Genomic DNA, 47670 nt, shown 5'->3' with positions numbered 1-47670 from the left:
GCCGTGCGGGACTTGTCCGTGCAGGGCCAGTCCGTGCGGGACTTGTCCGTGCAGGGCCAGTCCGTGCGGGACTTGTCCGTGCAGGGCCAGTCCGTGCGGGACTTGTCCGTGCAGGGCCAGTCCGTGCAGGGCTAGAGCATCATGGTCAGCTCGCGCGGGTCCTTGCCGACCAGCGCGGCGCCGTAGGCCTGCTGGGGAACGCCCATGCCGAATCCCGCGTGCCGGCTGCCTACGCCGATGTCGCGCCAGATCCGTTGCAGGGGGTTGGACTCGTCGAAGGCGGAGGAACCGTACACCGAGACGATCTCCTCGACGGCGGCACGACATCGCTCGACGACATGGGTGGCGTCCATCCGGGCCCGGGCCCGGACGTCCAGGGACGGGTTCTCGCCCGCCCTCGCGTGCTCGTCCACCGAGTCGGCCAGCCGCCGGGCGTGCAGCACCGCGGTGTCGAGCCGGGTGGCCGCGGCGGCCAGACCCAGCTGGGCGGCGGGCGAGTCCGCCTGGCTGGCGTAGGTGGAGCCGGCCACCCGGCGGGTCGGCGCGTGCTCCAGCGCGAACTGGAGGGCCGCGCTCGCGCCGCCGATCATCGAGCCGATCAGACCGACCATGAACACGCCGGTGAGGCTGGAGCGGTAGGGGCGGTCCGCCGGGACCAGCCCGTCCGTCCGGCCCGTGAGCAGCGGCCCGTACGGCAGGAGGCGGTGGGCGGGTACGAAGAGGTCCTCGGCGACGACGGTGTGGCTCCCGGTGGCGCGCATGCCGACGAAGTGCCAGGTGTCCCGGACGCACACCTCGGCGGCCGGCATCAGCGCCATGTGCGGCTGAGGACCCGTGCCGGTGTCCGCGAGGACGAGGCCGCCGATCCAGTCGGCGTGCGTCGAGCCCGACGCGTAGGGCCACTCGCCGCTGACGCGGACACCGCCGTCCGCCTTCCGCACGGTCCGGACCGGGGCGCCCAGGATGAGTGCGGTGCGGGCGTCGGGGTGAGCGGCCCACACCTCCTCGCGGGTGCGGTCGGGGTAGAGCGAGACGACGAAGTTCCCGACGTTCAGCACGCCGGCGACCCACGAGGCCGAACAGCAGCCGCGGCCCAGCTCGACGCAGACGTCCAGCAGGGTGCGGACCGGGGTCTCGTGGCCGCCCAGCTTCCGGGGGGTCAGGAGCCTGGTCAGACCGGCCGCGGTGACACGGGCGACGAGATCGTCGGACAGCCGGCGTGCGCGGTCGGATTCAGCCGCGTTCTTCCAGAGTTCTTCCCGGAGTTCGGCAGCCCTGCCCACGAGCTCGGCATTCGAAATATCGGAGTAGTTCCCTGAGTCACGCAATGGCATTTCCTTTCCAGATCCTCTGGACGCGGACGCCCTCACAGGGACGGGGCTGCCGAGTTTCGACAGCCTTTTACCCCTGCCGCTACGGCATCGTACGTGGACGACTTCGGGGCGACCACCCCGAAGAACTCGCCACCACATGCGAAATTCGATGTTCCACTTTCCCGAAGCAGCTGCGATTCACCCGGAGCGGCAAAAGGAATTCCACGTTCCAGACCGCACACCGCGACCGGGAGCGACCGGTCGCCTAGCGTGCCCCCGTGTCGACTGAGGAATTCCCTCAGTTGAACACGGCCGCTCAGATCACCTGGGGATGCTTTCGCAAACCGTCCGGCGACGACCGGAGCGGGCCGCTCCCTACTGAATCTTGACCCGGGACACCCCTCGGCCCGCGCCTTACGCACAGGGCCGCCGTGTGGTAATCCCTTTGGTTCGGCAGCACCGGAAGAAGGACCCCCCCTCAGCCCGGGAGACGCGCATGAAAAAAGGCACGGAACAGACCTACGACTTCGCTACCGCCGACTTCAACGCCGTCTATCGTGGAGGTGAACTCCTGGGAGACGCGGGTATCACCAGGGCACCCTGGGACATCGGCGAGGCACAGCCGGGCGTGATTGAATTCGAGCGGCTCGGACGAATACGCGGCGATGTACTGGACGCCGGATGCGGCCTGGGCGACAATTCCATTTTCCTGGCCTCCCGCGGATATCGGGTCACGGCCGTCGACGCCGCCTCCGCGGCGATCGAGCAGGCCACCGAGCGGGCCGGCGGCGCGGACATCGAGTTCGCCGTAGCCGACGCCACCGCTCTGACCGGGTTCGAGGGCCGGTTCGACACGGTCCTGGACAGCGCGTTGTTCCACACCCTGGACGCGGACGGCCGCCGCCGGTACGCCGCCGCGCTCCACCGGGCCGCCCGGCCCGGCGCCTGGCTCGACATGCTGTGCTTCGCCGCGGTCCCCGGCGGTATGCCCGAACCGCTGTCCGTGCCGCAGGAAACGGTCCGTCAGGTGCTGGAGGAGGCCGGATGGTCGGTGACCGAGCTGCGCCGGACCGTCTACTGGGGCGTGGCCGAGGTGACCCTGGGCTTCCTGGCGAAGACCGGCACCCAGGTGGAGATCGACGACCGGGGCCGGACCCAGCTCCCGGTCTGGTCCGTCCTGGCCGAGCGGACCTGACCCGCCCGTCCCGCGTGAACCCGCGGCCCGCTGCACGCTGCACGCCGCCGCACGGTCCGCCGGACCCGTCCGCCGCACGACCGCACTCAGCAGAAAGAGGCGCACCCATGGCCACGACCGTCAAGCCCGTGAAGCTGGATCTGGACCGGCTCGAAGCGATGGCGGAGTCGGACTACTACAACCCCTACACGATCTTCGACTGGCCGGAGAGTCTCGAGGAGGACCTTCCGTGGATGAGCGAGGAGCTCGTCACCCTGGCCGGGACCGAGGAGTGGGACGCGCTGACGCGTGAGCAGCAGCTCGCGCTGACGCGGCACGAGGCGGTGAACTTCTTCAGCCTCAACGTGCACGGCATCCGCGAACTCCTCAGCGAGGTCGTGCTGCGCATCCACACCAAGACCTACGCCGACGCCTCCGAGTTCCTGCACCACTTCATCGGCGAGGAGAACGAGCACATGTGGTTCTTCGGGACCTTCTGCCTGAAGTACGGCGGGAAGGTCTACCCGCCGGTGCCGCAGGTCGGCATGAACCGGATCGAGGGGGTGGGCGACGCCGCGACCGAGCTGGTCATCTTCGCCCGCATCCTGATATTCGAGGAGCTCGTCGACCACTTCAACGCCCTCATGGCCACGGACTCGGCCCTCCCCGAGATCGCACGGGAGATCAACCGGGTCCACCACCAGGACGAGAGCAGGCACGTCGCCTTCGGCCGCCATCTGTTCGGCAAGCTCCTGGAACAGGTCAAGGAGACCCGGCCGCAGGACATCCCGGTGCTCGCCAAGTACCTGGAGGCCTACCTCGAGTACAGCGTCCGCAGTCTGTACAACCCCGCCGTCTACCGCGACGCCGGTCTGCCCGAGCCGCTGGAGCTCCGGCGCCGGCTGCTGGCACACCCGGCACGGCACGCCGCGCACGACCGCATCCTCAACCGCACCCGCAAGTTCCTCGCCCGCAACGGCCTTCAGGTTCAGGGGACCCCCGCATGAGCGACGACAAGATCTCCAAGATTCTCGACTTCATCCACCAGCGCAACCCCGAGGTGGGCGAGCTGGGCCTGGACGACGACCTGATCGACCGCCGCGCGGTGGACTCGCTGGCGTTCGTCGAATTCCTCTACCTGCTGGAGGAGTTGAGCGGAGAGGTCATCGACCCCGAGGAGATCGACGTCGACGACTTCCGCACACTGCGCTCCATCGAGAAGCGCTTCCTCGCCGGAGCGGCGACCTGATGGCCGGCGCCACCGGCACGCAGGACACCGGTCTCGGTGTCCTGGGACCCTACGAGCTGCGCCTGCTGCGGGCGTTCGACTCCCTGGTGCTGTCCTGGGCGCAGGGGGTGAAGGCCCAGGAGCGCCGCTACCCGTTCCTGGTGCGGGCGGGCGATCTGGAGAACATCGACTACTACGAGAACTTCCCGCACCTGGGCCTGGCCGCCGCAGCGGCCGACCCGGACCGGCTGGCGCAGCTGCGCGCCGGCGCCCAGGAGCCGCTGCGGGAACTGCCCGCGTCGGTCCTGAACGACACCGGTCTCGCCCTGCCGTCGGCGGCCTGCTACTCGGTCTACTTCGACCTGCGGGGCCGGACGCTGCCCGCGCCGGAGAACCGGGTCACGACGGTGGCCACCTGTTTCCGCAACGAGACGCACTACGAGGGCCTGCGCCGGCTGCTCGGCTTCTCCATGCGCGAGATCGTCTTCATCGGGACGCCGGAGGGCGCCACGGACCACCTGGAGCGGTTCAAGGGGGTGGTGCTGGGGCTGGCCGACCTGCTGGGGCTGAAGATGGAGACACAGGTCGCCACCGACCCGTTCTTCGACCGCACCGGGTCGCGCGCCACCATGCAGCGGCTGTTCCCGGTGAAGGAGGAGTTCGTCGTGGACGGGCTGGCCGTCGGCTCGGTGAACTACCACCGCAACTTCTTCGGGGAACGCTGCGCCATCGCGCTGCCCGACGGACGGCCGGCCTCCACCAGTTGCTGCGCGTTCGGCCTCGAACGGTGGGTGCACGCCCTGACCGCCCGGTTCGGCGACGCCCGAACGGCCGCCGAGGCGGTGCTCGAAGCGGCCTGAGCCGCCCGCCGCGGCACCGCAAGGAATCGCGGCCCGTCCGGCCCGGCCAGCGGGCCGCCCTTTCCTCCGACCGCTCCCGCCCGAGGTGAACCGATGACCAACACGACCGTGGACGACGCCATCGAGACCGGCACGGTCCGGGTGAACGACGAGGTGTCGCTCACCTACGAACGACGCGGGTCCGGCCCCGACGTCGTCCTCGTCAACAACTTCTTCATGGACCGCAGGTCATGGCGGTCGTACACCGCAAGCCTGGCCTCGACCGCGCGGCTGACCTCCTACGACCTGCGCGGCCAGGGCGATTCCGGTCCCCAGGTGGGCGAGCCGGTGTGGGAGGACCACATCACCGACCTGTCGGCCCTCTTCGACCAGCTGGGCCTGGCGAAGGCGGTGCTCGTGGGCACCTCGTTCTCCACCCTGATCTGCCGGGACTTCGCCGTGGCCCACCCGGAACGGGTCCACGGGCTGGTGCTGGCCGGACCGGCGATGAGCCCGCACGGGCCGCAGCGCCTGCGCAGGATCACCAAGGCCTGGCTGAAGACCCTCGACACAGGCGGACTGGGCGTGCTCTACGACCAGTTGTACCCGCTGGTCTCCGGCGACGCGGCGGTGGAGGCGGCCGGGCCGATCGGGTTCATGGGCCGCAAGCAGAACTTCCTCGGCATCCACACGGTGGAGTCGCTGCGGGCCGGTCTGGCGGTGTCGGTGAAGGCGCCGCTGGACCCGGACATCATGACGCGGGTGAAGCAGCCCACACTGCTCTTCGTGGGCGGCGACGACTTCTCCCTGAGCACCAGCGCGGTGGAGGAGATGGCCCGGCTCTTCCCGGACACCACCACCGTCACCGTGCCGCACGGCGGCCACCTGGCGTTCCTGGAGGAGCCCGAGTGGTTCCAGCGGGAGGTCGTGAAGTTCATCGAGCGGGTGGCCGGGCCGGGTGACTGAGGGGCCGACGACCCCGGGGCCCCCGAGCGCATGGCTGCTCGGGGGCCCCGGGCGTCCCCAGCGGGTCCTGCTGGAGAGCGTCCCGGTCACCCCCGCGGACAGCACCGCCGCACAGCATCGGGCCGGCCGCGCCGCCGCCGGGGCGGTGCTGCGGCGGGCGGGCAGCGCGACGACCGTGATCGGCCGCCGGCGCAGCGGGGCCCCCGTCTTCCCCGCCGGTTACCCGGGTTCGCTCACCCACGCCCACGGTCTGGCGGTGGCCGCCGTCGCGCCGGGCGCCGCCGCGGTCGGCGTCGATCTGGAGTTCCGGCTGCCCGAACGGCGCCTGCACCGGTTCCTCCTCGACGACGCCGAGCGGGAACTGCTCTGGCCGGACGGCGACCGGGAGCGGCTGCGGCGCCTGTTCGCCGCGAAGGAGGCGGCGTTCAAGGCGCTGACGGACTGTCATGAGGCGCACGGCGGTCTCTTCTGGCGCGTCCGGCTCCGGTCGTACGGCGACGGCCTGTGGGCTCGGGCCGGCGACCGGTACGCCGTGGTGCGGGACGTGGTCACCCCGGCCTACGCCTTCGCGGTCGCGGTCGGCGTCGGCGGGGCGCCCGGTCCCTGGCGCCCCCGGACCCAGACGGATACCCCGCACCGCCTCGCGTCATAACCAGAAGTTAGGCAGCACCAAAAAACTAGGTCTTGGACTTCTGGCTCGGCGCTCACGACCATGAACAGCGGATGGCCGCGCTCTTGATGCCACCCCCGTCCTCGACGGCGCGGCCATCCGCCCGACGAAAGGAACCCACAGCGTGACTCCTCACCCCCGGACCGACGCCCCGTGGGACGACCAGGCGGCGACGGGCAAGCTCGCCGGGAGCGTACGCGGCCCGGTCCTGGTCGCGGGCGACGACGGCTACGACGAGGAACGCGTCCGGTACCAGACCTTCCGGCCGCACGCCCCGGCCCTGGTGGTCGGCGCCGTCGACGGCGAGGACGTACGGCTCGCGGTGGAGTTCGCCGCCGTGCACGGCCTGCCGGTCGGCGTGCAGGCGACCGGGCACAGTCCGGCCCTGCCCGCCCGGACGGGCGTGCTGATCAGCACCCGCCGGATGAACGAGGTGCGGATCGACCCGGTCTCCCGTACCGCCCGACTGGGCGCGGGGGTGAGCTGGCAGCAGGTGGTGACCGCCGCCGCCCCGCACGGGCTGGCGCCGCTCAGCGGCAGCGCCCCGCACGTCGGTGCGGTGGCCTACACCCTCGGGGGCGGCCTGGGCCTGCTGGCCCGCCGGTTCGGGTACGCCGCCGACCAGGTCCGGCGGCTCGGCGCCGTCACCGTGGACGGCCGGCTGCGGGAGATCGACGCGGACCGCGAACCCGAGCTCTTCTGGGCGCTGCGCGGCGGCCGGGACAACTTCGGCGTCGTCACCGACCTCGACATCGGCCTGGTGCCGGTGGAACGGCTGTACGGCGGCGCCCTGTACTTCGACGGCGCCCTGGCCGAGGAGGTCGTCAACGCCTGGCTGCACTGGACCGCCGGCGTCCCCGAGGAGATGACCTCCTCGCTCGCGCTGGTCCCGCTGCCCGATCTGCCCTCGCTTCCCCCGCCGCTGCGGGGCCGGTACGTGGTCCATGTACGCATCGCCTTCCTCGGCGCGGCGGCGGAGGGCGAGCGCCTGGCCGCACCGCTGCGCGCTCTCGGCCCACGGCTGGCCGACACCCTGCGGATCCTGCCGTACACCGAGTCCGGGACCATCCACAACGACCCGGTCCCACCCGCCGGGTACAGCGGCACCAACGCGATGCTCAGCGGGCTGGACGCGGACGCCGTGCGCCGGGTGCTGGCCCTGACCGGGCCCGACGCACCGGTCACCAGCATCGTGGAGGTGCGTCACCTCGGCGGCGCCCTGGGCCGCGCGCCCGAGCCGGCGAACAGCGTCGGCAACCGGGACGCCGCCTATCTGCTGGCGGTGCTCAACCGGGTCACGCCAAGGACGGCCGACACCGTCCACGCCGCCCACCTCCGGCTGACCGACACCCTGGCGCCGCTCACCACCGGACGGTCCCTCAACTTCCTCTACGGCGCGCACGCCACCCCCGCCCAGGTCGCCATGGCCTACTCCCCCGACGACTACCGGCGGCTGCGGCGACTGAAGGCCGAGTGGGACCCCTCCAACCTGCTGCGGCACAACCACAACATCCCGCCGGCCGACGCCCCTAGGGGGCTTCTGATGGATCTCCGCGGCGTCGCGACGCCCGGCACGCACTCTCGCCGCACCGGGCGAAAGCCCTAGTAGCTCCGCTACGAGGACTTTCGCCCGGCACACCGAGAGCACGCACCGAACGCCGCTCCTTCTCCCACGGAGATCCATCAGAAGCCCCCTAGGTAGCACCGCGCTCCCCCGACCGATCCGCTCGACGAGCAGAAGGAATCCAGATGCACAAGAAATGGTGGACGCTGTTGGGGGTGTGCGGCGGGACGTTCATGCTCCTGCTCGACACCACCATCGTCTACGTCGTGATGCCCGACATCCAGACGGACCTGGAGGCCAGCTTCGCCGACCTCCAGTGGGTGATCGACGGCTACGCGCTGGCGCTGGCGGCCCTGCTGCTGACGAGCGGGACGATCGCGGACCGGTTCGGCCGCAAGCGCCTCTACTCGATCGGCGTCGTCCTCTTCACGTTCGCCTCGCTGCTGTGCGGCATGGCGCAGTCGCCGTTGATGCTGGTCCTCGCCCGGGTCCTCCAGGGCGTCGGCGGCTCGGTGATGTTCGCCACCGGCCTCGCCCTGCTCGCGGGCGGCTTCGAGGGCAAGGAACGCGGGATGGCGTTCGGCGTCTGGGGCATGGTCACCGGTCTCGCCTCCGCGATCGGCCCGGTGGCCGGCGGCCTGATCTCCAGCGGCATCAGCTGGCGGGGGATCTTCCTGATCAACGTGCCGATCGGCATCCTGGTCGCCCTGATCATCGCGCTGCGGGTGGACGAGTCCAAGTCGCCGTTCGCCCGCCGACTGGACTGGCCCGGCTTCGTCCTGCTCACCACGGGTCTGGCCACCCTCGTCTACGGGCTGATCCTCGCCGGCGAGGACGGCTGGAGCGACTCGCGCGCGCTGACGTTCCTGATCGTCGGCGGTGTGCTGCTGCTGGCCTTCCTGGTGGTCGAGTCCCGGGTCGAGCAGCCGATGTTCGATCTGAAGCTGTTCCGCATCCCGACCTTCGTCGGCGGATCCATCGCGGCGTTCTCGTTGAACGGCTCGCTGTTCGCGATGTTCCTCTTCCTGGCCATCTACTTCCAGGAAGTGCTCCAGTACTCGTCCCTGGAGACCGGGGTGCGGCTGCTGGCCGCCTCGCTGTCGATGCTGGTCGCCTCGCTGGTGGCGGGCCGCGTCAGCGCGAAGATCCCGGCCCGCCTCCTGATCGGCGTCGGGCTGCTCCTGGTCGGCGTGGCCCTGCTGCTGATGGGCGGCGTCGACGCGAACACGGGCTGGGAGCACTTCGTCCCCGGTCTGATGCTGGGCGGCTTCGGCGCCGGCCTGGTGAACCCGCCGCTCGCCTCCACCGCGGTGGGCGTCGTCGACTTCTCCCGCTCCGGGATGGCCTCGGGGGTCAGCGGCACCTTCCGGCAGCTCGGTGTGAGCACCGGTGTCGCGGTCCTCGGCTCCACCTTCGCCGTGATCATCGGCGACCGGCTCCGCGACGGTCTGGCGGGGATCCCGGGCGCCGGCGAGCGCAGCGACGAGCTCGCCGCCCTGGTGCGGGGCGGCGAGATCGACCGGGCGGCGGCGCTGGTGCCCGAGGCGCAGCGGGAGACCGTGGAGCGGCTCGCCGTCGACGGCTATGTGGACGGGCTGAACACCCTGCTGACCATCTCGGCCGGTCTCGCGCTGCTGGGCGGCCTGCTGTCCCTGGTGCTGATCCGGGCGGCCGACTTCCAGGCCGCACAGGCGCCGAAGGCCCCCGCGCCGGACGCCGACAGCCCCGCGACGGTGTCTGCCGACAGCTGACCCCGGTTCCCCCGCACGACGTGTGCCGTCGACGCCGACTCCGGTCGGCGCCGACGGCACAGGTGCGACGGCATCCGTGCGACGGCATCCGTGCGACGGCATGCCGTCGACGGCGCAGGGGGTCCTCAGTCGGCGGTGGTCTTGCCGGCCGTGACCAGGTCCTTGTCCGCCGGAGCCCCGAAGGAGTCCTGGCAGTGCACGAGCAGTTCGCGCAGCGCCGGGCTCTTGGTGGGCGCGGAGACCAGGGCCAGCACCGCGGCGACGTCGGCGTCGGTGATGGGCACGGTCCGCAACTGCGGGTGCTGGGCGAGCATGGATTCGGACAGCACCGCCACCCCCAGTCCGCGCTCGGCGAGATGGACCACCGCGCCCGGCGCGCTGGCCTGGAGGGCCACCGTGGGCGTCAGGCCCCGGGCGGCCGACGCCTGGTCCAGCACGGCCCGGATGCCGGTGCCCTTGGGCAGGCAGATGACGGGATAGGCGCTCAGCTCGGCGAGGGTCACGCCGTCCTGCGAGGCCAGCGGATGTCCGGGCGGCACCGCGGCGACGATCGCCTCGCTGATCACCTGCCGGCCGTCCAGGTCCTCCGGGGCCCGGTCGGCCGCGCCGATCAGCGCGAGGTCGACGGCGCCCTCCCGGACGTAGTCGACCAGCTTGGCGGAGTCGTCCTCGACGAGGCTGATCTCGACGCCGGGGTGGGCCAGATGGAAGCTCGACAACGCCTCGAACAAGGGCGTGACCGTACACGCCGTCACCATGCCGACGACCAGCCGGCCGCGGACCAGCCCGTTCATCTCGTCCACCGCGTGCCGGAGCGCCTCCACGGCGGCCAGCACCGCGCGCGCGTGGTGGAAGGCGACCTCCCCCACCGCGGTGAGTCCCGCACTGCGGCCCGAGCGGTCGATGAGAGTCGTGCCGAGGTCGTTCTCGAGCTGGCGGATCTGGGCACTGATCCCCGGCTGGCTGACATGCACGCGCTCGGCGGCCCGGGTGAAGTTGGATTCCTCTGCCACGGCCAGGAAATATTTCAGCTGCCTGAGCTCCATAACCCCTGATTATAGAGGCGATCGGGACGATTGATTGGACTTGATATGAGCCAACGTTGGAACATGGGCAGGCCAGAATTGACCCCAGGAAAGGAACGTCGTGCCCGAGAACGAGAAGGCCCTGAAGCCGGAGGATCTCACCCGCCTCTTCGTGGAGCGCGCCAACGCCGGTGACGCCACCGGCCTCGCCGCACTGTACGAGGAGGAGGCCGTGATGGCCTATCCGCCGGGCAGCACCACGGTGGGCCGGGAAGCCATTCGCGAACTGTGGGAGAAGGTGCTCGCCCACGCGCCGCACTTCGAGGCGGAGGAGCCGCTTCCGACTCTCGTCTGCGGCGACATCGCGCTGACCGCCACCCCGCCGAAGGACGGTTCGGGCGCCCGCGCCCAGGTGGTCCGCCGACAGCCCGACGGCAGCTGGCTGCGCATCATCGACCAGCCGGAGTTCCGTCCGCCCACCAGCTGATCCACGTGGTGGCCGGCAGCTGCGGTCGTCCACCGCGTCGCACCACTCCACCGAGCCGATCTGGCCCGTTATCGGTTGTTGACGAACCGTTCGGGCCGGATATTCTGCCCGGCAGGTTCTAAGCCAAACGGGGGGCTGACCTAAGTGGCACACACACGAAGTGGTCATGCGTCATGGCCGGATGCCCAGCCCGGCCCATCCATTCCCGGCACGCCCGTCGCACGCGGTGATCTCGCCGCGGTGCCCTTCGGGCTGCCGGGTTTTCCCATGCCCTCGTCCTGTCGGTGCCACCACACGCCCGGCCGGAGCGGCTGAGCGGCACCCTGACAACCCCTCGCCGGATCGGCCGGTACCCCGCGGTCATCGCCGCGGTACCGCCCTCCGGCCTGCGCGTCCATCTCATATCTGTTCACCCCAGTACAACGGATCGTTGAAAAAGGAGAATGAGGATGGCCCTGCCCGAATCCAGGAGGCTCTCGTCCCCAACAACCGCACCATGTGAGTCGGCCGATCTCTGGGACGCCCAGGCGGACACGCTCCCCGTCGTCCGGGTCGCCCTGGACGCGCTGGTGACCGACGACTCGCCGCGCCTGGCCGGCGAGAACGAGGAGCACGTCCAGCAACTCGCCCAATGCGTCTCGCCCCTTCCGCCGATCATCGTCCACCGCGCCACCTCGCGGGTCATCGACGGCGCCCACCGGCTGCGGGCCGCCCGGCTCAACGGCCGGACCCACATAGACGTCCAGTACTTCGACGGCGACGCGGCCGAGGCCTTCCTGCTGGCCGTCAACTGCAACGCCAACCACGGTCTGCCGCTGAGCCGTTCCGACCGCAACGCCGCCGCGCTGCGCATCATGCGGTCCCATCCGGAGTGGTCGGACCGGATGATCGCCACCGTCGCGGGACTCTCCCCGAAGACGGTCGGCTCCATCCGCAGGCGTTCGGGTGACGCTCTTCCTCAGTTGAACGCCCGCATCGGTCTGGACGGAAAGTCCCGGATCGTCGACACCGCGGAGCGGCGCAGACTCGCGGGCGAGTACGTACTGGCCCACCCCGACGCCAGCCTGCGGGAGATCGCCAAGGAGAGCGGTCTCTCCCTGGCCACCGCCCGGGACGTCCGGGAGCGGATACAGAACGGCGCCAGCCCGCTGCTGCCCGCCCGTCGCGGCGGGCAGGCCCGCGCGACGCAGGACGCCTGCGCCGACGAGTCCGACAGCCTCGCCTCCTTCGCCATGGCCAAAACGCTCGTCACGCTGAAGCGGGACCCCTCGGTCCGGCTCACCGACCACGGCCGCTTCCTGCTGCGGTTGCTGGACACCAACGCGGTGGCCAGCAACCGGTGGGGCGAACTGGTGGACCAGATCCCGCCCCACTGGGTGGGACAGGTGGCCGCCGCCGCCCGCGAGTGCGCCGCGGCCTGGCGGCAGGCGGCGGCGCAGTTGGAGGAGCGGGCCCGGACCGTCGACGACTCCGGGGGCAGAAGAACCGTGGACACCGTCGCCTGACGGCACGCTTCGAGAACAAGCGTTTTCCTGAAAATGGCCGTTTCCTTGCAATCCCGCCAAGTCAATTCCGGTGACGGGAAGACCGGAAAAAAGCCTTCGCACCGTGCGTCAACTGCTTGTCGTCGAAAAGGAACCGACCTTATCGAAAAGCCGCTCCGAGACGCCGGACGACGTGGAAAGGGCATTCCGTCGACTTCCAGAAGGGTTCACCATGGAGTACACCCAGCTCGGCCGCAGCGGTCTGCGGATCTCCCGTCTCGTCCTCGGCACCATGAACTTCGGGGTGCACACCGAGGAGGCGGAGGCCCACCGCATTCTCGACACCGCTCTCGATCTGGGCGTCAACCTCGTCGACACGGCGGATCTGTACGGCTGGCCGGAGCATCCCGGCCGGACGGAGACCGTCATCGGCGCCTGGCTGGCACAGGGCGGCGGGCGCCGCGAGCGCACCGTGCTCGCCACCAAGGTCTACTCGAACACGGGCGACGGACCCAACGAGGGCGGGCTGTCGGCGCTGCACATCCGCCGCGCGGTGGAGGCGAGCCTGCGACGGCTGCGCACCGACCACATCGACCTCTACCAGATGCACCACGTGGACCGGTCGGTCCGCTGGGAGGAGATCTGGCAGGCCATGGAGGTCCTGGTCGCCCAGGGGAAGATCACCTATGTCGGCTCCAGCAACTTCGCCGGCTGGCACCTGGCGGCGGCGCAGGAGTCGGCCCGCGCCCGCGGTCTGCTCGGCCCGGTCAGCGAACAGTCCGTCTACAACCTGCTGGAACGCACCGTCGAGCTGGAGGTGGCCCCGGCCGCCCGGCACTACGGCGTCGGGCTGCTGCCGTGGTCCCCGCTGCACAGCGGACTGCTCGGCGGGGTGCTGCGCCAGGAGCGCAGCGGCGTCCGGCGGACCGTCGCCCGGGCCGCCGCCGCGCTGGCGACCCGGCGCGAACAGATCCAGGAGTACGAGGACTTCGCCGCCGAGCTCGGTCACGAGCCGGGGCATGTGGCGCTCGCCTGGCTGCTGGCACAGCCCGCGGTCACCGCGCCCGTCGTGGGCCCCCGGACCGTGGACCACCTGCACAGCGCGGTCGCGGCGCTGGACGTGCGGCTGGAGCCCAAGGCGCTGGACCGGCTCGACGAGATCTTCCCCGGGCACCGGCCCGCGCCCGAGGCCTACGCGTGGTGACCCGGGCCGGGGCCCGCGACGGCCGCGTCGGGTTCAGCCGGCGGGCGCGATCGAGCGGACGATGTCGGCCAGGGCGGCCGTGGCCCGGTTGTGGAGACCGTCGCCGAACGTGACGCGGGCGGCGCCCAGCCGGCCCAGTTCGGCCGGGGCCGGGCCGCCGGGCAGATACAGGGCGTTGAGCGGGACGGTCACCGCCGCGGCGAGTCCGGGCAGCAGCTCGGCAGGCGCCATGATCGGGTAGACGACGTCCACGCCCGCCTCCTCGTAGAGCTTGGCCCGGCCGGCCGCGGAGGCGCCCTCGGGGTCCCCGTAGAGGAAGGTGTCGATCCTCGCGTTGAGCATCAGCGCGCCGCCCGCCGCCGCCTTGACCCCCGCCAGGAAGCCGGCCTGCTCCTGGGCGTCGCGGAGCGTCCCTGCGGTGTGGTCGGTGTCCTCCAGGTTGCAGCCGACGGCGCCCGCCGCGAGCAGCCGCTCCGCGACCTCCCCGGGCGGCAGCCCGTAGCCGGACTCGAGGTCCACGGTGACCGGGACGTCCACCGAGCGGATGATCCGGGTGACGGCGGCGAACATCTCGTCGGCCGGGGTCCGGCCGCCGTCCTCGTAGCCGAGCACCTCGGCCACGGCGGCGCTGGAGGTCGCGAGGGCGGGGTGTCCGGCCGCGGCGAAGGCGCGGGCGCTCACCGCGTCCCAGACGTTGGGGAGGATCAGCGGGTCGGAGGGGTCGGGCCGTTCGTGCAGGGCGCGGAAGGCTTCGGCGGGGGTGGGTGCCGGCATCGTCATTCCTTTCGGAGCGGGCGCGCTGGGCTGAGCGGAACGGGTGCCCGGCGGGGCTTCGGCTCCCCCGGCCCGGGCGGCGGTCGCCGGTGCGGACTCATCGTTTCAAAGCTCGGTCCACCAGCGCACCTGCCGCTCCCGTGTAGCCGGCCGGATCGGCCAGCGCGGCGGCCTCGCCCTCCCCCAGCACGCCCGCCGCCTCGGGCAGCCGGGCCAGTGCCTCGGTGAGCGGGATCCCGTCGGTCGCGGCCCGCCGCGCCGCCAGCGTGAGCAGTTCCCGGGCCCGCCCCCGGCCCAGTCGCGGGGTGAGGACGGCGGCGAACCGCTCGGAGACGATCTGTCCCGCGGTGAGGTCGAGGTTGGCGCGCATCCGTCCGGCGTGCACGGTCAGGCCCCGGGCGAGTTCCACCGCGGTGTGGGCGGCGCCCCCGGTCAGTCGCAGGGCCTCCCGCAGCAGCGTCCATTCGGCGTGCCACGCGCCGGCGGACCGCTCGTCCTCGGTGACCGCCAGACACTGGGTCAGCCCCGCGGCCAGCAGCGGCACCTGGAGCGCGGCCGAGCGGATCAGGGTGGCGAGCACCGGGTTGCGCTTGTGCGGCATGGCGGAGGAGGAGCCCCGGCCGGCGGGCGCCGGCTCGGCCAGTTCCCCGGTCTCGGTACGGGCCAGCGCCTGTACGTCCGTCGCCATCTTGCCGAGCCCCGCGCAGGTGTGGGCGAGCGCGGCCCCCAGCGCGGCCACCGGGGTGCGCAGCGCGTGCCACGGCAGCACCGGCCGGGCCAATCCCGTCTCCTCGGCGAACGCCGCCACGAGCCGGTCCGCGTAGTCGCCGGGACCGTCGGCGGCGACGCCGTCCAGGCGCGCGTACTCCAGGTAGCCCGCCAGGGTGCCCGCGGCGCCGCCGAGGGCGACCGGCAGCCCCTCCTGCCGTATGCGGTCGAGCTGTTCGACGCCGTCCAGGACGAGCGAGCGCCAGCCGGCCGCCTTCAGCCCGAAGGTGGTGGGAACGGCCTGGAGGGCGAGGGTGCGACCGGCCATGACGGTGTCGCGGTGCTCCTCGGCGAGCCCGGCCAGGGCGTCGGCGGTGGCGCGCAGGTCCGCGACGACGATCCGCAGCGCCCGGTCGGCGACCAGCATGGCGCCGGTGTCCAGGATGTCCTGGCTGGTGGAGCCGCGGTGCACGTACTCGGCGGCGGCCGGGTCCACGGCGGCGACCGCGGCGGTGAACGCGCGGACGAGCCCGACGACCGGGTTGGCCGTCTCCCGGGCGGCGAGGGCGAGGGCCCGGGGGTCGGGCAGGCCCGCCGCGGCGGCCCGGCCGATGGCCGCGGCGGCGGAGGCGGGCACGGCGCCGAGCCGGGCCTGCGCCCGGGCGAGCGCCGCCTCGGCGTCCAGCATGGCCCGCAGCCAGGCCTGGTCGCCCGTCGCGGCCTCGACCGGGGTGCCGGCCCGTACGGGAGAGAGCAGACCGCAGTCCAACGGTGTGCCGGGTGTCGTCATACGAGGGCCTCCTCGGCGGCGCCCGGGGAAGCGGGCGAGTCGGTGTCCGGGCGCGGCGCGGGCAGGGCCAGCACCGCGCGGGCGATGGCGTCGGAGTCCTCCAGGGTCACCGAGCCGACGCCCGGCCGGATGCCGGCGGCGGTGACCCAGTGCACGGACTCGGTGGGGACGCCGTAGGCGAACCTGCGCGGGTGCGGGCGGCCCGTCGCGTCGACGACCCGGTAGGGGCGCTCGGTGACGTTGAGGCCGCCGGTCTCGTAGAAGGTGCCGCAGGTCCCCGCTATGCGGTACGGGCGGCACCCGCCGGTCTCGAGCAGGCGCCGCAGCAGCGGGTCGGCGGTGCGGCGCAGATCGGGTTCGGGCAGCCGGGCCTCGATGAGGACCGTGCAGGGGGGCGCGGCGTCGGCCGTGTCGCGGGTGGCGGCCCTAAAGGCGGGGCCGCCGGGTGCGTCGGCGTCGGCGGTGACCTTCAGTCCCGGCGGCAGGATCTCCACGACCCCGGCCTCGATCAGCGCGCAGAGCTCCTCGATGCGGGAGGCCGGCGGGCCGATGGAGAGGAAGGCGTTGAGCGGGGTGTACCAGCCGTACAGGTCGTCGCGGTGGGAGTTGCCCTCCAGGCCGCCGTGGTCCACCAGCAGGCGGATCTCGTTGCGCAGGTCGCGCAGCACGTCCAGGGCGGCCTTGAGCGGGCCGGTGACGTTGCCGGCCCGCGCCTCGGCCACGTCGCGGCGCAGGTGGGGCAGCAGCCAGGCGCGGTAGTCCGCCGCCGAGTCGAAGACGCGGTCCCCGTAGGGGCGGGCGATCCGCTCCCAGTCCCAGCGGTCGCGGGGGGCGATGTCCGCGGCGGTCAGGAGGGCCTCGCGCTCGGCGTCGTCGGCGGCGGCCGGGTAGGCCTCGGTGAAGGGGCCGGCGTCCCGGCCGCGGGCCGTGAGCAGCGCGGCGTAGTAGACGCCGCCGACCTCGCGGTCGATCAGCGGCCACAGGTGGGCGCCGAAGTGCAGCCAGTCGCCGCCGCGCATCCGGGCCTTCAGCTCCTCGATCCGGCGGGGCGTCAGCAGGGCGGGCTCGTGCCGTCCGTGGGAGCCCTTCTCGTTCTCTCCGCGGGCGTGGAACGGCACCCCGCGCCGGGAGCCGGCGTACAGGCGCGGCTCCCGGCCGGAGGGCCGGTAGACCAGCCGGTCGCCCGCGCGCACGAAGCGCCCGCCGCGACCGGCGGTGAACAGCGCCAGGTAGTCGAAGAAGTTCAGGCCGAGCCCCCGCAGCAGCACCGGCCGGCCGGGCCCGACGGAGTCGAGATCCACGTCGGCGGGGTTGTCCGGCGGCAGGTACGTCAGTGCGTGCCGGGCCGCGAACGCGGCGAGCCTTCGCTCCTGCGCCGTCGGCAGGGCGGGCACATGGCCCTGGGCCAGGACCACGGCGTCCAGGCCGGAGAGCTCGGTGCCGTCGTCCAGCAGCAGGGTCTGCGGGCCGCCGGGCCCGGCCGGGTCGTCCAGGGCGACGGCCCGCGCGGTGTGCGAGCGGACGGTGACGTGGGAGGGGGCCGTCGCGAGGAGCCGGCGGTGCACCCAGACCAGGTAGTGCCCGTAGAAGGCGCGGGTGGGGTACGAGTCCGGGCCGAGCCGGCGGGCCTCGGCGAGCGTCGCGGCGTCGACGGCGGACTCGTCGCCCTGCCGGGCCAGCTCCCGGGCCCATTCGTAGAGGCTCGGTCCGTCCTCGATCGGTCCCTCGACCCGCACGCTGCTGTCGGTGAACAGGGTGACCTGGCAGGCCACGGTGTTCATCAGCAGCTGGGCCGACTGCGCCGTGCGCCAGACCCGGCCGGGGCCGGGCGGGAACGGATCGACCAGATGGACGGTGAGCCGCTCCCGGAGGGGCGATTTGCGCTCCTGTGCGAACAGTCGCTCGAGGACGGAGAGTCCGCGGGGCCCGGCCCCGACGACACCGATGTCCGAATGTCTGCTGGTCACGTCACTCTCCGCTCGACTGCCGGGATGAGACAGCGGGCCTGACGCCCGGTCGGGCGCCGCCGTGGAAGGAATCGGGGCCGGGGCCCGGGGTGAGCCGGGTGGAGACCTCCAGCCCCGCGCCGACCGGCAGGGCGATGGAGAGGTAGTCCGCGCCGTCCCGGACCCGGTCGAGATAGGCGCCCGTCGCCGCCCGGCCGACGGCGATGACGATGGAGCCGGGCCGCAGCCACGGTTCCAGCGCGGTGAGCGCGGGCAGCGCGAGGTCGGGGCGGCAGTCCAGCAGCGCGAGGTCCACCGGGGCGGCCGCCGCCCCCGCCGGTCCACGGCCGAGCTCGTGGACGCCGGCGTCCCGGACGTCGGCCCACGGGGTGAGCCCCAGCAGGGTCAGGCGGGCCCGGGCGGAGGAGGCCCGGCGGGGGTCGGGCAGGAACCCCGTGACCCGCCCGGCGCCGTTGGCGCGCGCCCCCGCCGCGAGTTGGTCCAGGGCGTCGGCGATGCCGCCGCCGAACTCCACGACGGACTCCGGCCGCATGGAGCGGACCAGCGCGTACAGCAGGCGGCAGATCTCGGGACCGGCGGGTTCGCCCGGGCCTTCCGGCCGCGCCGGGCCGATCAGGTGGATGAACCCGTCGGCGTCGATGGCGGCCCGGATACCGGTGTGCAGCCAGCCGTCGACGACGGCGCGGCCGACGCGCGCGTCCCCGGGGGACAGATCCTCCGCCAGTCCCGCGCCGCCGACCAGCAGTTCGCCGTCGGGACCGAGACCGGTGCGGACATGGGCCGGCGGCCGGCCCATGGTGCCCGCCCGCCGGCCGGCGGGGGTGTTCCAGCTGACCAGACAGGTGTTCTCGGGCAGTCCCAGGCCCGCGTAGACCGGCAGCCCCAGACTGTCCAGCTCGCGCTGGAGGCTCTCGGGCACGTCCGTTCCGCACCACAGCAGCGGGACCTCGGCCGTGCCGAAGAGCGCGGCCGCGACCGGTCTGCCCTCGCGGCGGGCGACGCGGGCGGCGCCGACGAAGGCCACCGCCAGCGCGGGGGTGACGGGGAGCGCCGTGGGCCGGGCGGCGGCGGGCCAGGGGGCCGCGTCGGGTCCGCCGCCGGCCGGCGGCAGGATCAGACAGCCCCGGTCGAGAACCGCGAGCGGCACGGCGGCCACCTGCTGCACCGGCGTCGACAGCGGCAGGGTGACGGCGCAGCGGGCGAAGGTGCCGGGCGGCACCTCGGCGCGCAGCGAGTCGAGCAGTGCGGCCACCGCGTCGCCGCGGATGCCCACCCTGGCCCCGCTGCCCGGCCCGTCCGCCCCGGGGCCGGCCAGGATCTTGCAGATCCAGTCCCGGGAGTCGGTGGGCGCCCGGTACGGCCCCGCCGCCGCGTCGGCGAGTTCGCGGGTGTCCAGTACGGTCACCGGGCGCCCCGGGGGCAGCACGCCCAGGTGCTCCCAGACGGCGAGCCGCTCCCGGCCCGGGGCGTCCACGACCACGGCGTCGACGTCGGCGAGCAGGGCGGCCGCCGTTCGCGGGGACGCGCCGGGCGGGACCGGGCAGCCGGTGGCCCGCAGGGCGAGCTTGGCGAGTTCGGTCACCGCGAACTCCGGTGTGTCCCCACAGAGCATGCCGACCCGCAACGGCCGGCGGGGCCGGGCGGCGGCGCGGGCGGCGGCGAGGCGGTCGCCGAGACCGCGGGCCGCCCGGGTGATCTCCCGGTAGGAGTGGGCGACGGCGGCGCGGCCCGTGCCGCCCGGGATCTCCACCAGCGGCCGGTCCGGGTCCTCGGCGTGGCGGTGCAGGACGGCGTCAACGGCCCGCACGGCGCGGTTCCTCGGGTCGGCGGCGCGCGTGCGGGTGACGCGGTTCCTGGCTGGGGTGCATCGAAGACCTCCGGCCGGTGCTGGTCGGGGAACGCGGACGGTGCGGCGCCTCGTCACACGGCGGTCGGGCCGGCGGGCCCGTCGCCGGCCGCCGTCAGCCGGTTCCAGCCGACGTCGTCGTGGCCGTGGAGGTGCCGGACGGCTTGAATCCGGATGGTGCTTTCCCCGCGGGCGTCGCCGAGGAAGGAGAACCGGGACAGCCCGTCGACGACGATCCCGCTGTCCAGCCAGAAGCTGTGCGCGTCGTCGTCGGCGAACAGGGTCCGGTAGGCGGCCTCGGTGTCCGGCTGGACGTCGACGCGGCGCACCTGCACCTCGTACCGGGGGCGGGACGGGTCGGCGGCGCGGACGCAGCGGTGGTCGGCGCGGTGTTCCAGGGCGAGGGTGCGGAAGTTCCTGAGCAGTGCGCGGCCGTGCTCGCTGCTGATCGACTCCGGGTGGAACTGCACACCCCAGATCGGCAGGGAGACGTGGCGCACGCCCATGACGACGCCGTCCTCGGACCAGGCGATGGCCTCCAGTTCGTCGGGCAGCCGGGTCGCGGCGAGCGAGTGGTAGCGCACGACGTCGTACGGGCTGGGGAGACCGGCGAAGATGTCGGCGCCGGTGTGCCGGACGGCGGAGATCCGCCCGTGCATGGGTTCGGGCGCGAGACCCACCGTTCCGCCGAACAACTGGGTGATGCCCTGATGCCCGAGGCACACCCCCAGGGTGGGCAGCCCGCTCTCCGTGATCGCGCGGGCGCTGATCCCGAAGTCGCGTTCGCGGTCGGGGCGTCCGGGCCCGGGCGAGATGACGACGGCGTCGAACTCCTCGATCCGCAGGCGCGCCCAGTCGACGCCGTTCTTGACGACGACGGGCGGCTCCCCGTTCACCTCGCCGAGCAGTTGGTACAGGTTGTAGGTGAACGAGTCGTAGTTGTCGATCAGTAACGTCTTCACACCCCCGACCCCCCGATCACCAGGTCCTCGACGCGGCACGTCTCCTCGATCACCAGGTCGTACAGCCGGCGCAGGAAGTCCTGGTCGATCCCGTGCAGCTCGCCGAACCGTGCCGCGCGCTCCTGGACCATGCCGATGCGGTGCGGCTGCATCATGGGGACGTTGTTGTCGCGCTTGAAATGCCCGATCTCCACGCACTTCTCGATGCGGGCGCGCAGCTCGTCCAGAAACCGCTCGTCGATCGCGTCGAGTTCGGCTCTGAGGTCGTCAATGGTCACACCGGTCCCCGTTTCCCGCCTCACGATGTCCCCTTCCGCTCCGTCCACAGCACCGAAACTGTGCCGGGGACGCCTCGGCACCGGCCACCCGTGCGATAGGTCGCATCGACGCAGTGCACTTACAGGGGGGATCGATACCGGGACAAAGCGCGGCATGGGCGAAGGGCGCCTTGTCCGCGATCCGGGTCGAGGACGGCCGCGTCACCGGTCTCTGCTGCGTCCGCAGCCCGGTTCGGGGACGGGCCTACTTCGCCGCCGGGCCCGAGTCGCCGCCGGGGCCGAGCCGGCGGCGGGCGGAGGCGAGCAGTTCGCCGATGCCGTCCGCGGAACCGACGCCGCCGAAGACGTAGTGATCGGGGCGGGCGAGCACCGCCTCGCACGACCGGTGCCGCAGCCAGGCGTCCAGGACGTGCCGCTCCTCGCGGTACTCCGCCGTCCCGGCGCGCGGCGTGCCGTCCACGAGCCGCACGAGGCCGACCGGGAAGCCGCCCTCGGCGTCGTGCGCGCGCAGCGCGGACTCGGCCGCGGACGGATCCGTGTCGTGTCGCAGCACCAGCCGGAAGGTGCTCCCGGTGAACGCGTCCAGGAGTCCGGCACCGCCCCGGGAGTCGGTCACGCGCGGCTGCGGCAGGATGTCGCCGCGCGCGGGGAAGCCCTCCGGCGCGAGGAACCCGGCGCGCAGTCCGGGGATCAGGGACTGCCGGACGGTCCCCTCGGGCGCCGCCGCCAGCTCCGCCAGCAGTTCGGCGTCGCGTTCGGCGGCCGCGGCCTCGTCGCGTTCGCAGATGACGTGGCCGAACTCCTTGGCGGTGAGCGTGACTTGACGCACGTGCGGGGCCCGCTCCCGCTGGTAGGTGTCCAGGAGCGAGTCGTCGGCGCCGCCGCGCAGGCGCAGGGCGAGCTTCCACATCAGGTTGGACGCGTCCCGGATGCCCTGGCACATGCCCTGTGCGAGGAACGGCGGGGTCATGTGCGCCGCGTCGCCGAGGAAGAGCAGCCGCCGCACCCGCCACTGCTTCAGGACGAGGGCGTGGAAGCGGTAGGTGGACGCCCGCCACAGGTCGTACTCCCCGGGAGCCAGCCAGCGCGACAGCAGGCCGCGGATGAAGTCCGGGTCGGACACGTCCTCGGGCCGCTCGTCGGGGTTGATCATGAACTCCCAGCGGCGATGGTCCCCCGGCCCCACGACGAAGGTGCTGGGCCGGGCCGGCTCGCAGTACTGGACGTTCGTCCGCGGCAGCCCGGCCCCCGCGCCGGAGCGCAGTCGCAGGTCCACCACCAGCCACGGCTGGTCGAACTCCAGGTCCTCCATCCGCAGCCCCGCCCGTCTGCGCGCGGGGCTGGCACCGCCGTCGCAGGCCAGCACGTATCGCGCCCGCACCGCGCGCGGGCGCCCCGCCGGGTCGACCACGTCCACGGTGGCGCAGGCGTCGTCGAGGCGGACGTCCGTCACCTCCGTGCCGAGGTGCACGTCGACGCCGTCCGACCGGGCGAGGCGGCGGCGCAGGGCGGTTTCCAACTGCGGTTGGTCGAAGACGTAGTTGGGCGCCCAGCCGAGGAGATGGGGCGGCGGCGCGGTGCCGATGCGCTTGATGACCCGCCCGTCGGCGTTGCGGTACTCGGACGGCCGGTAGGGCATGGTGTGGTCCGCGAGGGCGTCGGCCAGCCCGAGGCCGGCGAAGACCCGCATCGCCTCCTGGTCGAAGCCGATGGCCCGGGGCCGTCGCTCGACCTCCGCGGCCCGGTCGAACGCCATGACGCGCAGCCCCAGGTCATGGGCGAGGTTGGCGGCCGTCGCCCCGACCGGGCCCAGCCCCACGACGACCACGTCGGCATCGAATCCGTCGCTCACCGAAAGCCCCTCTCGACACACGACGGAGCGTATTCGTCAAGGGTGAGACAGTCAAGGGTCTAACAATTGCTCGCGTGTCCACTGGTGGGCGCCGGCTCCGAGTGCCAGAGTCTGGGCCATGGCCATAGACGTCGCCGCCCTGCGCGCCCGTTTCCCGTCCCTCACACACGGTCTCGCCTTCTTCGACGGGCCGGGCGGGACCCAGACCCCCCTCCCGGTCGCCGAGGCCATGACCCGGACGTTGACCGGCCCCCTGTCCAACCGGGGGCTCGTCAGCGCGTCCGAGCTGAACGCCGAGCGAGCGGTCGGCGACTTCCGCGCCGCCTACGCCGACCTGCTGGGCGTGCCGGCCGGCGCCGTGGTGCACGGACGCAGCGCCACCCAGCTCACCTACGACTTCTCACGGCACCTGGCAAAGGACTGGCGGCCCGGCGACGAGATCGTCCTCAGCCGTCTCGATCACGACGCCAACGTCCGCCCCTGGATCCAGGCGGCCGAGCGCGCCGGGGTCGCCGTCCGCTGGACGGAGATCGACGCCGCGACCGCGGAGCTCGACCTCGACTCCTACGAACGGGCGCTGTCGCCGCGGACCCGGCTGGTCGCGGTGACGGCGGCCTCGAACGTGCTGGGCAGCAAGCCGCCCGTGCGCCGGATCGCCGACCGGGCCCATGAGGTCGGCGCGCTGGTGTACGTGGACGGCGTGCACTACGCGGCGCACCACCTGGTGGACGTGCCCGCGCTGGGGGCCGACCTGTTCGTCTGCTCGCCGTACAAGTTCCTCGGACCGCACTGCGGTGTGCTCGCCGGTTCCCCGGACGTCCTCGAAGCCCTCGCCCCGGACAAGCTGCTGCCCTCCCCGAACACGGTCCCGGAGCGCTTCGAATTCGGGACGCTGCCCTACGAGACCCTGGCGGGCGCCACGGCCGCGGTGGACTTCCTGGCCGCACTGGACGAAACCGAGCCGGGCGCGGGCACGGGCACGGTGGATTCACGGGATTCACGGGGATCACGGGGATCACGGGGATCACGCAGGGAGCGGCTGAAGCGCTCGCTGCACTCCCTGCACGAGCACGAGAACGCGCTGCGCGCCAGGCTGGACGACGGGCTGCGCGCCCTGGGCGACGCCGTCACCGTCCACTCCAGGGCGGCGGACCGCACCCCGACCGTCCTGATGACCCTGGAGGGCCGGGACGCGACCGAGGCACAGGCGCACCTCGCGGCCCGCGGCGTCGTCGCACCCGCGGGGTCCTTCTACGCCCAGGAAGTCTTCACCGCGCTGAAACTCCCCGACCCCGCGCTGCGGGCGGGACTCGCGCCCTACAACGACACCGGGGACGTCGACCGGCTCCTCGACGGACTCGCCTCGTTCCTTTGACAGATCATCGAACGCTGTTTCCCTGACTTGCACTGTTCGTTTTCTTGAAGCGTTCGTGTTTATGAAGTAGGTTCGGCCTCATGACAGCACCCCGTACACCGACCACCGCCGAGGAGCTGCGCGGTGTCGGCCTGCGGGTGACGGCCGCCCGAGTCGCCCTGCTCGAGACAGTCCGGGACGGCGATCACCTCGGTGTCGAGGCGATCGCCACCGGGGTGCGCGACCGCGTGGGCCACATCTCCCTGCAGGCCGTGTACGAGGCCCTCCACGCGCTGGCCACGGCAGGACTCGTGCGCCGCATCGAGCCGCCGGGCAGCCCGGCCCGGTTCGAGGGGCGCGTCGGGGACAACCACCACCATCTCGTGTGCCGGTCGTGCGGGACCGTGGCCGACGTCGACTGCGCCGTGGGCCACGCCCCCTGTCTGACCGCTGCGGACGATCGCGGCTTCTCCATAGACGAGGCCGAGGTCATCTACTGGGGCCTGTGCCCCGCCTGTTCCACCACCGCCGGCAGTACGTGAGGACCCGCAGTACCCGAGGAACCGCAAGTCCCGACACCTGCGGACATGAGCATGTGATCCGACCACCCCAGAAGGATTCCCCCATGACCGAGAACCATGATGCGATCGTGACCGACTCCACGGCGGCGGAGGCAGGCGGCTGCCCGGTCGCGCACGGTCGCGCCGCGCACCCGACCCAGGGCGGCGGCAACCGCCAGTGGTGGCCGGAGCGGCTCAACCTGAAGATCCTTGCCAAGGACCCCGTCGTGGCGAACCCGCTCGGTGCGGAGTTCGACTACGCCGCGGCGTTCGAGGCCCTCGACCTGGCGGCCGTCAAACAGGACATCGCCGAGGTGCTGACCAGCTCTCAGGACTGGTGGCCCGCCGACTTCGGCAACTACGGCCCGCTGATGATCCGCATGGCCTGGCACAGCGCCGGCACCTACCGCATCAGCGACGGCCGCGGCGGCGGCGGCCGCGGACAGCAGCGCTTCGCGCCGCTGAACAGCTGGCCGGACAACGGCAACCTCGACAAGGCCCGCCGTCTGCTGTGGCCGGTCAAGAAGAAGTACGGCCAGTCCATCTCCTGGGCCGACCTCATGATCCTCACGGGCAACGTCGCGCTGGAGACGATGGGCTTCGAGACCTTCGGCTTCGGCGGCGGCCGCGCGGACGTCTGGGAGGCCGACGAGGACGTGTACTGGGGTCCCGAGACCACCTGGCTCGACGACCAGCGCTACACCGGCGACCGTGAGCTGGAGAGCCCGCTCGGCGCGGTCCAGATGGGCCTCATCTACGTCAACCCGGAGGGCCCCAACGGCAACCCGGACCCGCTGGCCGCGGCCCGCGACATCCGCGAGACGTTCCGCCGCATGGCGATGAACGACGAGGAGACCGTCGCCCTCATCGCCGGTGGCCACACCTTCGGCAAGACCCACGGCGCCGGCCCGGCGGACAACGTCGGCGACGACCCCGAGGCCGCCTCCATCGAGCAGCAGGGCCTGGGCTGGAAGTCCACCTACGGCACCGGCAAGGGCGGCGACGCGATCACCAGTGGTCTGGAGGTCACCTGGACCACCAAGCCCACCCGGTGGAGCAACGACTTCTTCGACATCCTCTTCGGCTACGAGTGGGAGCTGACCCAGTCCCCGGCCGGCGCCAACCAGTGGGTGGCCAAGGACGCCGAGGCGATCATCCCCGACGCGCACGACGCGTCGAAGAAGAAGCTCCCGACGATGCTCACCACCGACCTCTCGCTGCGCTTCGACCCGATCTACGGTCCGATCTCCAAGCGCTTCCACGAGAACCCGGCCGAGTTCGCGGACGCCTTCGCCCGCGCCTGGTACAAGCTGACCCACCGTGACCTGGGCCCGAAGTCCCTGTACCTCGGCTCGGAGGTCCCGGCGGAGACCCTGCTGTGGCAGGACCCGCTGCCGCAGGCCGAGGGCGAGGTCATCGACGCCGGTGACATCGCGGCCCTCAAGGCCAAGCTCCTCGGCTCGGGGCTCACCGTCTCGCAGCTGGTGTCCACCGCCTGGGCGTCGGCCTCCAGCCACCGCGGCAGCGACAAGCGCGGCGGCGCCAACGGCGCCCGCGTCCGCCTCGAGCCGCAGCGCGGCTGGGAGGTCAACAACCCGGACGAGCTGGCCCAGGTGCTGCGCGTCCTGGAGGGCGTCCAGCAGGAGTTCAACGTCGGCGCCAAGAAGGTGTCGCTGGCCGACCTGATCGTCCTCGGTGGCGCCGCCGCCGTGGAGAAGGCCGCCAAGGACGCCGGTCACGACGTGGCGGTCCCCTTCACGCCGGGCCGCGTGGACGCCTCGCAGGAGCAGACGGACGTCGAGTCGTTCGCCGCGCTCGAGCCGACCGCCGACGGGTTCCGCAACTACCTCGGCAAGGGCAACCGCCTGCCGGCCGAGTACCTGCTGCTCGACAAGGCGAACCTGCTGACCCTGAGCGCCCCCGAGCTGACGGTCCTCGTCGGCGGTCTGCGCGTGCTGGGCGCCAACCACGGCCAGTCCTCGCACGGCGTCCTCACCGACGCCCCGGGCACGCTGACGAACGACTTCTTCGTCAACCTGCTCGACCTGGGCACGACCTGGTCGTCCACGTCCTCCGACCAGACCACGTTCGAGGGCCGCGACGCCTCCGGCGAGGTCAAGTGGACCGGCACGCGTGCCGACCTGGTCTTCGGCTCGAACTCCGAGCTGCGCGCCATCGCCGAGGTCTACGCGAGCGACGACGCGAAGGCGAAGTTCGTGACCGACTTCGTCGCCGCGTGGGTCAAGGTCTCGAACCTCGACCGGTTCGACCTGGTCTGATCGACCAAGTCCGAACTGAAGTGATCAGGGCGTCCCGCCCGGCCTGTGGCGGCCGGGCGGGACGCCCCGGTGCGTTCGGCACAGCGGTGCTCAGATCTGCACGGGCAGGCGCGGCAGCCGTGGGGGCGTGCCCGGGATGACCGTGCGGCTCATGCTCGCGCCCTCGGCGAGCCGCAGGCCGGGGTGGCGCTCCAACAGGGTGCGCTGGGCGATCTCGCACTGGAGGCGGGAGAGCGCCGCGCCCACGCAGTAGTGGATGCCGTGCCCGAAGCCGATGTGTCCCTCCGTGCCGTCGAACGGGCGGCGGGTGATGTCGAGCCGGTCCGGGTCGGGGTAGCGGCGCGGGTCGCGGTTGGCGGAGACCAGGACGAACTGCACGCAGTCGCCCTTGCGGACGGCCGTGCCGTGGAAGTCGAGGTCCTCGGCGGCGATCCGCATCCGCACCATGATGTCGGGCCCGCACCAGCGGATGAACTCGTTGACGGCCCCCGGCAGCAGCTCCGGGTCGGACTGGAGCAGTTTCAGCTGGTCGGGGTGGGTGAGCAGGGCCGCCAGGCTGTTCACGATCAGCTGCGCGGTGTTGTCGTAGCCGGCTATGACGACGTTGAGGACCATCGCCACGGCCTCCTCCTCCGTCAGCCGGAACCTCTCGTCCTCCCGGGCGGCGGCCAGGGTGCTCAGCAGATCGTCGGAGGGCTCCCGCCGCCGCTCGTCGAGCAGCCGCAGCACGGTCTCGACGACGGCCGGGGACGACTCGCGCAGCCGCTCCGGTTCCATGACGAGGATGTCGTCGCCCCAGCGGCGGAAGACCGCGCGGTCCTCCTCGGGGACGCCCGCCAGCTCGCAGACGACGGTGACCGCGAGGGGGTAGGCGAAACCGTCGACCAGCTCCAGGACGCCGTCGGCGGACCGCTCCCGGAGACCGTCGAGGAGATCGGCGGTGAGCTGTTCGACGCGGGGGCGCAGCGCCTGCATCCGGCGGGCCCCGAAGGCCCGGCTGACGGCCCCGCGCGTCCTGGTGTGGGCCGGCGGGTCGGTGTCCAGGGCCGAGACCAGGAAGTACTTCTGGACCTCCTCCGGCAGGTTCAGCATGTCCACGAGGGCGCGGCGCGGGTCCTCGCCGCTGTGGTCCTCGATCGTGTCGGGGCTGCTGACGAAGCGGCCGTCGCGCAGGCCCTCGCGGACGTCGTCGTAGCGGGTGACCAGCCACACGGGCTGGGTGTCGGTCAGCCAGGCACGCACCACGGGACCCTGTTCCCGGATCCGGCCGTAGCCGCCGGCCGGATCCGCGAGGAGCTCGGGGTCGAGCAGGTACAGCTCGCCGGGCGGCCTGGTGGGGAGGGGGGCGGTCGTGTTCACCATGCGTCGAGTCCGATTCTGTGCAGGCTTGTTCAGCGGATCCGGGTGACGATGTCCGCGACCAGCTCCGCCTCGCGGGGGACGAGGTAGAAGTGGTCGCCGGGGAACGAGCGCAGCGCGAAGCGGCCCGGTTCGGTCAGCTCGGCCCAGGCGCCGACGGACGGCGCCGGGCAACTGGTGTCGTCGCGACCCGTGTAGGCGGTCACGGGGGTGCGCAGGGGCAGCGGGCGGTCCGGGCGGTAGGTCTCGATGAGGCGGTAGTCGGCGCGCAGCGCGGGCAGCAGGAGTTCCCTGAGCTCGGGGATGTCGTAGACCTCCGTCTGGTGGTCGCCGAGTCCCCGGACCGTGGCGAGGAGGGCTTCGTCGTCGCCGTCCCGGACGCCGGGCGGGAGGGCCCGGTGCGGGGCGGCGCGCCCGGAGACCAGCAGCTGCGCCGGGCGCAGTCCGCGGGCCTCCAGCCGCAGCGCGACCTCGTAGGCGACGGCGGAGCCCATGCTGTGGCCGAACAGGGCGAGCGGCAGGTCCGTGTACGGGGCGCGGGTGTCGGTGAGGGCGTCGGTGACGGCGTCGGCCAGTTCGGTCATGTCCTCGATACACCGCTCGGCCAGCCGGTCCTGCCGGCCCGGGTAGCGCACGGCGAGGAGTTCGACGTCGTCGGGCAGATGCGCGGGCCAGCCGTGGAAGAGGTGGGCGGTGCCGCCGGCGTGCGGGAAGCACAGCAGGCGGCGGGCTGCCCGGGGCGCTCGGCACCGGTGCACCCGGAACCACCGGTCCGCCGGTGGCCGTCGGCTCGCGGGAAGCGCGGCGGCGGTCGTGAGCTGGGTCGACGCCATGGTCGGACGATCCTCCTGAAGGGCAGCGATGTGTGTGGGGCGGGACGGCGGAGTCAGCGAAACGCGCCGAACCGGCGGGAGTCGAGCATCGACAGGAAGTACGGGAGCTTGTCCACGGCCCGCTTCGGGACGTGGGCGGTCTGTACGGTGTCCCGCCGCAGATCGGTGACGACGAGCTTGTACACGCCGTCCTCCTCCACGAGTTCGGCCGAGTAGAGCGGGGTCTCCATCAGGGGGCCACCTCCGCCAGCCACATGTCCCACGCGCGCGCGGCGCTCTCGACGTCGACGTCCGGTGTGAACAGGTGGTGGCCCAGCCACACCGGCCAGTTCCAGGCGCTGCCGTCGTAGAAGCGGTACAGGGCGTCGGCGGTGCGCAGCCCGAGGAAGTCGGCGTCCAGGAAGTCGACGACCGCTTCGACAGGCGCTCCGGGACGGTCCGGCAGGGTCGCCTTCACGGTGTCGCCCGGGCCCGCCGCGCCGGACAGCCCGAGCCGGTCGCGGACGGCGACGAGGGACCCGGGGACCGCCGGGTCGGGGCGGGTGGCCCTGACGTAGGCGGCGCTGCGTCCGCAGAAGTGCCGCAGGTACTCGGCGAGGCTGTGCCGATAGAAGTCGATGTGCTTCTCGGCGGCGTCGGCACGGGTGTCCCAGCCGTCGTCGACCGTGCCGGTGTGCACCCAGTGGATGCCCATCGACAGCCCGGCGGCTCCGTCGCCGTGCGCCTCCACGGCGTAGTCGAGGGTGTTGCTGAAACCGTCCTGGTCGGCGGTCCGGCAGGCGAACCTGCGGGGCGGCTCCCACTCGACGACGGTGGCCTGCCCCCGCGACACCGCACCGCCGACCCGCGGCTCGATGTCCATCGGGTACAGCCAGCCGAGGTTGCCCTCGCCGGTGGCGACCGCGTTCCACACCTGCTCGGGTGTCGCGGGCAGCACCTGCTCGCGGCGCACCCTGAACTCGCGGGCCATACGGGTCACTTCCTCTCCAGGACGGTGGTGTAGGTGACCGGAAGCGCCGTGAGACGGCGTTGCAGCGGGTTGGGACGCCACCGCAGTTCCTCCGGTGCGACGGCGAGGCGCAGATCGGGCAGTCGGCGCACCAGCGTGCCGATGGCCAGCTCGGCCTCCAGCCGGGCCAGGGGCGCGCCCAGGCAGAAGTGCGGCCCGTGCCCGAAGCCGAGGTGGCGGTGGGCGGGCCGGCTCAGGTCGAGCCGGTCGGGGTCCTCGTGCCGGTCGGGATCGCGGCCCGCCGAGGCGAGCAGCAGAAAGACGAGGTCGCCGGCGGGCAGGGTGCACCCGGCCAGGGGCACGTCCTCGGCGGCGACCCGCACGATGGCCTGGCTGGGAGTGTCGTAGCGGACGATCTCGTCGACGGCCGTCCGGATCAGGGCCGGTTCGGCGCGCAGCCGGGCCAGCTGGTCCGGGTGGCGCAGCAGCGCGAGGACGCCGTTGCCGATGAGGTTCGTCGTGGTCTCGTCGCCCGCGGTGATGAGCAGGAAGCACGTCGACAGCAGCTCGTGGTCGGTGAGCCGGTCGCCGCGCGCCTGGGCCGTGACCAGCGCGCTGATCAGATCGTCGCCGGGGTCGGCGCGCCGCTCCTGGGCGAGCCGGCTCAGGTACGCCTCGAACTCGTCGACGACCCGCTCGGCGCGGTCGATGTCCTCGTGGATCCGGCCGAGCCCGCGGAACCATTCCTTGACGCGGCCGCGGTCGCCGTCGGGGATGCCGAACAGCTCGCACACGACGGTGTGCGGCAGCGGCGAGGCGACGGCGGCGAGCAGATCGACGGACCCGTCGGCGTCGGTACCCGCCGGGTCGACGGCGTCGACGGCGTCGTCGACGAGCCGGTCCACGACCTCCTGGACCCTGCCCCGCAGTTGCTCGACCCGGCGCGCGGTGAACGCCTTGTTGACGAGGCTCCGCAGCCGCGCGTGGTCCGGCGGGTCGGTGTTGCTCATGACCCGTCCGAGCCGCGCGGCGAGCCGGCTCAGGTCGCGCATCCGGCCGTCCCGGGCGACCAGCGCGCCGGTCATGCGCTCACGGTCGTTCGACAACCGCAGGTCGCCGAGGGCCTGTTCGACGTCCGCGTGCCGGGTGACGTACCAGACGCCCTGCGGCGCGCGGTACACCGGACACTCGGCGCGCATCCGGGCGTAGGTCGGGTAGGGGTCGCGGCGGAACGCGTCGGACTGCATGACCGCCGCGAAGTCCCCCACGTCGGCGGTGACGGCGACGCCGCTCACGACGTGGCGTCCATCGCCTCGACGAGGCTCTTGGGGCGCATGTCGGTCCAGGTCTTCTCCACGTACTCCAGACATGCCTCGCGGGAGTCCTCGGGGTGGGCGACGCTCCAGCCGTCGGGGATGTCGGCGAAGGCGGGCCACAGCGAGTACTGCGCCTCGTCGTTGACGAGCACGAGGTAGGTGGCGTCCTGGTCCTCGAAGGGGTTGTTCACGACGGCTTCTCCTGGTTCGGGTTCGGGTTCGGGTTCGGGTTGTGGACGGTGGAGCCGTTCGGGCTCGGCAGGCGCCGCTGGACCTCGGCGATCCGGGCGGCGAGCAGCGGGCCGAGCTGCGCGAGGGAGCCCGGCCGGGTCATACGGTCGTGGCGTGCGGTGATGTCGTACGAGTCGATGCCGCCGGTGACGTAGGGACGCCAGACGTCGGCGCCCGGGGAGTCCTCGGCGCGGTCGATGGTGGAGTTGAACAGGAGCATGTCGCCGTGGAACACGGCGGGCCGGAAGGAGAGGGCCAGACTCGCGTTGTTGATCATGATGGCGACGACGGCCTCGACATGCCGTTCCGTCAGCCCGGCCAGGGCGCTGCCGCGGCGGCGCAGGATCTCGACGACCTCCTGGTGGGTCAGCGGGTCCTCGCCCACCTCGTCCGGGTCGCAGTCGAGCATGCCGACCAGGACGTCCCGCTCGCCGGGCACGGGCGTCTCGTCGAAGGCGAGGTCGACGACCGGGTAGGCGTCCAGGACGGCGAGGAGGGCGGTGCGCTGCCCCTGCCCCTGGAGTTCCGTGGCGACGGCGTGCGCGATGAGCCCGCCCGCCGACCAGCCGAGGAGCAGATACGGGCCCTCCGGCTGGATCTTGCGGATCTGCCGGACGTAGTCGGCGGCCATCTCCTCGTAGGAGGTCGGGCGGGGTTCGTCGCGGCCGAGGCTGCGGGCCTGGATCGCGTACACGGGGTGTTCGGGGGCGAGATGGCTGAGCAGCCCGCTGTAGCACCAGCTGATGCCGCCGCCCGGGTGGACGCAGAACAGCGGGGTGGCCGAGCCCTCGGGCCGCAGGGGCAGCACGACCTCCAGGGAGTCGTCGGTGTCGCGCAGCGCGAGACGTCCGGCGAGTCCGGCGACGGTCGGGGTCTGGAACAGGGTACGCAGTCCGACCTCGGCGCCCAGCGTGTCGCGGACCCGGGCGACGAGACGGGCGGCGAGCAGGGAGTGCCCGCCCAGGTCGAAGAAGCCGTCGTCGATGCCGACCCGGTCCCGGCCGAGCACCTCGGCGAACAGATCGCACAGCACCTGCTCGTGCGGGGTCCGTGGACCCCGCCCGGCGCCGTCGTCACCGGGACCGTACTCGGGGGCGGGCAGCGCGGCCCGGTCGAGCTTGCCGTTCGCGGTCAGCGGGAGTGCGTCGAGCGTGACGAAGGCGGCAGGGACGAGAGGAGCGGGCAGTTCACGACGGAGCCGGTCGGCGACGGCGTGCGCATCGAAGTAACCGGTTCCGCCGCCGCTTTCAGAGCGGGAACCGCTTCCAGAAACGACGTACGCGACGAGTCGCCGGTCGCCGGGACGGTCCTCGCGGGCGACGACCGCTGCCTGGGCGACTCCGGGGCAGCGGGCGAGCGCGGCCTCGATCTCGCCGGGTTCGACGCGGAAACCCCGTAGCTTGACCTGGTCGTCGGCGCGGCCCGCGAACTCCAGCGTGCCGTCGTCGAGCCACCGGGCCAGGTCGCCGGAGCGGTACATACGGGCGCCGGGCGGGCCGAAGGGATCGGCGGTGAAGCGTTCCGCGGTGGCGGCGGGGCGGCCCGCGTAGCCGCGGGCGACGCCCGTCCCGGCGATGTACAGCTCGCCCGTCACCCCGGCCGGGGCGGGCCGCAGCCGGTCGTCGAGGACGTACAGCCGCATGCCGGCCATGGGGCGGCCGAGGGGCACCGAGCGCCTGGTGTCGGGCGGGGCGTCCATCGGGTGGTGGGCGGCGAAGGCAGTGGTCTCCGTCGGGCCGTAGCCGTTGACGACCCGGACGCCCGGGCAGGCCTGAAGCACCCGCGCGACCGCCGTCGCGGACACGACGTCGCCGCCGGTCCACACTTCACGCACCCCGGCGAGCCCGGCGGGTTCCGCATCGGCCACGACCCGGAACAGACCGGCCGTCAGCCACAGCCCCGTGACCCGGTGTTCGGCGAGTGTCGTGCACAACTCCCGTACGTCGAGGCGGCCCTGCGGGGCGACGACGATCCGGCCGCCGCCCAGCAGCGGCACCCACAGCTCGTAGGTGGACGCGTCGAACGCGGTCGGCGCGTGCAGCAGCACCCGCTCGTGGCTGCCCCAGCACGGTGCGGCCGCGAGCCCCGCCACATCGGCGTGGGTGACGGCGATGCCCTTGGGCCGGCCGGTGGAGCCGGAGGTGTACATCACGTACGCCAACTGGGCTGGACGGCAGGCGACTTGAGGCGCGTCGGTGCGGGATTCGGTGGCCAGGAGCGCGGTGAGCACGTCCTCGGTGAGGACGAGGGCGGCAGCGGTCTCACGGACGACGAGGTCGATCCGGGCGGGCGGGAAACCGGGATCCAGCGGCACATATCCGCCGCCTGCCTTGACGATGCCCAGGATCGCCACGACCAGGTCGGCCGAGCGTTCCATGAGCACCGCCACCGGCGTCTCGGCCTCCACGCCCTGAGCTGCGAGTGCGTGGGCGAGGCGGTTGGCGCGGGCGTCGAGATCGGCGTAGGTGAGCAGGTCGTCGCCGCTCACCACGGCCACCGCGTCGGGCGTGGCGCGCACCCGTTCGGCGAACAGCTCCGGCAGGGAGCGGGCGGCCGGCAGGACGAAGCCGGTGTCGTTGTGCCGCACCAGGAGGCGATGGCGTTCCTCCGGCGACAGCAGGTCGATGCCGCCGATGGGCTCTGCGGGACGGGCCACGACCGCCTCCAGCAGCCGGGTCCAGCGGGCGACGAGCGTGGCCACGGTGGAGGCGTCGAACAGGTCGGTGGCGTACTCGACGGCGCCGACGAGTCCCAGCGGGGTGCCGTCGTCGGCGTACCGCTCGGCGAGGCTGAGGGTGAGATCGCAGCGGGCGGCGCCGGTCGGCACGCCCACCGGCTCGGTCGTCAGCCCGGGCAGGCCGAAACCGTCTTCCGAAGCGCCTCCCGAACTGCTGCCGAGGCCGCCGCCGGGGGCGTTCTGGAGCGCCAACATCACCTGGAACAGGGGGTGATGGGAGAGCGTGCGGGCCGGGTTGAGGATCTCGACGAGGTGCTCGAAGGGAACGTCCTGGTGGGCGTAGGCCGCCAGCGCCGTCTCCCGCACCCGCAGCAGGAGCTCGGTGAAGCTCGGGTCGCCGGAGGTGTCCGTGCGCAGCACGAGGGTGTTGACGAAGAACCCGACGAGTTCGTCCAGCGCCTGGTCGGTACGCCCGGCCACCGGGCTGCCGACGGGAATGTCGTCGCCGGCGCCGAGGCGGCTCAGCAGCGCGGCGAGACCGGCCTGCAGCGCCATGAACACGCTGGCGCCCTGCTCGGCCGCGAAGTCCCGCAAGGAACGGTGGAGTCGCGCGTCGACGCGAATCGGCAGCGTGTCACCGCGCTGCGCCGCGACGGCGGGCCGAGGCCGGTCGAAGGGCAGCGGGATCTGAACGGGCAACTCGGCCAACGCCCCGACCCAGTAGGCGAGTTGGGCAGCGAGTCGACTGTCCGTGTCGGACGCCTCGCCGAGCGACTCCCGCTGCCACAAGGTGTAGTCGGCGTACTGCACCGGCAGCGCGGCCCAGTCGGGCGTCCGGTCCTCGCGGCGTGCCGCGTAGGCGGTCGCCAGGTCCCGCGCGAGCGGGCCCATCGACCAGCCGTCCCCCGCGATGTGGTGGACGGCGACCAGCAGCACGTGCTCGTCGGGCGCGAGGGCGAACAGCTCGGCGCGCAGGGGAGGTTCGGCGGCGAGGTCGAACCCGCGCCGTGCGGCTCGGGCGAGCAGCTCCGGCAGCCCCGCCTCGTCGGCGTCGGTGACCGGCAGCTCCGGGCGGACGTCCAGGACGAGCTGGTGCGCAGCCCCGTCGGCCTCCGGGAACACCGTCCGCAGACTCTCGTGCCGGCCGACCACATCGCCGAGGGCCAGCCGCAACGCCGTCCGGTCGAGGGGACCGGTCAGCCGCAGCGCCAGCGGCAGGACGTACGTGGCGGCGCTCGGTCCCTCCATCCGGTGCAGGAACCACAGCCGACGCTGGGCGTACGACAGCGGCACCCGCTCCGGGCGCACCGCACGGGCCGTGAGCGGGGCCCGGGCCTCCCCGGCGGTGTCGAGCCGCACGGCGAGCAGCGCCGGCGTCGGCGCCTCGAACAGGGCGCGGACGTCGAGTTCGACGCCGAGCGCGGCCCGCACCCGGGAGACCAGCCGGGTGCCGAGCAGCGAGTGTCCGCCCAGGTCGAAGAAGCTGTCGTCGACACCGACCCGGCCGACTCCGAGAACCTCGGCGAACAGGTGGGTGAGCAGTTCCTCCTGCGGGGTGCGCGGCTCCCGGCTCCCCCGGCTCCGCGGCGCGGCCGGGTCGGGCAGGGCGGCCCGGTCGAGTTTTCCGCTGCCGGTGAGCGGCAGTTCGTCGAGCACGACGAACACGGACGGCACCAGGTGCTCGGGCAGCCGTACGCGCACGAAGTCACGCAGGTCCTGGACGAGGGACGCCCCGGGAGTGCGGCCGGCAGCCGGCGTGTTGGTGAGCGCCGCCCCGGCCGGGCGGGCCGGCCGGTACGCATCGACCGGAGCGGTCGGATCGTCCGCCCGGTCCGGGTCCACGAGGACGACGTCGAGGGAGTCGGGGGACTCGGGCGCCCAGGTGAGGTGCGCCCGGCGACCCGTGGCGGCGGCGAGCGCGTGCCAGACCTCGGGGTCGACTCCGGGCGTGGGGTCGGTGTGGTCCCCGTGCGCCGCCCGGTCCGCCGCGACCTCCTCGCCGACCCGGGCGTTGGGCACGCCCGTGATCCACAGGAGCGGGGGGTCGTCCGCGATGACGAGGTCGCGGACGTCGTCCGCCGTGGACACGCCACGGCCCCAGGCGACCTCCGTGAAACCGTTCCACTTCCCGGCGGGCCGGGTGTGCAGGGTGACGTCGTAGCGGTGACGGGTGAGTTCGTTGTGGTGCCGACCGCGCTTGACCTCGACGGCGACCGCGGCGACGGAGTCGATCCGGCCGCACAGCGCGGCGAAGAAGTCGGGATCGACGAGGAGTTCCTCTTCGGCGCGCAGCGCCCGCTCCACGGCCCGGCGGACCCCCGAGGGGCCGGGGTCGGCCGCCCGGTGCGCATGGACTGCGGTGGCCAGGGCCCGCTGCGTGCGCAGGTTCCGCACGTCGCCGACGAACAGGGCCCCGCCGGGCGCGAGGAGCGAGGTCAGCTTCCGGACGACGTCGAGCAGGTACTCGACGCCGGGGAAGTACTGGACGACGGAGTTGAGGACGATGGTGTCGAACCCGCCGGGCAGTGCGCCGATGTCGTGCGCGGGCTGTGTGCGCAGCACGACCCGCTCCGCCAACGCCGGGTCCCGGCCCACGTGTTCACCGAGCGCGTCGACGGCCGTGGCGGAGAAGTCCGTGGCCCAGTATGCCTCGCAGTCCGGGGCGAGCCGGGCCAGCAGCAGGCCCGTGCCCACACCGACCTCCAGGATCCGGCGGGGCTTCAGCTTCCGGATGCGGTCCACGGTGGCGTCCCGCCACTCGCGCATCTCCGCCTCGGGGATGGGCCGTCCGTCATAACTGCTGTTCCAGCCCGTGAAGTTGTCACCGAGGCCGCTCTGCGCAGCCCTGAGCGGGAGAGCGTCGTAGATCTCCCGCCAGCCGTCGATGTGGTCCTGCTCCCGACCGTGGTCACGTTCCGGTCCTGTCGTAGGAGCTGCGGAGGCCGGAGCAGGAACGGCGGCACTGACGCCAGCGGGGGCGGCAGTGGGGGCGGCGGGCACGACGTAGCCGACCAGTCGCTCGTCACAAACGGTTACGACGGCACGTCCGACAGCCGGATGAGCAGTGAGCACGGACTCGATCTCGCCGGGTTCGATTCGGAAACCGCGCAGCTTGACCTGCTCATCGGCCCGCCCGACGAACTCCAGCTCGCCGTCCGCACGCCACCGCACCACATCACCCGTGCGATACATGCGCGTGCCGGGCGCGCCGAAGGGATCGGCGAGGAAACGGGAAGCCGTCAGCCCCGGTCGGCGCAGATAGCCCCGGGCCAGACCGGCACCGGCCACGTACAACTCACCGGGAACGCCGGGCGGAACAGGCTGCAACCCCGAATCGAGCACGTACACCCGGGCGTTGGCGATCGCCCGCCCGATCGGCGGCACCCCGCCCGACGGCGACAGCGGCGCACTCATCGTCGCGCACACCGTCGTCTCCGTCGGACCGTACGCATTGATCATCCGTCGCCCGCCGGCCCACCGCGCCACCAGCTCCGGCGCGCACGCCTCACCCGCGACCGCCAACGTCGACACCGACAACTCCTCGACCGCCGCCAGCACCGACGGCGGCAACGTCACATGCGTGATGTCGGCGGTCAGGCCCGACAAGGGATCGTGCGGCGGGGCGAGCACGAGCGTCGCCCCGGTCAACAGGGCCGTGTACAGCTCGGACACGGAGGCGTCGAAGCTGGGCGAGGCGAACTGGAGCACCCTGCTCCTCGCGTCGATGGCGAACCTCTCGACCTGCGCGGCCACGAGATGCGCGATGCCGGCGTGGCTGACGACGACGCCCTTGGGAAGACCGGTCGAACCGGACGTGTAGATGACGTAGGCGGGATGCCGAACGTCCACAGGGATCCCCGGATCGGTCTCCGGGCAGTCGGCGGCGAAGCCCAAGTCATCGACGACCAAGGCCGGTTGAGCGTCGTCGAGCATGAACCGGCGGCGGGTGGCCGGGTACTCGGGGTCGACGGGCAGGTAAGCGGCGCCCGCCTTCATCGTCCCCAGGATCGCCACGACCAGATCCACGGAGCGCGGCAGCACGAGAGCGACGACGTCCTGCGCACCCACACCCCGCCCGACGAGAGCCTGCGCGAACTGATTGGCGCGCGCGTCGAGTTCGGCGTAGGTCAGCTCGACGTCCCCCGCCGCGAGGGCCACCGCGTCGGGCGTGGTGCGCGCCTGCCGTGCGAAGGCGGTCGGCAGCGGGGCGGGGTCGACGGGTACGGCGGTGTCGTTGGCGTCCTGGAGCAGTCGTCGGCGTTCGTCGGCAAAGAGGAGGTCGATGCGGCCCACGGGGCGGGCGGGGTCGGCGACGACGGCGTGCAGCAGCCCGGTCCAGCGGTCGACGAGGTCCGCGACCGTGGCCCGGTCGTACAGGTCGGTGGCGTACTCGACGGCGCCCGCGACGCCCGCCGGGGAGCCGTCGCCGTCGTGCCTCTCGTACAGGTTGAAGCCGAGGTCGAACTTGGCGGTGCCGGTGGGCACGGTCACCGGGGCGACCCGCAGACCGGGCAGGTCGAACTCGCCCATCGGCGCGTTCTGGAGCGCGAACATCACCTGGAACAGGGGATGTCGGGAAAGGGAGCGGGCCGGGTTGAGCTCCTCCACGAGGTTCTCGAACGGCAGGTCCTGGTGGGCGTAGGCGCCCAGGGCGTCCTCCCGGACACGGCGGACCAGCTCCTCGAACGAGGGGTCCTGGGAGGTGTCGGTACGCAGGACGAGCGAGTTGACGAAGAACCCGACGACGTCGTCCAGCGCCTCGTCGGTGCGGCCGGCGATGGGGCTGCCGACGGCGATGTCGGTGCCCGCGCCGAGGCGGGTGAAGAGCGCGGCGAGGGCCGCCCTCAGCACCATGAACAGGCTCGCACCCGAGCGACGCGCGAGCCGGGCCAGTCCGGCGTGCAGCTCGGCGTCCAGCTCGACCGGCAGGTGCTCGCCCCGACAGGAGGCGACCGCCGGGCGGGGCCGGTCGGCGGGTAGCTGGAGCTGCTCCGGGAGGTCGGCCAACCGCTCTTTCCAGTAAGCGAGTTGGGATGCGAAGACACTGTCGGGGGCGAGCGGGTCGCCGAGCAGCTCGCGTTGCCACAGGGTGTAGTCGGCGTACTGGGCGGGCAGCGGCGCCCACTCGGGCTTGTGCCCCGCGCTCCGGGCCGCGTACGCCTGGGCGAGGTCGCGGGAGAGCGGTCCGGTGGACCATCCGTCGCCGGCGATGTGATGCATGACGAGCAGCAGGACGTGCTCGTCGCCTCCCGGCAGCGCGAACAGGTGGGCCTGCAACGGGACTTCGGCGGCCAGGTCGAAGGGATGCCGGGCGGCTTCGGCGAGCGCCTCCGTCAGCCGGGACTCGTCCGTGGGCGTCACGCGCAGCCGCGGGCGGGCGGCGTCGGGGTCCAGCACCTTCTGGTACGGGGTGCCGTGGGCCTCGGGGAAGACGGTCCGCAGGGCCTCGTGCCGGGCGACGACGTCTGCGAGCGCCTCGGTCAGCGCCCGCTCGTCGATCCGGCCGGACAGCCGCAGGCCGAGGGGGATGTTGTAGCCGGCTCCGGCGCCCTCCATCTGCTGGAGGAACCACAGCCGGCGCTGCGCGAACGACAGGGGTGTGCGCTCGGGCCGGTCTCCGGGTGACAGCGTGGGCCTGGCCCGGCCCGCGACGTCGAGCGCCGCGGCCAGCCCGGACACGGTCGGCTTCTCGAACAGGGTGCGCAGGGCGAGTTCGGTGCCCAGCACGGCCCGCACGCGCGAGACGAGCCGGGTGGCGAGCAGGGAGTGCCCGCCCAGGTCGAAGAAACTGTCGTCGAGGCCGACGCGTTCGACGCCCAGCAACTCGCCGAACAGCCCGGCCAGCAGCTGCTCCCTCGGGGTGCGCGGCGCCCGCCCGGGTGCCTCGGACACGAACTCCGGCGTGGGCAGGGCCGCCCTGTCGAGCTTGCCGTTGGGGGTCAGCGGCAGGGCGTCCAGCAGGACGACCGCACTCGGGACCAGGTGCTCGGGCAGCCGGTCGCGCAGGAAGGCGAGGAGTACGCCCGGCTGCGGGACGGCCCCGCGCTCGGGCACGACATACCCGACCAGCCGCTCGTCACACACGGTCACGACGCAGTGCGCCACGGCCGGGTGCGCGGCGAGCACGATCTCGATCTCGCCGGGTTCGATGCGGAAACCGCGTAGCTTGACCTGCTCATCGGCCCGCTCCACGAACTCCAGCTCACCGTCCGCGCGACGACGCACCACATCGCCCGTGCGATACATGCGGCTGCCGGACACGCCGAAGGGGTCGGCGAGAAAACGGCCGGCCGTCATGCCCGGTTGCCGCAGATAGCCCCGGGCCAGACCGGCACCGGCCACATACAGCTCACCCGGCACACCGGACGGGACGGGCTGCAGGGCCGAGTCGAGGACGTACACGCGGGCGTCGGCGATCGCCCGCCCGATCGGCGGCACCCCGCCCGACGGCGACAGGGGCGCGCTCATCGTCGCGCACACGGTCGTCTCCGTCGGGCCGTAGGCGTTGATCATCCGCCGTCCGGCGGCCCACCGCGCCACCAGCTCGGGCGCACACGCCTCCCCCGCCACGACCAGGGTCGACACCGACAGCTCCTCGACCGCCGCCAACGCCGACGGCGGCAACGTCACATGCGTGATGTCGGCGGTCAGGCCCGACAGCGGTGCATCGGTCGGGGCGAGGACCAGGCAGGCCCCGGTGAGCAGTGCGGCGCACATGTCCCAGAAGGAGGCGTCGAAGCTCGGCGAGCTGAGCTGGAGGACACGACCAAAGTCGTCGAGACGGAGCCGCTCCACCTGAGCCGCGACCAGGCCGGGCACTCCACCGTGCGTGACGACGACGCCCTTGGGACGACCGGTCGAACCGGACGTGTAGATGACGTAGGCGGGATGCCGTACGTCCACGGGAACGCCGGGATCGGACTCCGGGCAGTCGGCGACGAAGCCCAAGTCGTCGACGACCAACGCCGGTCGAGCGTCCTCAAGCATGTGCGCGATGCGCGCCTCGGGGTACTCGGGGTCGACGGGCAGGTATGCCGCGCCCGCCTTCATCGTCCCCAGAACGGCCACGACCAGATCCACCGAACGCGGCAGCACGAGAGCGACGACGTCCTCCGCACCCACACCCCGCCCGACGAGAGCCTGCGCGAACTGATTGGCCCGTGCGTCGAGTTCGGCGTACGTCAGCCGCTGATGCCGGCCATCGGAACCGTCGTCGCCCTGTGCCCCGGCGGATGCGACCGCGAGTGCGTCCGGCCGACGGGCAGCCTGCGCACGGAACAGTTCGGGGAACGTGGCTTTCGGTACCTCGGTGGCGTGGTGGTCGCCGTGCACAAGGGCGTGCCGTTCGTCGGCATCGAGGACGTCGAGGCGGCCGATCGGACGGTCCGGTGCGGCGACGGCGGCGGTCAGGAGCCGCACCCACCGCTCGAAGAGGGTACGGACGCTGTCCTCGTCGAAGAGGTCGGCGCTGTACTCGACGAGGGCGTCCAGCCCGTCGGGGGCGCCGTCCCGGCGTCGGCGTTCGGTGAGGGCGAAGGCCAGGTCGAGCCGGGCGGTGCCGGTGCGCAGGGGCTGGGGCGAGGTCTCCAGGCCGTCGAGGAGGAATTCGCCGTCGGGGACGTTCTGGACGGCCAGCAGCGTCTGGAACAGCGGGTGGTGGGAGAGGGAGCGTGCCGGGTTCAGTGCCTCGACCAGGTGCTCGAAGGGAACGTCCTGGTGGGCGTAGGCAGCGAGAGCGTTTTCCCGTACGCGACCGAGGAGTTCGGTGAAACTCGGATCGCCGGACGTGTCCGTGCGCAGCACCAGCGTGTTGACGAAGAACCCGACGAGATCGTCCAGGGACTCGTCGGTGCGGCCGGCGAAGGGACTGCCGACGGGAATGTCGGTGCCGGCGCCGAGACGGGTGCAGAGGGCGGCGAGACCTGCCTGGAGCACCATGAACAGGCTGGCGCCGTTGCGGCGGGCGAGGGCGGCCAGCGCTCCGTGCAGTTCGGCGTCGATGCCGGTGGCGAGCAGGCCGCCGCGATGGGTGGCCTCTGCGGGGCGCGGCCGGTCGGCGGGGATCCGGAGGCGGTCGGGCAGGCCGGTGAGTGTGTCGGTCCAGTAGGCGAGTTGGCGTGCGTAGGTGCTCTCCGTGTCCGACTCGTCGCCCAGCAGCTCGCGCTGCCAGAGCGTGTAGTCCGCGTACTGCACCGGCAGCGGCGCCCAGTCGGGCTCGTGCCCGGCGCGGCGGGCCGCGTAGGCGGTCGCCAGGTCCCTCGACAGCGGGCGCAGGGACCAGCCGTCGGCGGCGATGTGGTGCAGGGCGAGGAGGAGGACGTGCTCGGCTTCCGGTCCCGTCGGCCCCTGCGCCTCGCCGAGTACGAACAGGTCGGCGCGCAGGGGCAGTTCGGTGGCCAGGTCGAAGTCGCGTTGGGCGGCGGCGGTCAACTGCCCGGGCAGGTCGGCCTCGTTCGACGGGGTGACCGTGAGCGGGATCTGCACGTCGGCCGCGGGCAGGATCCGCTGGTGCGGTACGCCGTCGGTGTGCGGGAACACCGTGCGGAGGGTCTCGTGCCGGCCCACGACGTCCGCGAGCGCCGCGCTGAGCGCGGTCCGGTCGAGCGGGCCGCGCAGCCGCAGCGCCAGCGGCATGTGATACGTGGCGCCCGCGCCTTCCAGCCGGTGCAGGAACCACAGGCGGCGCTGCGCGAACGACAGGGGCAGCGGCAGCCGCCCTGTCCGTGTGCCCGGGATCAGGGCCGGGCGGGCCTCGGCCGCCCCGTCGAGGCGGGCGGCGAGACCGGCCGGCGTCGGGGCCTCGAAGAGGTGGCGCAGAGGCAGTTCGACGCCGAGGGCGGCGCGGACGCGGGACACGAGGCGGGTCGCGAGCAGGGAGTGGCCGCCGAGGTCGAAGAAGTCGTCGTCGAGGCCGCTGCGTTCGAGCCCCAGCACCTCGGCGAACAGGTCGCAGAGGATCTGCTCCTGGGGAGTGCCCGGTGCGCGGCTCCCCCGCGCGTCCGGGGCAGGGTCGGGCAGGGCGGCACGGTCGAGCTTGCCGTTGGGGGTGAGCGGGAGGGCCTCCAGGGTGACCGTGCGTGACGGGATCATGTAGTCGGGGAGGCGGTCGCGCAGGTGGTCCCGGAGTGCTACGGGTACGACACTCGCCCCGGCGGCCGGGACCACGTAGGCGACGAGCCGGTCGTCGCGGGATACGACGACGGCCTGCGCGACCGTCGGGTGACCGGTGAGCGCGGCCTCGACCTCGCCCGGTTCGACGCGGAAACCGCGTACCTTCACCTGGTGGTCGGCGCGGCCGAGGAACTCCAGCTCGCCGTCCCCGCGCCACCGTGCGAGGTCACCGGTGCGGTACATGCGGGCGCCGGACGGCCCGTAGGGGTCGGCGACGAAGCGCTCGGCCGTCGGGGCGGACCGGTTCAGATACCCGCGGGCGAGGCAGGCCCCCGCCAGGTACAGCTCGCCGGGCACACCGGGCGGTACGGGGCGCAGCGCCGCGTCGAGGACGTACGCGCGGGTGTGGTCGACGGGCCGGCCGACGGGCACCGGCAACGGGCAGTCGTCGAGGTCGGCGGGGAGCGTGTAAGCGGTGACGACGTGCGTTTCCGCGGGGCCGTAGTGGTTGTACAGACGCCGGTCCGGGCGACGGGCGTGGAACCGGCGCAGCGCGTCGCCGAGCCGCATCGCCTCGCCGGCCTGGGCGATCGTCCGTAGCCACGGCAGGTCCCGGCCGTGTTCCTCGGCCGCCTGCGCGACCGCCTCCAACACCAGGGTCGGCGCGAACAGCTCCTCGACGCGGTGCGCCTCCAGCCAGGCGGTGAGCAGCTCGCCGCTGCGCCGCTGCTCCTCGGTGGGGATCACGAGCGTCTTGCCGTACAGCAGCGCGGAAAGGGTTTCCTGCACCGATACGTCGAAGCTCACCGCGGTGAATTGCGCGGTACGCGTGCCGGGGCCGCCGCCGACACTGGCGTGATGCCAGCGCAGGAGGTTGACGAGCGCGGCCGAGGGCATGACGACGGCCTTGGGCCGACCGGTGGAGCCGGAGGTGTAGATGACGTAGGCGGGATGACGCCCGTCGATCGCTGCCTCGGGGTCGGTCTCGAGGTGGGCGTCGAGGCCGGAAGCGGAGGGGGAAGCGGTTTCGAGGTCGGCGTCGAGCAGGGCGAGGTCGTCGAGCACCAGGGCCGGACGGGCGTCCTCCAGCATGAACGCTCGGCGGGCGGCCGGATACTCGGGGTCGATGGGCAGATAGGCGGCGCCGGTCTTGAGGACCGCCAGGATCGCGACGACCAGCTCGGCCGAGCGGGGCAGCGCGATCGCGACGACCGACTCGGGGCCGATCCCCCGGCCGACGAGCGCGTGCGCGAGCCGGTTGGCCCGGACGTCGAGCTCGCCGTACGTCAGGACCGTGTCCTGGAAAACGACCGCGGGCACGTCCGGAGTGGCCCGCACCTGGGCCCGCAGCAGCTCGGGAAGGCCGACGTCGGCCGACGTCGGCCCGGCCGCCGTCGCGAGGAGCCGGTCCCGTTCGCCGTCGAGGAGGACGGCGAGGCGGCCGATCGGCCGGTCGGGGTGGGCGACCGCCTCGCGCAGCAGGAGCGTCCAGCGGGCGAGCAGCAGCTCGACGGTGGTGTCGTCGAACAGGTCGGTGGCGTACTCGATGTAACCGTGGACGCCCCCCGTTTCGCCGGTTCCGCCCTCCCTCAGGTGGAACGACAGGTCGAACATCGCCGTGGCGTGGTGCACCGGCAGGATCTCGGCGTGCACGCCCGGCAGATCGAAGTCGCCACGCGGAACGTTCTGCAGCGCGAGCAGGACCTGGAACAGCGGCTGGCGGGACAGCGACCGGGCCGGGTTCAGCGCCTCCACCAGGTGCTCGAACGGCAGCTCCTGGTGGGCGTAGGCCCCGAGGGCGGACTCCCGTACGCGACCGAGGAGTTCGCTGAAACTCGGGTCGCCGGACGTGTCCGTCCGCAGCACGAGCGTGTTGACGAAGAAGCCGACCAGATCGTCCAGGGACTCGTCGGTGCGGCCGGCGATGAGGCTGCCGACGGGGATGTCGTCCCCTGCGCCCAGCTTCTTGAGCAGGGCGGCGAGTCCGGCCTGGAGCACCATGAACAGGCTCGCGCCGTGCTGCCGGGCCAGACCGAGCAGAGCGGTGTGCAGCTCGGCGTCGAGGGCCACGGGCAGCCGGCGGCCGTGGAAGGACGGCGTCGCCGGACGGGGTCGGTCGGCAGGCAGCTGGATCTGCTCCGGGAGCCCTTCCAGCGTGCTCGTCCAATGGGCGGCCTGACGGACGAACAGGCTGTCGGGGTCGTCGGGTCCGCCGAGCAGTTCACGCTGCCATAGCGTGTAGTCGGCGTACTGCACCGGCAGCGGCGCCCAGTCGGGCTCCTGTCCGGCGCGGCGGGCCGCGTAGGCGGTCGCCAGGTCCCTCGACAGCGGCCCGAGCGACCAGCCGTCGCCCGCGATGTGGTGCACGACGACGAGGAGTACGTGCCGGTCGACTCCGGTGCCGAACAGCTCGGCGCGCAGCGGCGTTTCGGCGGCGAGGTCGAAGGGGCGGCGCACTGCACGGTCGAGCAGGCGGGCCAGTTCGGTCCCGTCGCTCACATGGCTCTCGTCGACCGGGTCGCTCTTGTCTCTCTTATCGCTCTTGCCACCCTTGCCGCTCTTGCCGCTCTTGTGGATTTCGGTGAGGGACAGGGTGGGGCGAGCCTGGTCGGGGTCCAGGACGAGCTGGTGGGGCGCTCCGTCCCCGGACTGCGGGTAGAGGGTGCGCAGGACCTCGTGCCGGGCCACGACGTCGGCGAGCGCCTCGATGAGCGCGGCACGGTCGAGAGGGCCGTCCAGTCGCCAGGCGAGCGGGATGTTGTAGGCCGCGCTGCTCCCGTCCAGTTGATGCAGGAACCAGAGGCGGCGTTGCGCGTGCGACAGCGGCAACCGCTCCGGCCTCCTGACCTGCACCAGCGCGGGCCGCGCCGCCCCGGCAGCGCTCAGCCCTTCCGCCAGCCCTGCCACGGTCGGCGTCTCGAAGAGCGCGCGCAGTTCGAGTTCGGCCCCGAGAGCCGCACGGACCCGAGCGACGAGACGCGTGGCGAGCAGGGAGTGACCGCCCAGCCCGAAGAAGTCGTCGTCCACGCCGACGCGCTCGACACCGAGCACTTCCGCGAACAGCTCGGCGAGCACCTGCTCCTGCGGGGTACGCGGCGCCCGTCCGGCCGCGGTCGGCGTGAACTCCGGTTCGGGGAGGGCCTTCCGGTCCAGTTTGCCGTTGGCGGTCAACGGCAGCGCTTCCAACGTGACGAACGCCGCCGGAACCATGTACTCCGGCAACCGCTCACGCAGATGCCCCCGAAGGACATCCGCGCGGACCTCCCCGTCCTCGTCCGGGACCACATAGGCGACGAGACGTGTGTCGTCGGTCCGGTCCTGTCGGGCGACGACGGCGACGTCACCGACCTCGGGATGAGCCGCCAACGCGGCCTCGATCTCCCCGAGTTCGATCCGGAACCCGCGCACCTTGACCTGATCGTCGGCGCGGCCGGCGTACTCCAGCACGCTGTCGGCCTGCCCGGCACGCCATCGCACCAGATCGCCGGTCCGGTACATGCGGGAGCCGGGCGGGCCGTAGGGATCGGCGACGAAACGGGAGGCCGACAGCGCCGGACGGTTCAGGTATCCCCGGGCGAGACCGGGCCCGGAGACGTACAACTCCCCTGCCACACCTGCCGGTACGGGACGCAGCCATCGGTCGAGCACATACGTCCGCAGATCCGGAATCCGCGTACCGATCACGCTGGAGGGATCACCGGCGGACCCTGAGTCCAGGGCGGTGTGGGTGACGTGCACGGTCGTCTCGGTGATCCCGTACATGTTCACCAGAACGGGAGCGTCGTCCGCGTGCCGCGCATACCAGTCCGCCAGCCGGGCCGGCTCCAGCGCCTCACCACCGAACACCACAGTCCGCAAAGCGAGTTCGACACCCGGCGACGGCTCCTCCCGATCCGCCTGCATCAACTGGTAAAAGGCCGACGGCGTCTGGTTCAGAACCGTCACCCGCTCCGCCGCCAACAACCGCAAAAACGCCTCAGGCGACCGCGACGTCTCGAACGGCACCACCACCAAACGCCCGCCGTGCAACAGCGGACCCCACAACTCCCACACCGAGAAATCAAACGCATACGAATGAAACAACGTCCACACATCGTCCGGACCGAACCCGAACCACTC

The 47670-nt window shown here is 72.7% G+C and carries 30 protein-coding genes; 14 read left to right on the top strand and 16 right to left on the bottom strand.

All coding sequences use genetic code 11. The annotated features are described in order from the left end of the window. Positions 1-131: 131 nt before the first annotated feature. A complete protein-coding gene (locus tag AB0J04_RS20155) occupies positions 132-1328 on the bottom strand; it encodes an acyl-CoA dehydrogenase family protein (protein ID WP_363169864.1) in 1197 nt (398 codons plus the stop codon). Between the two features lie 481 nt (positions 1329-1809). On the opposite strand from AB0J04_RS20155, the gene AB0J04_RS20150 reads away from it, so the two are divergent. The 8 genes from AB0J04_RS20150 to AB0J04_RS20115 all read left to right on the top strand — a co-directional run bounded on the left by AB0J04_RS20150 (position 1810) and on the right by AB0J04_RS20115 (position 9505). Next, positions 1810-2508: a class I SAM-dependent methyltransferase gene (locus AB0J04_RS20150; protein WP_363169863.1), complete on the top strand. Its 699-nt coding sequence runs from the start codon at positions 1810-1812 to the stop codon at positions 2506-2508. 107 nt (positions 2509-2615) lie between these two features. After that, on the top strand, positions 2616-3494 hold the full coding sequence (locus AB0J04_RS20145; RefSeq protein ID WP_363169862.1) for a diiron oxygenase: 879 nt from the start codon (positions 2616-2618) through the stop codon (positions 3492-3494). After that, positions 3491-3736: an acyl carrier protein gene (locus AB0J04_RS20140; RefSeq protein WP_329302350.1), complete on the top strand. Its 246-nt coding sequence runs from the start codon at positions 3491-3493 to the stop codon at positions 3734-3736. Before AB0J04_RS20145 ends, AB0J04_RS20140 begins: the two co-directional genes overlap by 4 nt. After that, on the top strand, positions 3736-4575 hold the full coding sequence (locus tag AB0J04_RS20135; RefSeq protein WP_363169861.1) for a hypothetical protein: 840 nt from the start codon (positions 3736-3738) through the stop codon (positions 4573-4575). The genes AB0J04_RS20140 and AB0J04_RS20135 overlap by 1 nt, the downstream gene beginning before the upstream one ends. Before the next feature lie 93 nt (positions 4576-4668). Next, positions 4669-5520 carry an alpha/beta hydrolase gene (locus AB0J04_RS20130; RefSeq protein WP_363169860.1) on the top strand — a complete coding sequence of 284 codons (852 nt, stop codon included), beginning with the start codon at positions 4669-4671 and terminating at the stop codon, positions 5518-5520. After that, positions 5513-6172 (top strand): 4'-phosphopantetheinyl transferase superfamily protein, encoded by a 660-nt coding sequence (locus AB0J04_RS20125; RefSeq protein ID WP_363169858.1) that lies wholly within the window; start codon positions 5513-5515, stop codon positions 6170-6172. The genes AB0J04_RS20130 and AB0J04_RS20125 overlap by 8 nt, the downstream gene beginning before the upstream one ends. Positions 6173-6314: 142 nt before the next feature. Then, entirely contained in the window at positions 6315-7796 is a 1482-nt protein-coding gene (locus tag AB0J04_RS20120) for an FAD-binding oxidoreductase (protein WP_363169857.1), read from the top strand. 143 nt (positions 7797-7939) lie between these two features. After that, positions 7940-9505 (top strand): MFS transporter, encoded by a 1566-nt coding sequence (locus tag AB0J04_RS20115; RefSeq protein WP_363169855.1) that lies wholly within the window; start codon positions 7940-7942, stop codon positions 9503-9505. Positions 9506-9630: 125 nt separating this feature from the next. On the opposite strand, the gene AB0J04_RS20110 is transcribed toward AB0J04_RS20115, so the two are convergent. Further along, entirely contained in the window at positions 9631-10551 is a 921-nt protein-coding gene (locus AB0J04_RS20110; protein ID WP_363169854.1) for a LysR substrate-binding domain-containing protein, read from the bottom strand. Positions 10552-10651: 100 nt separating this feature from the next. Here AB0J04_RS20110 and AB0J04_RS20105 point away from each other — a divergent pair, with 100 nt between their 5' ends. The 3 genes from AB0J04_RS20105 to AB0J04_RS20095 all read left to right on the top strand — a co-directional run bounded on the left by AB0J04_RS20105 (position 10652) and on the right by AB0J04_RS20095 (position 13705). Further along, on the top strand, positions 10652-11017 hold the full coding sequence (locus AB0J04_RS20105) for a nuclear transport factor 2 family protein (protein ID WP_363169853.1): 366 nt from the start codon (positions 10652-10654) through the stop codon (positions 11015-11017). Between the two features lie 449 nt (positions 11018-11466). Continuing rightward, positions 11467-12522 (top strand): ParB/RepB/Spo0J family partition protein, encoded by a 1056-nt coding sequence (locus tag AB0J04_RS20100; protein WP_363169852.1) that lies wholly within the window; start codon positions 11467-11469, stop codon positions 12520-12522. A 211-nt stretch (positions 12523-12733) separates the two neighbouring features. Next, a complete protein-coding gene (locus tag AB0J04_RS20095; RefSeq protein ID WP_363169851.1) occupies positions 12734-13705 on the top strand; it encodes an aldo/keto reductase in 972 nt (323 codons plus the stop codon). A 33-nt stretch (positions 13706-13738) separates the two neighbouring features. On the opposite strand, the gene AB0J04_RS20090 is transcribed toward AB0J04_RS20095, so the two are convergent. The 7 genes from AB0J04_RS20090 to AB0J04_RS20060 form a co-directional block, all read right to left on the bottom strand. After that, complete coding sequence (locus AB0J04_RS20090; protein ID WP_363169850.1) at positions 13739-14479, bottom strand: isocitrate lyase/phosphoenolpyruvate mutase family protein; 741 nt, start codon at positions 14477-14479, stop codon at positions 13739-13741. Between the two features lie 97 nt (positions 14480-14576). Next, entirely contained in the window at positions 14577-15977 is a 1401-nt protein-coding gene (locus AB0J04_RS20085) for a lyase family protein (RefSeq protein WP_363169849.1), read from the bottom strand. Further along, on the bottom strand, positions 15974-17944 hold the full coding sequence (locus AB0J04_RS20080; RefSeq protein WP_363169848.1) for an FAD/NAD(P)-binding protein: 1971 nt from the start codon (positions 17942-17944) through the stop codon (positions 15974-15976). Before AB0J04_RS20080 ends, AB0J04_RS20085 begins: the two co-directional genes overlap by 4 nt. Position 17945: 1 nt before the next feature. Continuing rightward, positions 17946-19751 carry an AMP-binding protein gene (locus AB0J04_RS20075; RefSeq protein WP_363169847.1) on the bottom strand — a complete coding sequence of 602 codons (1806 nt, stop codon included), beginning with the start codon at positions 19749-19751 and terminating at the stop codon, positions 17946-17948. Between the two features lie 113 nt (positions 19752-19864). Then, positions 19865-20752, bottom strand: coding sequence for an aminodeoxychorismate/anthranilate synthase component II (locus tag AB0J04_RS20070; RefSeq protein WP_363169846.1), 888 nt, complete (start codon positions 20750-20752; stop codon positions 19865-19867). After that, positions 20749-21030 (bottom strand): chorismate mutase family protein, encoded by a 282-nt coding sequence (locus tag AB0J04_RS20065; RefSeq protein ID WP_363169845.1) that lies wholly within the window; start codon positions 21028-21030, stop codon positions 20749-20751. The genes AB0J04_RS20070 and AB0J04_RS20065 overlap by 4 nt, the downstream gene beginning before the upstream one ends. 244 nt (positions 21031-21274) lie before the next feature. Beyond that, entirely contained in the window at positions 21275-22882 is a 1608-nt protein-coding gene (locus AB0J04_RS20060; protein WP_363169844.1) for a bifunctional 3-(3-hydroxy-phenyl)propionate/3-hydroxycinnamic acid hydroxylase, read from the bottom strand. Between the two features lie 118 nt (positions 22883-23000). Between AB0J04_RS20060 and AB0J04_RS20055 the strand changes: the two genes are divergently transcribed. The 3 genes from AB0J04_RS20055 to katG all read left to right on the top strand — a co-directional run bounded on the left by AB0J04_RS20055 (position 23001) and on the right by katG (position 27075). Next, positions 23001-24257, top strand: coding sequence for a cysteine desulfurase-like protein (locus AB0J04_RS20055; RefSeq protein WP_363169843.1), 1257 nt, complete (start codon positions 23001-23003; stop codon positions 24255-24257). An 80-nt stretch (positions 24258-24337) separates the two neighbouring features. Further along, the gene (locus AB0J04_RS20050) at positions 24338-24778 is read left to right on the top strand and encodes a Fur family transcriptional regulator (RefSeq protein ID WP_363169842.1); all 441 of its coding nucleotides are present in this window, start codon (positions 24338-24340) and stop codon (positions 24776-24778) included. Between the two features lie 83 nt (positions 24779-24861). Continuing rightward, positions 24862-27075, top strand: coding sequence for a catalase/peroxidase HPI (katG, locus tag AB0J04_RS20045; RefSeq protein WP_363169841.1), 2214 nt, complete (start codon positions 24862-24864; stop codon positions 27073-27075). A 90-nt stretch (positions 27076-27165) separates the two neighbouring features. Here katG and AB0J04_RS20040 read toward each other — a convergent pair whose 3' ends face one another. The 7 genes from AB0J04_RS20040 to AB0J04_RS20010 form a co-directional block, all read right to left on the bottom strand. Further along, the gene (locus tag AB0J04_RS20040; RefSeq protein WP_363169840.1) at positions 27166-28437 is read right to left on the bottom strand and encodes a cytochrome P450; all 1272 of its coding nucleotides are present in this window, start codon (positions 28435-28437) and stop codon (positions 27166-27168) included. A gap of 29 nt (positions 28438-28466) precedes the next feature. Further along, the gene (locus AB0J04_RS20035) at positions 28467-29267 is read right to left on the bottom strand and encodes a thioesterase domain-containing protein (RefSeq protein ID WP_363169839.1); all 801 of its coding nucleotides are present in this window, start codon (positions 29265-29267) and stop codon (positions 28467-28469) included. Positions 29268-29320: 53 nt separating this feature from the next. Then, positions 29321-29497 carry a hypothetical protein gene (locus AB0J04_RS20030; protein ID WP_363169838.1) on the bottom strand — a complete coding sequence of 59 codons (177 nt, stop codon included), beginning with the start codon at positions 29495-29497 and terminating at the stop codon, positions 29321-29323. Then, complete coding sequence (locus AB0J04_RS20025) at positions 29497-30237, bottom strand: SRPBCC domain-containing protein (protein ID WP_363169837.1); 741 nt, start codon at positions 30235-30237, stop codon at positions 29497-29499. The genes AB0J04_RS20030 and AB0J04_RS20025 overlap by 1 nt, the downstream gene beginning before the upstream one ends. A 5-nt stretch (positions 30238-30242) precedes the next feature. After that, a complete protein-coding gene (locus AB0J04_RS20020) occupies positions 30243-31511 on the bottom strand; it encodes a cytochrome P450 (RefSeq protein WP_363169836.1) in 1269 nt (422 codons plus the stop codon). Continuing rightward, entirely contained in the window at positions 31508-31723 is a 216-nt protein-coding gene (locus tag AB0J04_RS20015; protein ID WP_363169835.1) for an MbtH family protein, read from the bottom strand. Before AB0J04_RS20015 ends, AB0J04_RS20020 begins: the two co-directional genes overlap by 4 nt. Then, a partial coding sequence (locus tag AB0J04_RS20010) for an amino acid adenylation domain-containing protein (protein ID WP_363169834.1) occupies positions 31720-47670 on the bottom strand: 15951 nt, incomplete at its 5' end. The genes AB0J04_RS20010 and AB0J04_RS20015, both read right to left, overlap by 4 nt.

Origin of the sequence: Streptomyces sp. NPDC050263, from assembly GCF_040655955.1 — a bacterium.
Lineage (GTDB): Bacteria > Actinomycetota > Actinomycetes > Streptomycetales > Streptomycetaceae > Streptomyces.
The sequence above is the reverse complement of the archived record's forward strand: the minus strand, read 5'-3'. Positions and strand labels throughout refer to the sequence as shown.

Bases quoted from the DNA above. Each gene is read 5' to 3' on its own strand.
- AB0J04_RS20025 (WP_363169837.1), bottom strand. From the start codon at position 30,237: ATGGCCCGCGAGTTCAGGGTGCGCCGCGAGCAGGTGCTGCCCGCGACA.
- AB0J04_RS20135 (WP_363169861.1), top strand. From the start codon at position 3,736: ATGGCCGGCGCCACCGGCACGCAGGACACCGGTCTCGGTGTCCTGGGA.
- AB0J04_RS20145 (WP_363169862.1), top strand. From the start codon at position 2,616: ATGGCCACGACCGTCAAGCCCGTGAAGCTGGATCTGGACCGGCTCGAA.
- AB0J04_RS20055 (WP_363169843.1), top strand. From the start codon at position 23,001: ATGGCCATAGACGTCGCCGCCCTGCGCGCCCGTTTCCCGTCCCTCACA.
- AB0J04_RS20090 (WP_363169850.1), bottom strand. From the start codon at position 14,479: ATGCCGGCACCCACCCCCGCCGAAGCCTTCCGCGCCCTGCACGAACGG.
- AB0J04_RS20115 (WP_363169855.1), top strand. From the start codon at position 7,940: ATGCACAAGAAATGGTGGACGCTGTTGGGGGTGTGCGGCGGGACGTTC.
- AB0J04_RS20030 (WP_363169838.1), bottom strand. From the start codon at position 29,497: ATGGAGACCCCGCTCTACTCGGCCGAACTCGTGGAGGAGGACGGCGTG.
- AB0J04_RS20150 (WP_363169863.1), top strand. From the start codon at position 1,810: ATGAAAAAAGGCACGGAACAGACCTACGACTTCGCTACCGCCGACTTC.
- katG (WP_363169841.1), top strand. From the start codon at position 24,862: ATGACCGAGAACCATGATGCGATCGTGACCGACTCCACGGCGGCGGAG.
- AB0J04_RS20085 (WP_363169849.1), bottom strand. From the start codon at position 15,977: ATGACGACACCCGGCACACCGTTGGACTGCGGTCTGCTCTCTCCCGTA.
- AB0J04_RS20040 (WP_363169840.1), bottom strand. From the start codon at position 28,437: ATGGTGAACACGACCGCCCCCCTCCCCACCAGGCCGCCCGGCGAGCTG.
- AB0J04_RS20130 (WP_363169860.1), top strand. From the start codon at position 4,669: ATGACCAACACGACCGTGGACGACGCCATCGAGACCGGCACGGTCCGG.
- AB0J04_RS20140 (WP_329302350.1), top strand. From the start codon at position 3,491: ATGAGCGACGACAAGATCTCCAAGATTCTCGACTTCATCCACCAGCGC.
- AB0J04_RS20100 (WP_363169852.1), top strand. From the start codon at position 11,467: ATGGCCCTGCCCGAATCCAGGAGGCTCTCGTCCCCAACAACCGCACCA.
- AB0J04_RS20095 (WP_363169851.1), top strand. From the start codon at position 12,734: ATGGAGTACACCCAGCTCGGCCGCAGCGGTCTGCGGATCTCCCGTCTC.
- AB0J04_RS20110 (WP_363169854.1), bottom strand. From the start codon at position 10,551: ATGGAGCTCAGGCAGCTGAAATATTTCCTGGCCGTGGCAGAGGAATCC.
- AB0J04_RS20050 (WP_363169842.1), top strand. From the start codon at position 24,338: ATGACAGCACCCCGTACACCGACCACCGCCGAGGAGCTGCGCGGTGTC.
- AB0J04_RS20035 (WP_363169839.1), bottom strand. From the start codon at position 29,267: ATGGCGTCGACCCAGCTCACGACCGCCGCCGCGCTTCCCGCGAGCCGA.